Source organism: Pseudoduganella namucuonensis (assembly GCF_900116645.1).
Classification (GTDB): Bacteria; Pseudomonadota; Gammaproteobacteria; order Burkholderiales; family Burkholderiaceae_D; genus Rugamonas; species Rugamonas namucuonensis.
In genome coordinates, this window is the sequence record NZ_FPBO01000026.1 from 1 (window position 1) to 57,671 (window position 57,671).

General features: G+C 67.7%; 44 protein-coding genes (1 of these 44 running past the window's edge). 35 read left to right on the forward strand and 9 right to left on the reverse strand.

Annotated features, from left to right (window positions below):
• The 3 genes from BM436_RS23565 to BM436_RS23575 form a co-directional block, all read left to right on the forward strand.
• Positions 1-675, forward strand: a 675-nt coding sequence (locus BM436_RS23565; protein WP_093557988.1) for a succinate dehydrogenase iron-sulfur subunit, incomplete at its 5' end; no start/stop codon positions are given.
• Position 676: 1 nt separating this feature from the next.
• On the forward strand, positions 677-958 hold the full coding sequence (locus BM436_RS23570; protein WP_093557989.1) for an FAD assembly factor SdhE: 282 nt from the start codon (positions 677-679) through the stop codon (positions 956-958).
• Positions 959-1,049: 91 nt separating this feature from the next.
• Entirely contained in the window at positions 1,050-2,351 is a 1,302-nt protein-coding gene (locus tag BM436_RS23575; RefSeq protein ID WP_093557990.1) for a citrate synthase, read from the forward strand.
• A gap of 61 nt (positions 2,352-2,412) precedes the next feature.
• Here BM436_RS23575 and BM436_RS23580 read toward each other — a convergent pair whose 3' ends face one another.
• Together BM436_RS23580 and BM436_RS23585 are read right to left on the reverse strand one after the other, a co-directional pair.
• Positions 2,413-4,482 (reverse strand): putative bifunctional diguanylate cyclase/phosphodiesterase, encoded by a 2,070-nt coding sequence (locus tag BM436_RS23580; RefSeq protein WP_093557991.1) that lies wholly within the window; start codon positions 4,480-4,482, stop codon positions 2,413-2,415.
• Positions 4,483-4,621: 139 nt separating this feature from the next.
• On the reverse strand, positions 4,622-5,563 hold the full coding sequence (locus BM436_RS23585) for a PfkB family carbohydrate kinase (RefSeq protein ID WP_093557992.1): 942 nt from the start codon (positions 5,561-5,563) through the stop codon (positions 4,622-4,624).
• Positions 5,564-5,695: 132 nt separating this feature from the next.
• Here BM436_RS23585 and BM436_RS23590 point away from each other — a divergent pair, with 132 nt between their 5' ends.
• On the forward strand, positions 5,696-6,916 hold the full coding sequence (locus BM436_RS23590) for an ROK family transcriptional regulator (RefSeq protein ID WP_093558076.1): 1,221 nt from the start codon (positions 5,696-5,698) through the stop codon (positions 6,914-6,916).
• A 5-nt stretch (positions 6,917-6,921) separates the two neighbouring features.
• Here the strand turns inward: BM436_RS23590 and BM436_RS23595 are convergent, their stop codons facing one another.
• Both BM436_RS23595 and BM436_RS23600 read right to left on the reverse strand, forming a co-directional pair.
• The gene (locus BM436_RS23595; protein ID WP_093557993.1) at positions 6,922-9,042 is read right to left on the reverse strand and encodes a putative bifunctional diguanylate cyclase/phosphodiesterase; all 2,121 of its coding nucleotides are present in this window, start codon (positions 9,040-9,042) and stop codon (positions 6,922-6,924) included.
• 70 nt (positions 9,043-9,112) lie between these two features.
• The gene (locus BM436_RS23600) at positions 9,113-9,493 is read right to left on the reverse strand and encodes a BlaI/MecI/CopY family transcriptional regulator (protein WP_093557994.1); all 381 of its coding nucleotides are present in this window, start codon (positions 9,491-9,493) and stop codon (positions 9,113-9,115) included.
• 271 nt (positions 9,494-9,764) lie between these two features.
• On the opposite strand from BM436_RS23600, the gene BM436_RS23605 reads away from it, so the two are divergent.
• Positions 9,765-12,347 carry a family 20 glycosylhydrolase gene (locus BM436_RS23605; RefSeq protein WP_093557995.1) on the forward strand — a complete coding sequence of 861 codons (2,583 nt, stop codon included), beginning with the start codon at positions 9,765-9,767 and terminating at the stop codon, positions 12,345-12,347.
• Positions 12,348-12,375: 28 nt separating this feature from the next.
• On the opposite strand, the gene BM436_RS23610 is transcribed toward BM436_RS23605, so the two are convergent.
• On the reverse strand, positions 12,376-13,722 hold the full coding sequence (locus tag BM436_RS23610) for a leucine-rich repeat-containing protein kinase family protein (protein ID WP_093557996.1): 1,347 nt from the start codon (positions 13,720-13,722) through the stop codon (positions 12,376-12,378).
• A 486-nt stretch (positions 13,723-14,208) separates the two neighbouring features.
• Between BM436_RS23610 and BM436_RS36430 the strand changes: the two genes are divergently transcribed.
• Both BM436_RS36430 and BM436_RS23615 read left to right on the forward strand, forming a co-directional pair.
• Positions 14,209-14,994, forward strand: coding sequence for a DUF6602 domain-containing protein (locus tag BM436_RS36430; protein WP_143133289.1), 786 nt, complete (start codon positions 14,209-14,211; stop codon positions 14,992-14,994).
• A 35-nt stretch (positions 14,995-15,029) separates the two neighbouring features.
• Positions 15,030-15,266, forward strand: coding sequence for a helix-turn-helix domain-containing protein (locus BM436_RS23615; RefSeq protein ID WP_307666153.1), 237 nt, complete (start codon positions 15,030-15,032; stop codon positions 15,264-15,266).
• A gap of 159 nt (positions 15,267-15,425) precedes the next feature.
• Here BM436_RS23615 and BM436_RS23620 read toward each other — a convergent pair whose 3' ends face one another.
• Positions 15,426-16,280: an MBL fold metallo-hydrolase gene (locus tag BM436_RS23620; RefSeq protein WP_093557997.1), complete on the reverse strand. Its 855-nt coding sequence runs from the start codon at positions 16,278-16,280 to the stop codon at positions 15,426-15,428.
• A gap of 98 nt (positions 16,281-16,378) precedes the next feature.
• Between BM436_RS23620 and BM436_RS23625 the strand changes: the two genes are divergently transcribed.
• The 8 genes from BM436_RS23625 (at position 16,379) to BM436_RS23660 (ending at position 26,791) form a co-directional block, all read left to right on the forward strand.
• Positions 16,379-17,296, forward strand: a complete 918-nt coding sequence (locus tag BM436_RS23625; protein ID WP_093557998.1) for a LysR family transcriptional regulator — start codon at positions 16,379-16,381, stop codon at positions 17,294-17,296.
• Between the two features lie 228 nt (positions 17,297-17,524).
• Entirely contained in the window at positions 17,525-20,380 is a 2,856-nt protein-coding gene (locus BM436_RS23630) for a 2-oxoglutarate dehydrogenase E1 component (protein WP_093557999.1), read from the forward strand.
• A gap of 106 nt (positions 20,381-20,486) precedes the next feature.
• Positions 20,487-21,740 (forward strand): 2-oxoglutarate dehydrogenase complex dihydrolipoyllysine-residue succinyltransferase, encoded by a 1,254-nt coding sequence (gene odhB / locus BM436_RS23635; RefSeq protein WP_093558000.1) that lies wholly within the window; start codon positions 20,487-20,489, stop codon positions 21,738-21,740.
• A gap of 84 nt (positions 21,741-21,824) precedes the next feature.
• Positions 21,825-22,157 (forward strand): PspC domain-containing protein, encoded by a 333-nt coding sequence (locus BM436_RS23640; protein WP_093558001.1) that lies wholly within the window; start codon positions 21,825-21,827, stop codon positions 22,155-22,157.
• A 15-nt stretch (positions 22,158-22,172) separates the two neighbouring features.
• On the forward strand, positions 22,173-23,606 hold the full coding sequence (lpdA, locus tag BM436_RS23645) for a dihydrolipoyl dehydrogenase (RefSeq protein ID WP_093558002.1): 1,434 nt from the start codon (positions 22,173-22,175) through the stop codon (positions 23,604-23,606).
• Positions 23,607-23,767: 161 nt separating this feature from the next.
• On the forward strand, positions 23,768-24,865 hold the full coding sequence (gene zapE / locus BM436_RS23650) for a cell division protein ZapE (RefSeq protein ID WP_093558003.1): 1,098 nt from the start codon (positions 23,768-23,770) through the stop codon (positions 24,863-24,865).
• A 13-nt stretch (positions 24,866-24,878) separates the two neighbouring features.
• Positions 24,879-25,610, forward strand: coding sequence for a hypothetical protein (locus tag BM436_RS23655; RefSeq protein WP_093558004.1), 732 nt, complete (start codon positions 24,879-24,881; stop codon positions 25,608-25,610).
• On the forward strand, positions 25,610-26,791 hold the full coding sequence (locus BM436_RS23660; protein WP_093558005.1) for an aspartyl/asparaginyl beta-hydroxylase domain-containing protein: 1,182 nt from the start codon (positions 25,610-25,612) through the stop codon (positions 26,789-26,791). Before BM436_RS23655 ends, BM436_RS23660 begins: the two co-directional genes overlap by 1 nt.
• Before the next feature lie 96 nt (positions 26,792-26,887).
• On the opposite strand, the gene BM436_RS23665 is transcribed toward BM436_RS23660, so the two are convergent.
• Positions 26,888-27,688, reverse strand: a complete 801-nt coding sequence (locus BM436_RS23665; protein WP_093558006.1) for a PP2C family protein-serine/threonine phosphatase — start codon at positions 27,686-27,688, stop codon at positions 26,888-26,890.
• Positions 27,689-27,810: 122 nt separating this feature from the next.
• On the opposite strand from BM436_RS23665, the gene BM436_RS23670 reads away from it, so the two are divergent.
• Positions 27,811-28,011, forward strand: a complete 201-nt coding sequence (locus BM436_RS23670) for a YdcH family protein (RefSeq protein WP_093558007.1) — start codon at positions 27,811-27,813, stop codon at positions 28,009-28,011.
• Positions 28,012-28,036: 25 nt separating this feature from the next.
• Positions 28,037-30,076: a DNA repair helicase YoaA gene (gene yoaA / locus BM436_RS23675; protein ID WP_093558008.1), complete on the forward strand. Its 2,040-nt coding sequence runs from the start codon at positions 28,037-28,039 to the stop codon at positions 30,074-30,076.
• Positions 30,077-30,177: 101 nt separating this feature from the next.
• Here the strand turns inward: yoaA and BM436_RS23680 are convergent, their stop codons facing one another.
• Complete coding sequence (locus tag BM436_RS23680) at positions 30,178-31,158, reverse strand: NADPH:quinone oxidoreductase family protein (protein ID WP_093558009.1); 981 nt, start codon at positions 31,156-31,158, stop codon at positions 30,178-30,180.
• Positions 31,159-31,305: 147 nt separating this feature from the next.
• Between BM436_RS23680 and BM436_RS23685 the strand changes: the two genes are divergently transcribed.
• From BM436_RS23685 to pbpC, 9 genes are all read left to right on the forward strand, one after another.
• The gene (locus BM436_RS23685) at positions 31,306-31,911 is read left to right on the forward strand and encodes a toll/interleukin-1 receptor domain-containing protein (RefSeq protein WP_093558010.1); all 606 of its coding nucleotides are present in this window, start codon (positions 31,306-31,308) and stop codon (positions 31,909-31,911) included.
• A 13-nt stretch (positions 31,912-31,924) separates the two neighbouring features.
• On the forward strand, positions 31,925-33,844 hold the full coding sequence (locus BM436_RS23690; protein ID WP_093558011.1) for a KGGVGR-motif variant AAA ATPase: 1,920 nt from the start codon (positions 31,925-31,927) through the stop codon (positions 33,842-33,844).
• A gap of 96 nt (positions 33,845-33,940) precedes the next feature.
• Entirely contained in the window at positions 33,941-34,678 is a 738-nt protein-coding gene (gene surE, locus BM436_RS23695) for a 5'/3'-nucleotidase SurE (RefSeq protein ID WP_093558012.1), read from the forward strand.
• A complete protein-coding gene (locus BM436_RS23700) occupies positions 34,675-35,547 on the forward strand; it encodes a protein-L-isoaspartate(D-aspartate) O-methyltransferase (RefSeq protein WP_093558013.1) in 873 nt (290 codons plus the stop codon). The genes surE and BM436_RS23700 overlap by 4 nt, the downstream gene beginning before the upstream one ends.
• Before the next feature lie 34 nt (positions 35,548-35,581).
• A complete protein-coding gene (locus BM436_RS23705; protein ID WP_093558014.1) occupies positions 35,582-36,523 on the forward strand; it encodes a peptidoglycan DD-metalloendopeptidase family protein in 942 nt (313 codons plus the stop codon).
• 13 nt (positions 36,524-36,536) lie between these two features.
• A complete protein-coding gene (rpoS, locus tag BM436_RS23710) occupies positions 36,537-37,538 on the forward strand; it encodes an RNA polymerase sigma factor RpoS (protein WP_093558015.1) in 1,002 nt (333 codons plus the stop codon).
• Between the two features lie 124 nt (positions 37,539-37,662).
• Entirely contained in the window at positions 37,663-39,054 is a 1,392-nt protein-coding gene (gene rlmD, locus BM436_RS23715) for a 23S rRNA (uracil(1939)-C(5))-methyltransferase RlmD (protein ID WP_093558016.1), read from the forward strand.
• 131 nt (positions 39,055-39,185) lie between these two features.
• Positions 39,186-44,936 carry an alpha-2-macroglobulin family protein gene (locus tag BM436_RS23720; RefSeq protein WP_093558017.1) on the forward strand — a complete coding sequence of 1,917 codons (5,751 nt, stop codon included), beginning with the start codon at positions 39,186-39,188 and terminating at the stop codon, positions 44,934-44,936.
• A 140-nt stretch (positions 44,937-45,076) separates the two neighbouring features.
• Positions 45,077-47,152: a penicillin-binding protein 1C gene (gene pbpC, locus BM436_RS23725; RefSeq protein ID WP_093558018.1), complete on the forward strand. Its 2,076-nt coding sequence runs from the start codon at positions 45,077-45,079 to the stop codon at positions 47,150-47,152.
• A 47-nt stretch (positions 47,153-47,199) separates the two neighbouring features.
• Here pbpC and BM436_RS23730 read toward each other — a convergent pair whose 3' ends face one another.
• A complete protein-coding gene (locus tag BM436_RS23730) occupies positions 47,200-47,880 on the reverse strand; it encodes a Bax inhibitor-1/YccA family protein (protein ID WP_093558019.1) in 681 nt (226 codons plus the stop codon).
• Between the two features lie 251 nt (positions 47,881-48,131).
• Between BM436_RS23730 and ndk the strand changes: the two genes are divergently transcribed.
• From ndk to der, 9 genes are all read left to right on the forward strand, one after another.
• Positions 48,132-48,557 (forward strand): nucleoside-diphosphate kinase, encoded by a 426-nt coding sequence (ndk, locus tag BM436_RS23735; RefSeq protein WP_093558020.1) that lies wholly within the window; start codon positions 48,132-48,134, stop codon positions 48,555-48,557.
• A 94-nt stretch (positions 48,558-48,651) separates the two neighbouring features.
• Positions 48,652-49,824 (forward strand): dual-specificity RNA methyltransferase RlmN, encoded by a 1,173-nt coding sequence (rlmN, locus tag BM436_RS23740; protein ID WP_093558021.1) that lies wholly within the window; start codon positions 48,652-48,654, stop codon positions 49,822-49,824.
• Positions 49,824-50,672, forward strand: coding sequence for a type IV pilus biogenesis/stability protein PilW (gene pilW / locus BM436_RS23745; RefSeq protein ID WP_093558022.1), 849 nt, complete (start codon positions 49,824-49,826; stop codon positions 50,670-50,672). Before rlmN ends, pilW begins: the two co-directional genes overlap by 1 nt.
• 13 nt (positions 50,673-50,685) lie before the next feature.
• Positions 50,686-51,684, forward strand: a complete 999-nt coding sequence (locus BM436_RS23750; protein WP_093558023.1) for a helix-turn-helix domain-containing protein — start codon at positions 50,686-50,688, stop codon at positions 51,682-51,684.
• Between the two features lie 45 nt (positions 51,685-51,729).
• Complete coding sequence (ispG, locus tag BM436_RS23755) at positions 51,730-52,989, forward strand: flavodoxin-dependent (E)-4-hydroxy-3-methylbut-2-enyl-diphosphate synthase (protein WP_093558024.1); 1,260 nt, start codon at positions 51,730-51,732, stop codon at positions 52,987-52,989.
• Between the two features lie 8 nt (positions 52,990-52,997).
• Positions 52,998-54,347 carry a histidine--tRNA ligase gene (gene hisS / locus BM436_RS23760; protein WP_093558025.1) on the forward strand — a complete coding sequence of 450 codons (1,350 nt, stop codon included), beginning with the start codon at positions 52,998-53,000 and terminating at the stop codon, positions 54,345-54,347.
• Positions 54,348-54,386: 39 nt separating this feature from the next.
• Positions 54,387-55,046, forward strand: a complete 660-nt coding sequence (locus tag BM436_RS23765) for a YfgM family protein (RefSeq protein WP_093558026.1) — start codon at positions 54,387-54,389, stop codon at positions 55,044-55,046.
• 140 nt (positions 55,047-55,186) lie between these two features.
• Positions 55,187-56,344: an outer membrane protein assembly factor BamB gene (gene bamB, locus BM436_RS23770; RefSeq protein WP_093558027.1), complete on the forward strand. Its 1,158-nt coding sequence runs from the start codon at positions 55,187-55,189 to the stop codon at positions 56,342-56,344.
• Positions 56,345-56,352: 8 nt separating this feature from the next.
• Positions 56,353-57,671 carry the 5' portion of a ribosome biogenesis GTPase Der gene (der, locus tag BM436_RS23775; protein WP_093558028.1) on the forward strand. Its footprint extends 25 nt past the window's final position, so 1,319 of the gene's 1,344 nt are visible here — the first part of the coding sequence; the start codon lies at positions 56,353-56,355; its stop codon lies beyond the right edge, outside the window.

Genomic DNA, 57,671 nt, shown 5'->3' on the forward strand with positions numbered 1-57,671 from the left:
GACCCGGACCAGGACGCCAAGCCCTACATGCAGGACCTGACGGTCGAACTGAAGGACACCGACAAGATGCTGCTGGACGCGCTGCAGCGCATCAAGTCCGACGTCGACGACTCGCTGGCGCTGCGCCGCTCGTGCCGCGAAGGCGTGTGCGGTTCGGACGCGATGAACATCAACGGCAAGAACGGCCTGGCCTGCACCACCAACCTGAACGAGCTGAGCGAGCCGATCGTGCTGCGTCCGCTGCCCGGCCTGCCGGTGATCCGCGACCTGATCGTCGACATGACGCAGTTCTTCAAGCAGTACGATTCGATCAAGCCGTTCCTGATCAACGACTCGATCCCGCCGGAGAAGGAACGCCTGCAGTCGCCGGCCGAGCGCGAGGAGCTCGACGGCCTGTACGAATGCATCCTGTGCGCCTGCTGCTCGACCTCGTGCCCGTCGTTCTGGTGGAACCCGGACAAGTTCGTCGGCCCGGCCGGCCTGCTGCAAGCCTACCGCTTCATCGCCGACTCGCGCGACGAGGCCACCGGCGCGCGCCTGGACAACCTGGAGGACCCGTACCGCCTGTTCCGCTGCCACTCGATCATGAACTGCGTCGACGTTTGCCCGAAAGGTCTGAACCCGAACAAGGCGATCGGCAAGATCAAGGAATTGATGGTCCGCCGCGCGATCTGACATGAGCGACACGACCAAGCCTGCGCATCAGGCAGACCCCGCCAACCGTGCCCGCCTGCGCTGGCGCGCGCGCCGCGGTCTGCTGGAAAACGACATCATACTGACGCGTTTTCTCGATGCGCACGAAACCGAATTGACCGACGAGGAAGTGGACGCGCTCACGCGGCTGCTGGACTTGTCGGACAATGCGCTGATGGATCTGGTGCTGGCTCGCTCGGAGCCGGAGGGCGAGGTCGATCTGCCGCATGTGCGCGCACTGCTGCAACGCTTGCGCCTAGCGTAAAAGACGCCGGCCCGAGCGGGCCGGTTCCTTGCGCCGCTGGAAAGTTTTTAGTTTTTTTTTATTAGCTGCATCTCTCCCAAAGGACGAGCCCATGAACACCTCTGACACCAAAGCTACACTGTCGTTCTCCGACGGCAGCCCATCGGTTGAAATGCCGATCTACAAAGGCACGGTCGGTCCGGACGTCATCGACATCCGCAAACTGTACGGCGCCACCGGCAAGTTCACCTACGACCCGGGCTTCATGTCCACCGCCGCGTGCAACTCGTCGATCACCTACATCGACGGCGACAAGGGCGAGCTGCAGTACCGCGGCTACCCGATCGAGCAACTGGCCGTGAACGCCGACTTCATGGAATCGTGCTACCTGCTGCTGAACGGCGAACTGCCGAACAAGGCCGAGAAGGCCAAGTTCGTGGAAACCGTCACCAAGCACACCATGGTGCACGAGCAGATGCAGTTCTTCTTCCGCGGTTTCCGTCGCGACGCGCACCCGATGTCGGTGCTGGTCGGCACCGTCGGCGCGCTGGCCTCGTTCTACCACGACTCGCTGGACATCAACGACCCGCACCACCGCGAAGTGTCGGCCATCCGCCTGATCGCCAAGATGCCGACCCTGGTCGCCATGGCCTACAAGTACTCGGTCGGCCAGCCGTTCGTGTACCCGCGCAACGACCTGTCGTACAGCGCCAACTTCATGCGCATGATGTTCGGCAACCCGTGCGAGGAATACAAGGTCAACGACGTGCTGGTGCGCGCGCTGGACCGCATCCTGATCCTGCACGCGGACCACGAGCAGAACGCGTCGACCTCGACCGTGCGTCTGGCCGGTTCCTCGGGCGCCAACCCGTTCGCCTGTATCGCGGCCGGCATCGCCTGCCTGTGGGGCCCCGCCCACGGCGGCGCGAACGAAGCGGCGCTGACCATGCTGAAGGAAATCGGCTCGGTCGAAAACATCCCCGCCTTCATCGCCCAGGTGAAAGACAAGAACTCCGGCGTCAAGCTGATGGGCTTCGGTCACCGCGTGTACAAGAACTTCGACCCGCGCGCCAAGCTGATGCGCGAAACCTGCCACGAGGTGCTGGAAGAGCTGGGCCTGCAGGACGACCCGCTGTTCAAGCTGGCGATGGAACTGGAAAAGATCGCGCTGAACGACGAGTACTTCGTGTCGCGCAAGCTGTACCCGAACGTCGACTTCTACTCGGGCATCGTGCAATCGGCGCTGGGCATTCCGGTGTCGCTGTTCACCGGTATCTTCGCCATGGCCCGCACCATCGGCTGGATCGCCCAGTGGAACGAGATGATCGCCGATCCGGAACAGAAGATCGGCCGTCCGCGCCAGCTGTTCGTCGGCGCCACCGCCCGCGACGTGCCGCCGCTGGACAAGCGTTAATCGACGCCCGCCCCCGGCAATAAAAAAGCGAGCTTCGGCTCGCTTTTTTTATCGGCCCGGCTCAATGCCGCCGGCCGCCCAGCCAGCGCTCCAGCGCGGGGCCATCCAGCGGCTGGCTCACGTAATGGCCCTGCATGCTGGCGCAGCCGTGCGCGGCCAGGAAGTCGCGCTGGGCCTGGGTTTCGACGCCGGTCGCCACCACCTCGATGTTGAGGTTCTGGCCGATGTCCAGCATGGTCTTGGCCAGCGCGCCGCTGTGCCCCAGCGGGCAGATCTCGCGCACCGAGGCGGACGACATCTTCAGGTGGTCGATCGCCAGCGCGCGCAGGCACTTCAGGTTGGAGACGCCGCCGCCGAACTCGTCCAGCGAGAGCCGCAGCCCCATCTTGTGCATGCGGGCGCTGAGCCGCTGGGCCTGGTCTGGGTCGTGCAGCAGTTGCGCCTCGCGCATTTCCAGCTCCACGCAGTTCGGGTCCACCCGGTGCTGCGCCAGCCGTTCGGCGATGTAGGGCAGGTAGTCGCGCTGGCTGAATTCGCGGCGCGAGGCGTTGATGGAGACCGGCACGCCGGGGTAGCCCAGCTCCGACAGGCGCGTGATCAGGCCGCAGGCCTCCTCCAGCACGCGCCGCCCCAGCGGCACGATCAGGCCGTTCTCCTCGGCGTCCGGCAGGAAGGCGCCGGGCAGCAGTTCGCCCAGCTGCGGGTGGCGCCAGCGCAGCAGCGCCTCCAGTCCCAGCAGCCTGCCGGTGGCCACGCAGACGTTGGGCTGGTACATCAGGTAGATCTGGTCGCGCGATAGGGCGTCCCGCAACGCCTGCTCCAGGTTTTGCCGGGCCTCGGCCGAGGCGGCCATTTCCGGCGAGTAGAAGTGCACCGCGTGGCTGCCGCCCTTCTTGCCCTCGTACATGGCGGCGTCGGCCGCGCACAGCATCTGGCTGAAGGTGTCGCCGTCGCTGGGATAGATCGCCACGCCCATGCTGGCGCCGACGGTGATGTTGCAGTGGCCGATGTCGAGCTCCTCGGCCAGCGCGGCGCGGATGCGGCCGATCATGGCCAAGGTGAAGCGCAGCGAGGGCTGGTCGCTCAGCACCAGCACGAACTCGTCGCCGCCCAGCCGCGCCACCGTGTCGGTGTCGCGCACGGCCGAACGCAGCCGGTGGCCGACGCCGGCCAGCACCCGGTCGCCCGCCTCGTGGCCCATGGTGTCGTTGATGTGCTTGAACTTGTTCAAGTCCATCAGGATCACCGCCACCCGCCGCCCGCTGCGCCTGGCGGCCAGCATGGCCTGCTCCATCCGGTCGCGCAGCAGCGTGCGGTTGGCCAGGCCGGTCAGCGCGTCGTGCGTGACCTGGTGTTCCAGCTGCGCGGTGCGTTGCTTGAGCTCGGTGATGTCCTCCAGGATGCCGATGAAATGGGTGGTCTGCCCCTGGCCGTCCCGCACCGGCGTCACGGCCAGGTGGTTCCAGAACTGCTCGCCGTTCTTGCGCTGGGTGCGCATCACCACGGTGATCGGGCGGTGCTCGGCGATCGCCGCCGCCAGTTGCTCGCGCTGTTCGTGGTCGAGGTCCTCGGCGTCCATGAAGCGCGAGTCGCGCCCCACCACGTCGTCGTGGCTGTAGCCGGTGATGCGCTCGAACGCCGGGTTCACGTATTCGATGGGATTGTCGACGCCATCGCAGCGGGTGATGACGATGCCGTTGCTGGCCGCGTGCAGCGCGCGCTCGCGCAGCGCCAGGGCGGCGCTCTGGCGCGAATCGCCGGGCAGGTCGATGGCGTTGCCCAGCAGGTAGCGCCGCTGGCCCGCCAGCAGGCAGGCGCCGAAGAAGATGTAGGGGACGCGCTGGCCGTCCACCTGCAGGTGGGCGCGCAATTCGACGTGCTCATGGTCCTCGAGCACGCTGCAGAAGGCGCGCGCCACGGCCAGCCGTTCGTCCGGCGGAAACAGCTCCAGCATGTGGACCGCGCGCAGGCGGTCGCCTTCCAGCCCGGTGGCGCGTTCGACCTGCTCGTTCCAAAGTATGAAGTGCCCCGCCTCATCCAGGACGTAGAACGCGCCGCTCAGCAGGTTCATCACGTCCCTCAGCTGCGAGGCCCCGACCTCGCTGGCCGGGTCCTGTTCCCCGTCTTTCATATCCGCCCCTGTGCATCTAATAGTTATGGCCCGGACGTCGCGGCGATGGTTGTCGCGCTTGTTCAGGACATACTAGTTTAATAACAGTGACGAATCCATGTCGCCCGCTTGAACGCGCCGGGCGCCACTTGGCGGGTGATCAGGCGGCCAGGAAGCGCGCCACCTCGTCGGCGGTGGGGGGATTGCAGCCGTCGCGCATGGCGTTCAGGCTGGCGGTGGCCACGGCGTAGCGCGCGGCCCGTTCCAGCACCGCCAAGTCCGCCTTGTCCAGGGCGGACGGCGTCAGCGCGCCCGAATGTTCCAGGCTGACGACCAGGCCGGCCAGGAAGCAGTCGCCGCAGCCGACCGTGTCCGCCACCGGCAGGTCCGCCGGCGTGCCGACCCGCACCGTGCCCTGGCGCGACAGCAGCACGGCGCCTTCCGCGCCCAGCGTCAGCGCCACCAGGCCCACGCCCGGCAGGTCCAGCAGGGCGCGGGCGGCGTCCTCCGGGGGCACGCCGGTGTAGCCCAGGTGTTCCAGGTCCTCCTCGCTGACCTTGATCAGGTGGGCGCGGGCCAAGGCGCGGCGCACGCCGGCGGCGTAGCGGTCCAGGTCGCGGCAGGCCAGCGGCCGCATATTGGCGTCCACCGCGATCAGCGCGTCGGCGCCGGCCGCGCTGGTCATCACGGCCAGGGTGTTGTCCAGGTCGTCCGGCACCAGCGCCAGCGCGCCGGTCTGGAACACGCGCATGGCCGCCGGCTGCGCGGCGCTGGCCCGTTCGGGCGCGATGTCGCGGTCGGCCACGGCCTCGCGGTGGAAGGTGTAGCTGGGCGAGCCGCCGGCGTCCAGGGTGACCACGGCCAGCGACGTGGGGCGGGTGCTGCGCTCCGGGCTGCCCAGGCGCACGCCGGCGTCCGCCAGCATGCGGGCGAAACCGTCGCCGAAGCTGTCGTCGGACAGCGGGTTCAGGTAGGTGGCCGCCTTGCCCTGGCGCGCCACGGCCACCGTGAAGTTGCAGACCGCGCCGCCCAGCACCGCGCTGAAGCGTCCGTCGGCCTTCTGGATCATGTCGACGAGGGCTTCGCCATAGGTCACTACCATTGCTGTCTCCAAAGATGTTCGGGTGTGGGCTCGACTATAAGTTCGGTCGATTAATAAATCAAGAAGTTTTATTTAATCGGCGTGGCGCGCCCGGCGATTGCCAGCGCGGCGGCGATCGGGCAGACTGCCGCCATGCAAAACCATCCCGCCCCCGACGACAGCCTGCGCCCGCGCGGCTCCAACCAGACCGGCATGCGCCAGTTCAACGAGCGCGTGGTGTTGCAGGCCATCCGCCTGAACGGCAGCCTGCCGAAGGCGGACCTGGCGCGGCTGACCACGCTCAGCACGCAAACCGTGTCGCTGATCATCAACCGCCTGTTCGACGACGGCCTGGTGGTCAAGCGCGCGCCGCTGCGCGGCAAGATCGGCCAGCCCTCGGTGCCGATCGCGCTCAACCCGGACGGCGCCTACGCCATCGGCGTCAAGATAGGGCGGCGCAGCCTGGACGTGCTGCTGCTCGACTTCACCGGCGCGGTGCGCGCGCGCCACTCGCAGGCCTACCGCTTCCCCGACCCGGAGCTGGTGTTCGAGGCCATCGCCGCGCAAGTGGGCGCGATGCGCGCCGCGCTGTCGGCGGAGGCGCGCGGACGCATCCACGGCATCGGCGTGGCGGCGCCGCTGTCGCTGGGCAGCTGGCAGGAGTTGATGGGCGTGGCCCCGGACGAGGCGGACCGCTGGAACCGGCTCGACATCGCGCGCCGCATCGAGGCCGGCACCGGCCTGCCGGTGATGTTCGCCAAGGACACCGCCGCCGCCTGCGTGGCAGAACTGGTGGCGGGCAGGGGACGCAGCGTCAAGAGCTTCCTGTATCTGTTCGTCGACACCTTCATCGGCGGCGGCCTGGTCATCGACAGCAATCTGTACGCGGGCATGAACGGCAACGCCGGCGCGGTCGGCTCGCTGCCGGTGGGCGTGGCCGGGCCGGGGCGGGCGGCGCCGCCGCAGCTGCTGTCGGCCGCCTCGCTGCTGGGGCTGGAGCGCATGTTCGAGCAGGCCGGGCTGGACCCGGCCGCCGCCTACGACGAGCGCGCCATGCAGGGGGCGTGGGCGGCGCACAGCCTGCGCTGGGCCGGGCACGCGGCGGCCGGCGTCGCCATGGCCGTCGCCAGCGCCAGCTGCATGCTCGATCCGGAGGGCGTGATCATCGACGGCTCGTGCAGCCGCGCGCTGCTGGAGCGCCTGATGGCGGACGTGTCGGCCGCGCTGGGACGCTACGACTGGGAGGGCGTGCAGCGGCCCCAGGTGCTGGCCGGGACCATAGGCTCGGACGCCCGCGCGCTGGGCGGCGCGCTGCTGCCGCTGTACGCCAATTTCGCGCCGGACCGGGACGTGTTCCTCAAGCTGGAGGACTGAGGCGTTCAGCTCCTCATGGCGCCGTGTCCCGGGGCCGCCGCCAGCAAATGCTCCAGCGCCGGCTGGGTGAGCGGGGCGCTGAAGATGTGGCCCTGGGCCTGGTCGCAGCCGTATGCGATCAGCAGGTCGCGCTGGGCCTCGGTCTCCACGCCCTCGGCGATGACTTCGATGCTCATGTTGTGGGCGATGTCGATCAGCGTCTTGGCCAGTTGCTTGCCGGTGCCGGCCTGGGAGCCGATTTCGCGGATGGAGGCGCGCGTCAGCTTCAGGTGCTGGATCGGCATGCTTTGCAGATAGACCAGGTTGCTGGCGCCGGCGCCGAAATCGTCGACCGCCAGCCGGATGCCCAGGTCCCTGGCGGCCAGGGCCACCTCGCGGCACAGGTGGGGATTGCGCGTCAGGTGCTCCTCGCGCAGCTCCAGCTCGAAATTGCGCGGCGCGATGCCGTACTTGCGCAGTGTGTTGCCGACGTTGGCGATGTAATTGTCCTGGATGAACTCGCGGTAGGAGGCGTTCACCGACAGCGGCAGCTCGCCGTGGCCCAGCGCGGCCAGGCGCTGCAGCGCGGCGCAGGCGTGCTCCAGCGCCCAGCGCCCCAGCGGCACGATCAGGCCGTTCTCCTCGGCGTCGCCGAGGAAGGCCGTGGGCAGCAGCACGCCCAGCTCCGGATGGCGCCAGCGCAGCAGCGCCTCGACGCCCACCACGGCGCCGCTGCGCAGCGACCACTTGGGCTGGTACAGCATGAACAGTTCGTTGTCCGCCAGCGCGTGGCGCATGTCGCATTCCAGCTTTTGCCTGGCCTCCGTGCTGGAGCGCATGTCGGCGGAGAAAAAGTGCACCTCCTTGTCGGTGCTGGTCTTGGCGTGGTACATCGCCACGTCGGCCGCGCGCACCAGGTCGAAGGCGGTGACGCCGTCGTGCGGGAATATGCTCACGCCCATGCTGGCGCCGACCGCGATGTCCTTGCCGTCGAACACCATGGGCTTGCCCATGGCGGCGCACAGGCGGTCCACCATGCGCAGCGTGAAGCGCAGCGAGGGTTGGTCCGCCAGCACCAGCACGAACTCGTCGCCGCTCAGGCGGGCCACCGTGTCGCTTTCGCGCACCGCCGACTGCAGGCGGCGCGCGGCCATCTTCAGCACTTCGTCGCCGGCCTCGTGGCCCAGCGTGTCGTTGATCTGCTTGAACTTGTTCAGGTCGACCAGGATGATGGCCACCAGCGTCTTGTTGCGCTGGGCCGTGTGCAGCGCCTGCTCCAGCCGGTCCCACAGCAGGTTGCGGTTGGCCAGGCCGGTCAGCGGATCGTGGTTGACCTCGTGCTCCAGGTGGGAGGTGCGCTGCTTGAGCGCGGTCACGTCGTTGATGACGCCGATGAAGTGCGTCACCTCGCCGCTCTCGGCGCGCACCGGGGTGATGGCCAGGTCGTTCCAGAACAATTCGCCGTTCTTGCGCCGGTTGCGGAACACCACGTTGATTTCGCGCCGCTCGCGGATGGCCTCGCGCAACTGGCCGCGCTCGACCTCGTCCAGGCCGGGCGCGGCCATGAAGCGCGAGTCGAGGCCGATGGCCTCGGCGGCGGTGTAGCCGGTGATCTGCTCGAACGCCGGATTGACGTATTCGATCGGATTGTTGACGCCGTCGCAGCGCGTGATGACGATGCCGTTGCTGGTGGCGTGCAGCGCCCGGTCGCGCAGGCGCAGCGCCTTCTCGTCCGCGCGGCGCCGCGAGATGTCCATGCCCATGCAGAAAATATAATATTTGCCCTCGCAGGCGAAGCGGCTGGCTGAGAACAGATAGGGCGTGGCGTGGCCGTCCTTGGCCACCAGGTCCGCCTCCAGCTGGACCTCGGCGTCCCGCTGCAGCACCTCCTGCATTTTCCGCAGCAGCAGGTCGTGGTCGCGCGGCCGGAACACGTCCGTCACGTGGCAGACCAGCAGTTCCTCCGCGCTCATCTGGGAGGTTTCCTCGACACGCTTGTTCCACAGCATCAGGCTTCCGGCGCTGTTGATGACGCAGAAGTTGTGGCTACCCAGGGAGGTCAACGATTTCAGCGCCACTTCGCTGATCAACTCGCGTTCGCCGCACAGGTCCGAGGTGTCGGCTTGGTTGATGGGATGGACAGGCATGCCGGACTCCCGAGTGTGTTCGATACCCGGATAGACAGCTGGGGTACTTGGACGTTCGGCCGGGCGCGGCTTATTTTTCCCGGTCCAGCAGGGCCTGGATTTCCTCGCGTTCCTTCTTCGTCACGTGGCCGCCGCGCAGCGCCGCCAGCACCAGCGCCTTGCCGGAGCCGGAGAAGGCCTTCTGGATCAAGTCCTTCAGCAGACTGGTCTGCACCGACTCCTGTTCCTGCACCGGCGCGTAGACGTGGGCGCGCTGGCTCTCGTCCCTGCTCAGCAGGCCCTTGGTGTGCATCACCTGCAGCAGGCGCAGCACGGTGGCGTAGTTCATGTCCGGGCGCGACTCCAGCGCGGCGGCGTGCACCTGCTTGGCGGTGGACGGTCCCAGCGCGAACAGCAGGCGCAGCATTTCCAGTTCGGAGGCGGTCGGTTTGGGCGGGGCGGAGGTGGTCATGGAACTAGAATAAAATATCTAGATCATCTTGTCTACTGCGGCGCCGGCTTTTTTGTAAAGTTTTGTTAGCCGTTTGCCCTCCGCGCGTCCTAGTACACGGTAAGTAAATGTAAGCGCTTCGCCTGCCCGGTCTAGGAAAAATTCTTTTGAATTCAATCTGTTATGGATTTCGGTATGGTGCCGGTCAGCCATTGGTTAGCCGCGGCGCGTGGTGATAGCATGCAGGCGCGCCGCACTGGCCCAGTGGCGGCGGCACTTCTAAGGACACGCAATGCAACCGTGCAGTAACCTCGCCTTCGCGCTGAGCGCGCTCGCCATCGCCATCAAGCTCGCCCCGGCCGCCATGGCCGCCACGCCCCCGCCTCTGGCCATCCCCGCCGTCGCCGTCAAGGCCGGCGCAAGCGCGTTGCAAGTGCGCTGGGAGTCGGGGGCGCGGGAGGCACGCTTCGTCATCACCAATCCGGACAGCAAGCCGCTGCCGCCGGCCGGCTGGGCTATCTACTTCAATTCCATGGCCGGCATCGAGACGGGAGCGCTGGACGGCGGCCTCGCGCTGGAACAGGTCGGCGGCGCCTTGTACCGCCTGCGTCCGGGCGCGGGTTTTCCCGGCGTCGCTCCCGGGCAGGCATTGACGGTCGCCTACCGCCACACGGACGTGCTGAACCGGATATCGAAGGCGCCCACCGGGCCGTATCTGGTGTTCGACGACGCGTCGGCGACAGGGCTCGCCATCGGCGACTACCAGGCCGGCATGCCTGGCGCGGTTCCGGGCGCGGCGCCGACGCCGCAAGCGATCTACCAGCGCAACGCGCTGGCCGATGACTTGCCCGCCGGCGCGCTGCCACCCATCTTCCCGACGCCGCGGTCGCTGGCGCCGCACGGCGGGCAATTGCGCGTGGCCGCGATGCCGCGCGTGACGGCGCCGTCTTCGCTCATCAACGAGGCCGCGCTGGCGCACGCCATCTTCCGGCGCCATTTTTCCGCGAATGCCGGCGGCGCCGCTGCCGCAAACGTCGCCAACGCCAACGCCAACGCGGCCAGTGCCGCCAGTGCCGCGAGCGGTCCTCCGCTGCGACTGGAGTTGCGGCCCATCGCCGGCCCGAGCTCGCCGGAAGCTTATGAGTTGCGCGTCGATCCCGTCGCCGGCATCGCCATCGCCGGCAACACGGCGGCGGGCGTCGCCATGGGCTTGCAGTCGCTGCGCGACCTGCTGCCGGTCGAGGCGAGCGCCGCCTTCGACCTGCCTGCGCTGGCCGTCAGTGATGCGCCGCGCTTTCCCCACCGCGGCCTGCTGCTGGATGTGAGCCGCAATTTCCAGCGCAAGGAAACGGTGTTCAGGCTGCTGGACCAGATGGCCCGCTACAAGCTCAACACCTTGCATTTCCACCTGACCGACGACGAGGGCTGGCGCATCGAGATCGCCGGCATCCCGGAGCTGACCGCCATCGGCGCTCGTCGCGGCCACGAGTCCGGACCGGTGGCCACGCGGCTGGAGCCGGCTTACGGTTCCGGTTCCGGCGTGGACGACCCGCATGGCGGCGGCTACTACACGCGCGCCGACTACATCGAGATCCTGCGCTACGCCGCCGCGCGCCACATCGACGTGATCCCGGAGATCGAAATGCCGGGCCACGCGCGCGCCGCCGTCAAGGCCATGGAGGCGCGCCACCGGCGCCTGGAAAAAAGCCGGCCCGCCGAGGCGCGCCGCTACCTGCTCAGCGACGCGGACGACCGGTCCGTCTACAAGTCGCCCCAGCTGTACACGGACCACGTGATGAACCCGGGGCTTGAGTCGACTTTCACCTTCATCGAACGGGTGGTGGCCGAGGTGGCGGCGCTGCACAAGCGGGCCGGCGTGCCGCTGAAGACCATGCACGTGGGCGGCGACGAGTTGCCCGATGGGGCATGGGAAAAGTCGCCCCGCGCCGCCGCGCTGATGAAGCGGCGGAACATCGATTCGACGGCCGGGCTGTGGGACTATTTCTATGACCGTGTCGCCACCATCCTGCGCAAGCGGGGCCTGGGCGCCTCGGGTTGGGAGGAGATGGGGGCGCGCAAGGTCATGGCGGGAGGCAAGGCCAAGCTGATACCGAACCCGGTGTTCAGCCGGCGCGGCTTCCAGCTCTACGTGTGGAACAACACCGAGGGCGCCGAGGATCTCGCCTATCGCCTGGCCAACGGCGGCTACGACGTGGTGCTGGCGCCCGTCACCAACCTGTATTTCGACATGGCCCACAACGCCAGCGCCGAGGAGCCGGGCGTGGACTGGAACGGACCGGTCGAACTCGATCGCGTGTACGACTTCATCCCCTACGATTACCTGAGGAACGCCGATATCGACCCGGCCCGCAAGCTGGGCAAGGAGGGCCTGGGCGACGACGGCCGGCGCCGCATCCGCGGCCTCGAAGGCACGCTGTTCACCGAGACCGTGCGCGACCCGGCCCTGATCGATTACCTGACCATGCCGCGCATGCTGGCCCTGGCCGAGCGCGCATGGGCTGCCGACCCGGCCTGGGCCACCGAGCCCGATGGCGCCAAGGCCAAGGTACTGCACCGCGCCGCGTGGAGCGGCTTCGTCAACGCGCTGGGCAAGCGCGTGCTGCCGCGCCTGGACCTGGAGGACGGCGGCGTGCGCTACCGCATCGCGCCGCCCGGCCTGATGATCGAGGGTGGCCGCGTGATGGCCAACCACCAGCTCCCCGGCCTGGCGCTGCGCTACACCACCGACGGCAGCGACCCGACCATGGCCAGTGCGCTGGTCAGCGGACCGATCTCCGAGCACGGCGCCATCGCGGTGGCCGCCTTCGACCGCAACGGGCGGCGTGGCTGGGTGTCCCGCATCGACCACCCCTGACCGGGCGGGGGCGGCCGCCGGCCCGGTTCTAGGCGGCTCCCGGGCCGGCGCCCGTTTGCCTTAGCCGTCCAAGCTGAGATTCGATGACGCCGAACAGCGGCCGGGATTGGTGGTCGGACTGGCGGCATGCGCTCGCCAGGCCTTGAAGCTGCTCCAGAACGGGCAGGGACGCGGCTGGCGCGTCGCAGCGTTCGAGCAGCTCGTCCAGCAAGTGGCCGAAGGCGCGCACTTCGAGCCGCTCCAGTTGCGCGGCGTGCGGCGCGGCCGGATCGTAGAAGGAGGCGGCGCCGAAGTCGCCCAGCAGCGCGCGGCCCCGGCCGCAGTGCAGGATGTTGTGGCCGTACAGGTCGCCATGCATGATGCCGCGCCGGTGCAGGTGGCCGGCGGCCGAGGCGATGCCATGGGCGATGGCCAGCATGGCGTCCAGCTCGAAGCGTTTGGCGGGCGGGTAGACGTCGCGCGTGCAGCTGTCCAGGCTGGGCGGTCCCGCGAGATTGCCGAACGCCGGATCGATCAGCGACATCACCAGGCCGTGCGTGCCGGCCGGATGACCATGGACCCGGGCCCGCACCGGGATCAGGTTGGGATGCGCACCGGCGCCGACGCAGGCCGCCATTTCGCTTTGCGGCGAACCGTCGCTGGTCACGTCGCCCTTGAACAGCTTGACGGCCACGGGCCGCGCGCTTTCGGCGTGGCGGTGCCGCGCCTGGTGGATGACGCCGGACGCGCCTTCGCCCAGTTGATGCTGGATCGCCAGGTCGTCCCAGGCGATGCTGTCGATGGGCGTGTCCGCCACCGCGGTGGCCTCGCGGGGAGCGCTGAAGGGATTGCCGGCGTAGGCCAGCCAGGCCAGGCGCGGCATCGCGGCGAGCCAGGATGGTAGTTCGGTCAGACGGTTGGCGGCGATGCGCAGCAGTTCGAGCCGCGAGCAGGCTGCCAGTTCCTCGGGCAGGGCGCGCAGGCGGTTACCGGCGAGCATCAGCTTTTGCAGCTGGGCGCAATCGCCGATGGCGGCGGGCAGCGTTTCGAGTTCGTTGCCGGTGAGGATAAGCCAGCGCAGCTTGGCGGGCAGCGAGCGGTCCGGCACGTGGTGGATGCGGTTGGCCTTGAAGCCGACCATGCTTAACTCGGGGCAGGCGCCCAGCGCTTTTGGCAGTTCGATGAACTGGTTATCGGAGCAGAACAGGATGCGCAGCTTGGCCAGCCGGGGCAGGTCGTCCGGCAGCGTGGACAGCGCGTTGCCGGACAGGTCCAGGATTTCCAGCGTGTCGGCCAGGTCGAAGATCTCGCGCGGGAATTCGGTCAGGCCGCAGGCCAGCCGCAGGCGTGTGGCGCCGGCCAGTTCTCCGGCGCGTAGCTGTTCGAGGGTGTGCATTGGTGGTGGTGGGAGGAGCGCGAAAGCGCAGAGTTTACCATTCGTGGCTTCGGGCCGCGCCGCACGCCGTTGAGCATCCCAGGCACCCCGGTCGCGACGACGCGTTTGCTCACTGCAGATGGGCGTCCGGGAAGTCCCGGTTGGGAAATTCCGGCTGATGTGCCGGGCGTTCAGGTAGAGGGACTGGGGCGCATCCGCGTTGGAGGGCGGCGTTGCACACAGGCCAGTTGCAACCCGGCGGCACTTCAACAGATGAGGAAATGGCCGCGCAAAGCCGGTTTGGACGCGTGGCCGATGCACTTCGACGCCGAAGATGATAGTGGAACGTTGACTTCGCGCCGCATCACCTTACAATTCCATTAACAAACGCCGCTGGTGCGGTCAGTTCAATACGGTTTATCCGCCGCCAATAGCGCTTGGGAGAGTTGACTGTTAACGGGGCGGCCGATCAACACTATTCGTTAGGCCCCTTAGGGGGCGATCGAGATGACCATTGAAGCTTCAATTCAAGCTGCTGAGGCCTCGCTCATGAAGGCACTGGAGTCAAAACGCTCAGCCATAGACGATAGGACAGGCAAAGGAAGTGCAACCGAACTGATCATTGAGCGAGATTTGCTCCTTCCACATCTCCCTCCGCATCTGCGCTGCGGAAAGGGGGCCGTCGTGCAGACATCGGCGCCAGCGGTGCAGTCACCTGCCATTGATCGAGTGATTAGTGATCCCTCCGCAGCGTCACCCCTTCTCTATGACGATGCGCATTCCATCTTTCCGATCGAGGCGGTCTGCGGTCTTGTCGAGATAACCATGCACTTAGATGCTTCAAAGCTTCGGGGGGACATAGAGCGTATGGTGCCGGTGAAGGCCATGCGAACGCGTCGATATCTCAAGCCCATACCGGGCAGCAAGACCAAGACTGAACGTATTCCGCGCGAAGCAATATCTCCGCGTAGCTTCATCATTGGGCTTCCAGCCGATCCAAATTGGAAGGCCAAGACTATTGCCGCCGTGTTGCGCTCGATACAGATGGATTTGGGAGCACCCACCCACGTGCACGGTCTGTACGCGCTGGGCGTTGGCTTCTTCGAAACCGTAGGCGTCGATTCCGACGCCGAGCGCATGTATCGCGTCCGTGGTTGGCTTGGCCCGGATCGTCTATTTCGCTTTACAACCTCTCTGCGGCAATCGTTCGATCGGTGGCAAAGCCTGCCAACCGGCTGGAGTGCGGACCTTCAAGGGTATGTCAATGGCAGCAGTAGTATCCTGGCAGAGTAGCGCGAAGTGAAAGCAATTCGAGAGGAAATTGAAAAATGACGAAGCGCGTTCGGCCCCAAGCGGTGTCCGCAGGCGAGGCTTTGGGGCGCAAGCTGTTACAGTCTGTGCGCGAGATGAAAGCGGGGCAAGCCGCGCGTGTCACGACGGTGGAGCTGAACGAAGTCGCGGAAGCGCGTCGGAGCACAGGTCTATCCCAGGCCCAGTTCGCTGAGATCCTGTGCATTTCCAAGCGTACTTTGCAGGAATGGGAGCAAGGGCGCCGCGCACCGTAGGCGCGGCGCAAGCGCTCATACGCATCGCCAAACGTCATCCTGAAGTCCTTCTTGAAACGATCGGCTAACTCGCCATTGCAACGGATGCCTGTCGGCGCCGCTGAAATGACGAGGATAGCGGCCAAGCCCCAATAGGGCTCGACGCCGATTACCACTTTCCTACCACTTCATCTCGCCCTTCGCCACCTTGGCGCTGAGCTGCAGCGCGCTTTCCAGGCCGGCGGCGGGATGGGCTGCCTTCATCGCGGCGGCCAGCGCCGCGGAATCGGCGGCTTTCGCGGTCTCGGCCTCGAACTGGCGCACGTAGTTGGCCGTGTAGGCGATACTGTCCGGCGTGAACGCGGCGCCGGGCTGGAAGTGGCCGGGCACCACCGTCACCGGCTTCAGCGCGGCCACGCGGTCCAGCGTGGACAGCCATTGGCGGCGCGATTCCGCGCTCTGCGTGTCGGCCATCCACACGTGCAGGCCCTGGAACAGCACCACGCCACCGGCCACCGCCTTGATGGACGGGATCCACACGAAGGTGCGGTCGCGGTCCGGCCCCTCGATCTTCAGCTTTTCACCCTCCAGCGTGATCTCGTCGCCGGCCAGCGCCTGCGGCATGACGATCTTTTGCGGCGCGTTCTCCTTCAGGATCGGCCCCCAGTGCGCCACCTTGGCGGCGGCCTTCTTCTCCATCGCGGCCACGGTGCCCGGCGTGGCGACGATGCGCGCTTCCGGGAAGGCGGCCTGGATCACGTCCAGCCCGAAATAGAAGTCCGGGTCGCCGTGGCTGACGTAGACGGTGGTCAGGCGCTTGCCGCTGGCGCGTATCAGTTGCACCAGTTTTTGCGCTTCGCCGCGCGAGAACTGGGCGTCGATCAGCACCGCGTCCTTGTCGCCCTTCACCAGCACCGAGGCGACCGGGAAGATGGCGGCTTCGCCGGGGTTGAACACTTCCAGCGTCAGCGGCGCGGCGAGGGAGGTGGCGGCGGCGGCGGTGGCGACCGCGGCGGCGATGGCTTGCTTGATCATGGTGTTGGCTCCGGTTGATGTGATGGAGGCAGTGTAGGCCCGCGCATTCGTTTGAAAAACAGTGTAAATTGCAATGGTTAATTGCATGGATCGAATGAATGGACAGGCTCACGGCGGCAAAGGTGTTTCGCGAGATCGCGGAGCGGGGCAGCATGATCGCCGCCGCCGAGGCGCTGGACATGTCGCGCGCCATGGTCACGCGCTACCTGGCGGAGATGGAGGAGTGGTGCGGCGTGCGCCTGCTGCACCGGACCACGCGCCGCGTCAGCCTGACGGCGGCGGGCGAGCAGACCCTGGCGCGCTGCCGCGAAATGCTGGCGATGGCGGACGACATGGTGGCCGCCGGCCAGGCCGATCCGCTGGCGCCGCACGGCCTGCTGCGCGTGGCCAGTTCCCATTCGCTGGCGCAGACCGCGCTGGCCGGCGCGGTGGCGGCCTTCCTGCTGCGCCATCCGCGCGTCAGCATCGACCTGCAGGTCGACAACCGCGCCGTCAACCTGGTCGAGCAGCGCATCGACCTGGCCGTGCGCATCACCAACGAGCTCGATCCCGGCCTGATCGCGCGCCGCCTGGGTGATTGCGACTCGGTGGTGGTGGCGGCCCCGGCCTACCTGGAGCGGCGCGGCGCGCCGCGGACGGCGGCCGAGCTGGCGGGCCACAACTGCCTCACCTACAGCTATTTCGGCAAGAGCGTGTGGCGCTTCGCTTGGGAGGGGGAGTCGGTCCAGGTGCCGGTGGGCGGCAACCTGTCGGCCAACGAATCGATGGCGCTGCTGGCGGCGGCGGTGGAGGGCGCGGGCGTCGCGCTGCAGCCGCGCTTCGCGGCCGCGCCGCTGCTGGCGGACGGCAAACTGGTGGAATTGCTGCCCGACCATCGCCCGCAGCAGATGGGCATTTACGGCATCTACAGCTCGCGCGAGCACATGCCGCCGGCGCTGCGCGCCATGCTGGACCATTTGCTGGACTGGTTCGCCAGCGACCCCGGCTGGCTTTCCGCCAGCCATGGCAATTATTAAAGCGACATGCTTGACACGCCGGAAACCCGCATATTTTCTTGCAATTTGATTGTCCGGACTCAACACAGCGTGCTATCCTACGTGACCGTTTTTGAACACCATTTGTAAAGTTTCAGTAAAAGAGTCCTTCCCCACAACTTGATGTGCAATCCGCTAACCGGTCAGGCCGTGTCGCGGAAGGTTAGATTAACCCGCTAATCTCGCGAAGCGCGAAGAAAGGTGAGCAATATGATGCAACAACAATCGTCCAACTCCTATTTGTTTGGCGGAAATGCACCGTACGTTGAAGAGCTGTACGAGGCGTATCTCGACAATCCAGGTTCCGTGCCAGACAACTGGCGCTCGTATTTCGACGCCATGCAGCACGTGCCGGCCGTCGATGGCACCAACAAGCCCGACGTCGCCCACGCCTCCGTCATCGCCTCCTTCGCCGAACGCGCGAAAGCCGGCCCGATCCGCACCGTGGTCGCCTCCGCCGACGCCGAGATGGGCCGCAAACGCGTCGCCGCCACCCAGCTGATCGCCGCCTACCGCTACCTGGGTTCCCGCTGGGCCAACCTGGACCCGCTGCAGCGCCAGGAACGTCCCGCCATTCCGGAACTGGAACCATCGTTCTACGGCTTCACCGACGCCGACCTGGACACCGTTTTCAACATCAGCAACACCTACTTCGGTCCCGAGACCGCGTCCCTGCGCGACCTGACCAACTTCCTGCGCGACACCTACACCCGTTCGATCGGCGCGGAATACATGTACATCTCCGACCCGGCCGAAAAGCGCTGGCTGCAGGAGCGCCTGGAGTCGATCCGCTCGACCCCGAACTTCACGGCGGAAAAGAAAAAACACATCCTGGACCGCCTGACCGCGGCCGAGGGCCTGGAGCGCTACCTCCACACCAAATACGTCGGCCAGAAGCGCTTCTCGCTGGAAGGCGGCGAAACGTTCATCGCCTCGATCGACGAGATCATCCAGCGCGCCGGTGAAAAAGGCGTGCAGGAAATCGTCATCGGCATGGCCCACCGCGGCCGCCTGAACGTGCTGGTCAACACCCTGGGCAAGTCGCCCAAGGAACTGTTCGAGGAATTCGAAGGCAAGCACGGCGACGACTTGCCGGCCGGCGACGTGAAATACCACCAGGGCTTCTCGTCCGACATCTCCACCGCGGGCGGCCCGGTCCACCTGTCGCTGGCGTTCAACCCGTCGCACCTGGAAATCGTCAACCCCGTGGTCGAGGGTTCGGTCAAGGCGCGCATGGACCGCCGCGGCGACGCGCTGGGCGCGCAAGTGCTGCCTATCCTGGTGCACGGCGACGCCGCCTTCGCCGGCCAGGGCGTCGTGATGGAAACGCTGAACCTGGCGCAGACCCGCGGCTACGGCACGGGCGGCACGGTGCACATCGTGATCAACAACCAGATCGGCTTCACCACCTCCGACCCGCGCGACGCGCGTTCGACCATCTACTGCTCCGACGTCGTCAAGATGATCGAGGCGCCGGTGCTGCACGTGAACGCCGACGATCCCGAAGCCGTGGTGCTGGCCTCGCAAATCGCGATGGATTACCGCCTGCAGTTCCAGAAGGACATCGTCGTCGACATCATTTGCTACCGCAAACTGGGCCACAACGAGCAGGACACGCCCGCTCTGACCCAGCCGCTGATGTACAAGAAGATCGCCCAGCACCCAGGCACCCGCAAGCTGTACGCGGACAAGCTGGTGGCGCAAGGCGTGATCGGCGCCGATGGCGGCGACCAGATGGTGGCCGCCTTCCGCGACGCCATGGACGCCGGCAAGCACACCGTCGATCCGGTGATCTCCAACTTCAAGAACAAGTACGCGGTCGACTGGCTGCCGTTCCTGAACCGCAAGTGGACCGACTCGGCCGACACCGCCGTGCCGATGACCGAACTGAAACGCCTGGCCACCCGCATCACCACCGTGCCGGAAGGCTTCAAGGTGCACTCGCTGGTCGAGAAGGTGCTGGGCGACCGCGCCGCCATGGGCCGCGGCGAACTGAACCTGGACTGGGGCATGGGCGAACACCTGGCCTACGCCTCGCTGGCCGCCTCCGGCTACGCCGTGCGCCTGACCGGCCAGGACGCCGGCCGCGGCACCTTCGTGCACCGCCACGCCGTGCTGCACGACCAGAACCGCGAGCGTTGGGACGCCGGCACCTACGTGCCGCTGCAGAACATCTCCGAAGGCCAGGCGCCGTTCACCGTGATCGACTCCGTGCTGTCCGAAGAGGCGGTGCTGGGCTTCGAATACGGCTACTCGACCGCCGAGCCGAACACGCTGACGATCTGGGAAGCCCAGTTCGGCGACTTCGTCAACGGCGCCCAGGTTGTCATCGACCAGTTCATCAGCTCCGGCGAAGTGAAGTGGGGCCGCGCCTCCGGCCTGGTCATGATGCTGCCGCACGGTTACGAAGGCCAGGGTCCCGAGCACTCGTCCGCGCGTCCCGAGCGTTTCCTGCAGCTGTGCGCCGACAACAACATGCAAGTGGTGCAGCCGACCACCGCCGCCCAGATCTTCCACCTGCTGCGCCGCCAGATGGTGCGCCAGTTCCGCAAGCCGCTGGTCATCCTGACCCCGAAATCGCTGCTGCGCAACAAGGACGCGGGTTCCGCCCTGGGCGAACTGGCCAAGGGCGCGTTCCAGACCGTGATCGGCGAAGTGGACGACAAGATCGACGCCAAGAAGGTCAAGCGCGTGGTGGCCTGCTCCGGCAAGGTGTACTACGACCTGGTCAACGCCCGCAAGACGCGCGGCCAGACCGATACCGCCATCGTCCGTGTCGAACAGCTGTATCCCTTCCCGCACAAGTCGTTCACCGCCGAACTGAAGAAGTTCCCGAACGCGACGGAAGTGGTGTGGGCGCAGGATGAGCCGCAGAATCAGGGCCCATGGTTCCAGATCCAGCACAACCTCTTCGAGTCCATGGAAGCCGGCCAGCGCCTGGCGTACGCCGGCCGTCCGGCCTCCGCGTCGCCCGCCGTCGGTTACTACGACAAGCACTACGCCCAGCAAAAAGACCTGCTGGAAACGGCGTTCTCGAAGCTGAAGGGCTTCATCCTGACGAAATAAGTCAAGGGCGCCGCGCGGGTCGCGCGGCTCCTCACCAAATAGATCAGCACCGGCTCCGCCCGCGATGGGCGGAGCCGCATAAAAATACAAGTTACGGAGTTTTTTCATGGCACAAATCGAAGTTAAAGTACCCCAGCTGTCCGAATCCGTCGCCGAAGCGACCCTGTTGTCCTGGCATAAAAAAGTCGGCGAGGCCGTGGCCCGCGACGAGAACATGATCGACATCGAAACCGACAAGGTCGTGCTGGAACTGCCAGCGCCGGCCGCCGGCGTTGTCGTGCAAATCATTGAAGCGGACGGCGCCACCGTGGTCGCCGGCCAAGTCATCGCCATCATCGACACGGAAGGCTCGGCGCATGCGCCGAGCGCCGGCGCCGCGCCATCGGCACCAGCCGCCGCCGCCGCTCCGGCAGCAGCTCCAGCCGCCGCCACCGGTGGTTCCAAAGGCGACGTGGCCATGCCGGCCGCCGCCAAGATCCTGTCCGAAGCCGGCCTGTCCGCCTCGAACGTTGCCGGTTCCGGCAAAGACGGCCGCGTGACCAAGGGCGACGCCCTGGCCGCCGCCTCCGCGCCGAAACCCGCGGCACCGGCACCGCTGGCGCCAGCCGCCGCCAAGCCCGCGCTGCAGAAAGTGGCCGCGCCTAGCGTGAACCTGGGCGAGCGTCCGGAAGAGCGCGTGCCGATGAGCCGCCTGCGCGCGCGTATCGCCGAGCGCCTGCTGGAATCGCAATCGACCAACGCCATCCTGACCACGTTCAACGAAGTGAACATGCAGCCGGTCATCGACCTGCGCAACAAGTACAAGGACAAGTTCGAGAAAGAGCACGGCGTGAAGCTGGGCTTCATGTCCTTCTTCGTCAAGGCCGCCGTCGCCGCGCTGAAAAAGTACCCGATCATCAACGCCTCGGTTGACGGCAACGACATCGTCTACCACGGCTACTTCGACATCGGCATCGCCGTGGGCTCCCCACGCGGCCTGGTGGTGCCCATCCTGCGCAACGCGGACCAGATGAGCATCGCCGACATCGAGAAGAAGATCGGCGAATTCGGCGCCAAGGCCAAGGAAGGCAAGCTGACCCTGGAAGACCTGACCGGCGGCACCTTCTCGATCTCGAACGGCGGCACCTTCGGCTCCATGCTGTCGACCCCGATCATCAACCCGCCGCAGTCGGCCATCCTGGGCGTGCACGCGACCAAGGACCGCGCGGTCGTCGAAAACGGCCAGATCGTGGTCCGTCCGATGAACTACCTGGCCATGTCCTATGACCACCGCATCATCGACGGCCGCGAAGCCGTGCTGGGCCTGGTGGCCATGAAGGAAGCGCTGGAAGATCCGGCGCGCCTGCTGCTGGACCTGTAATTCGGCCAAAAACCCAAGCGAGGGCCGGGGTCGGACCCAGTGGGTCCGACCCCAGATTCGCCTCTGGTTTTAATGAGAGGTGTCATGAGCGTCTCCGATGAAATCAAGCGGCTCCACGAGCTGCACCAGGCCGGCGCGCTGACGGACGACGAGTTCGCCCGCGCCAAGCAGAAGCTGCTGGACACGGCCGAGGCGCCGAAGTACGGCGGCCCGTCCGACGACCTCGCCAGCGAGTTCAACCGCTTCCGCCGTTCGCGCGCCGACCGCTGGCTGGGCGGCGTGTGCGGCGGGCTGGGCAAGGTGTCCGGCATGGAGTCCTGGATCTGGCGCCTGGTGTTCGCGCTGTTCACGATTTCCTTCGGCTTCGGCCTCGTGATCTACCTCTTACTTTGGATCTTCGTCCCGGACGAATCTTGATTGGAAATACCACACATGAGCAACAAACAATTTGACGTCGTCGTTATCGGCGCTGGCCCCGGCGGCTACATCGCCGCCATCCGCGCAGCGCAGCTGGGCTTCTCCGTCGCCTGCGTCGACGAGTGGAGCAACGCCAAGGGCGGCCCCGCTCCAGGCGGCACCTGCACCAACGTCGGCTGCATCCCTTCGAAAGCGCTGCTGCAATCGTCCGAGCACTACGAGCACGCCGGCCACTCCTTCAAGGAGCACGGCATCGACGTCAGCGGCCTGTCGCTGAACCTGGGCCAGATGGTCAAGCGCAAGGACACCGTCGTCAAGCAGAACAACGACGGCATCCTGTTCCTGTTCAAGAAGAACAAGGTCACCTTCTTCCACGGCCGCGCAGCGTTCGGCGGCGCCGCCGGCGCCGAGGGCTACCCGATCGCCATCGCCGGCAAGGACAACGAGACCATCAACGCCAAGCAGGTCATCATCGCCACCGGTTCCAACGCGCGCGCGCTGCCCGGCGCCGAGTTCGACGAGAAACTGATCCTGTCGAACACCGGCGCGCTGGCGATCGACGCCGTGCCCGCCAACCTGGGCGTCATCGGCGCCGGCGTGATCGGCCTGGAAATGGGCTCCGTGTGGCGCCGCCTGGGCTCCAAGGTCACCGTGCTGGAAGGCCTGCCGACCTTCCTGGGCGCCGTGGACGAGCAGATCGCCAAGGAAGCGCACAAGCTGTTCACCAAGCAGGGCCTGGCGATCAGCCTGGGCTGCAAGATCAACAGCGTCACCAAGGGTGCTGACAACGTCACCGTGGAATACGCCGACGCCAAGGGCGAGGCGGTCACCGCCGTGTTCGACAAGCTGATCGTCTCGATCGGCCGCACCCCGAACACCAACGGCCTGGGCGCCGACAAGGTCGGCCTGGCGCTGGACGAGCGCGGCTTCATCGCCGTGGACGGCGACTGCAAGACCAACCTGCCGAACGTGTGGGCGGTGGGCGACGTGGTGCGCGGCCCGATGCTGGCGCACAAGGCCGAGGAAGAGGGCGTGGCGGTCGCCGAGCGCATCGCCGGCCAGCACGGCCACACCAACTTCGACACGATTCCATGGGTGATCTACACCTCGCCGGAAATCGCGTGGGTCGGCAAGACCGAGCAGCAACTGAAGGCCGAGGGCACGCCCTACAAGGCCGGCACCTTCCCGTTCCTGGCCAACGGCCGCGCGCGCGCGCTGGGCGACACCTCGGGCATGGTCAAGTTCCTGGCGCACGCCACCACCGACGAGATCCTGGGCGTGCACATCATCGGCCCGATGGCCTCCGAGCTGATCTCGGAAGCCGTGGTGGCGATGGAGTTCAAGGCCTCGGCCGAGGACATCGCCCGCATCTGCCACGCCCACCCATCGCTGTCCGAGGCGACCAAGGAAGCCGCGCTGGCCATCGACAAGCGCACGCTGAACTTCTAAGCGTAGGGCGGAGTAGCGCAACGCGCTATTCCGCCGGCGTACCGATAGCCCGTCCCGCGGATGCAGCCCAGGCCTGCACGCATTGGCGGAATAGCGCATGCGCGCTACTCCGCCCTACGAAAGCCGGCCCTGTCCGGCTTTTGTTGTTTAGAGCGACAATTATGAACGTCCAAGAGTTCTACCAGCACGCGCTGACCCAGCGCGATTTCAAGGCCGACGCGGCGCAGCGCCGCGCGGTCGACCGCCTCCAGCTCTGCTACGACCAGTGGGTGGAGTACAAGGGCCAGCGCTCGAACAGCTTCAAGCGCTTCATCAACCGTCCGGACGTGCCCAAGGGCGTCTACATGTGGGGCGGGGTGGGGCGCGGCAAGTCCTTCCTGATGGACAGCTTCTATTCCGTGGTGCCGCTGGTGCGCAAGACGCGCGTGCACTTCCACGAATTCATGCGCGACATCCACCGCCAGCTCGACGAGCTCAAAGGCGTGGCCAATCCGCTGCAGGAGGTGGCGCGCCGCGTGGCCCGCAAATACCGCTTGATCTGCTTCGACGAGTTCCACATCTCCGACGTGGCCGACGCCATGATCATGTACAACCTGCTGTCGGCGCTGTTCGACAACGGCGTGTCCTTCATCATGACCTCGAACTACGACCCGGAACTGCTGTACCCGGACGGCCTGCACCGCGACCGCATCCTGCCCACCATCGCGCTGCTGAAGGCGAAGATGGACGTGATGAACGTGGACGCCGGCGTCGACTACCGGGGCCGCGCGCTGGAGCAGGTCGATTCCTACTACACGCCGCTGGGCGCGGCCACCGACGAGTCGCTGCGCCAGGCCTACGCGCGCATCGCCGAGACCGCCGACGAGGACCCGCGCGTGATGATCGAGAGCCGCGAGATCCGCGCGCTGCGCCGCGCCGGCTCCATCATCTGGTTCGATTTCCACACGCTGTGCGGCGGCCCCCGCTCGCAAAACGACTACCTGGAAATCGCCAGCCGCTTCCATACGGTTATACTGTCCGGCATACCGATGATGTCGGCCGCCATGTCGTCCGAGGCACGCCGCTTCACCTGGCTGATTGATGTGTTCTATGACCAGAAGGTCAAGCTCCTGATGTCGGCCGAGGTGGAGCCGGAGGAGCTCTACACGACGGGCATGCTGGCCAACGAGTTTCATCGCACCGTGTCGCGCATTGTGGAAATGCAGTCGCGCGACTATATGGACAAGGAGCAGCGCGGAGTAGCCGAAGCGCTGTCCTGATGACAGGATAAACATGGCAAAGCATGACAAGCGCGTGGCGTGCGCGATGATGGTCGCCGCGCTGGCAACCTTGGCGGGTATGGCCCAGGCCCAGAACATGGGCCAGGCGCCGCTGCTGGAACCGGTGGTGCCGCGCACGCACTCGGTGGAGCAGGCCGACGCGAAATTGAAGGAAGTGGAGCAGGCGCGCGCCGCGGTCGGCGCCGAATACGCGGCCAGCGAAGAGGTCTGCAACACCCGCTTCTTCGTCAACCACTGCCTGGACCAGGCCAAGGAAAAGCGCCGCGCGGCGCTGTCCGGCCTGCGCGCGATCGAAGTGGAGGCGAGCCGCTTCAAGCGCCAGCACGCGGTGGAGCAGCGCGACCGCGAACTGGCCGATCGCCTGAAGAAGGACGAGGAGGAACTGGCGCGCCGCGCCGCCGCGCCGCAGCCGGCGCGCGCCGAGCGCGAACCGGCCAAGCCGGCCGCCAAGCCCGGTCCCACCCTGGACCAGCGCCAGGCGGCGTACGAGGCCAAGGTGAAGCGCCAGCAGGAGAAGGACGCCGCCGAGGCCGGCCTGCGCGCGCAGAACGTGGCCGAGTTCGAGAAGAAGAAGGCCGACTCCGAGCGCCGCCAGGCGCAGGTGGCCGAGAAGAAGCTGGCCCGCGAGGAGAAGGCGCGCAAGCGCGCCGCCGAGGCGGAAGCCGCGGCCAAGGCGTCCGCCGCGAAGGCGGAGGCGGCGGCCGCCAAGGAGCGCGGCAAATAATGGCCGGCCTGTCCGCCAACGAGGCGCGCCAGCTGGCGCAATCGGCGTTCGCCGCCTTGCGGAACGGCCAGACGGAACAGGCCAGGCGGCAGTTCGAGCGGCTGGTGGCGGGCGGCGTGGCCGAGGCCTCGGTGTTCATCGGCCTGGCCTACGCCTGCGCCTCGCTGTCCGACCGCGCCTCCGCGCACAGCGCCGCGGACCGCGCGCTGGCGCTGGAGCCGTCCGGCCTGCAGGTGCTGATGCTGAAGGGGGACTTGCTGCACGCCGAGGCCGACGGCCAGGCCGCCGCCGCCTATTACCGCGCCGCGCTGCGCGCCGCGCCCGATCCGTCGCGGCTGTCGCCCAACCTGCGCAATGAGCTCAAGCGCGCGCAGGACATGATCGCGCACTACGCCGGCAAGTTCGAATCCTTCCTGGTGACCGAGCTGGAAAAGGCCGGCTTCGACGAGCGGCGCGACGCGCGCTTCGCGCAGTCGCTGGAGCTGATGCTGGGGAAGAAGGAGATCTATCCGCAGCAGCCGCGCGCCTATTATTTCCCCGGCCTGCCGCTGATCCAGTACTTCGACAACACGCGCTACCCGTGGCTGAAGCCGCTGGAGGACGCGACCGACGACATCCGCGCCGAGCTGCTGCGCATCCTGGAGGAGGACGCGGGCGCGTTCCAGCCCTATGTGCAGGGCGACCCGGACCGGCCCAAGGTGAACCAGGGGCCGATGCTGAACAATCCCGCCTGGAGCGCCTTCTTCCTGTGGAAGAACGGCGAGCCGGTGCCGGAGAACATGGCGCGCTGCCCGAGGACCATGGCCGCGCTGGAGGGCGTGCCCAAGCCGCACGTGCCGGGGCGCACGCCGTCCATGCTGTTTTCGCTGCTGCGTCCGGGCGCGCACATCCCGGCGCACCACGGCATGCTGAACACGCGCATGATAGGCCACCTGCCGCTGATCGTCCCGCCCGGCTGCGCGCTGCGGGTGGGCAACGAGACGCGCGAATGGAAGGTGGGGCAGGCCTGGCTGTTCGACGACAGCATCGAGCACGAGGCCTGGAACAACAGCGCCGAGACGCGCGTGATCCTGCTGTTCGAGGCCTGGCGCGAGGAGATTTCGGAGCGCGAGCGGCAACTGGTGTCGGCCATGCTGGCGTCGATCGACGCCTACGGCGGCAAGAAGGCGGACTGGGATTAAGTAGGGCGGAGTAGCGCATCGCGCTATTCCGCCGGATGCGCGCGGGTCCGCCGGCATCCGGCGGACTGCGCCTTCGGCTTACTCCGCCCTACATGGCTATACCGCCTTGTCCATCTTCTGCACCACGTAGGTCGGCGCCTCCTTGGGCGGCGCCACCAGCTTGATGATGGCCATGGTGCAGTTGTCGCCCTTGCCCTTGGCGCGTTCCATGGCCTTGGTGATCAGCCGCTCGGACGCCTGCCGCGGCGTGCCGCGCGCCACGGCGGCGGCCAGTTCGGCGTCGGTGAAGTATTGCCACAGGCCGTCCGAGCACAGCAGGAAGGCGTCGCCCGGCTGCAGGTTCTCGTGCACGCCGATGGTCACGAAGGGCTGCTTTTGCCGGTTGCCCAGCACATTGTTCAGCATGCGCGTGCTGCGGTGTTTTTGCGCCGCCTCCAGCGGCAGCTTGTCCACGTTCACCAGGTAATCGACGTAGGCGCTGTTGTTGCTGCGCATGGCGCAGTGTTCGTTGGTAAAACGATACAGGCGCGACTCGCCCACGTGGGTCCAGATGGCCTGGCCCTGCGGCGTCAGCACCAGCAGCACCAGCGTCGATTGCGGCTCGCTGTTGACGGCGGGGTTCATCACGATCACGTCGTGCGCCTCCTGCGCTATGCTGCGCAGCAACTCCTTGAGGCGGGGCAGGCTGGCGCTGTCGCCGGCGCGGTATTCGTCGAACAGGTGCTTGCTGGTGTGCAGCACCTGCTCGGCGGCGACGGACGAGCCCATGCCGTCGGCCAGCACGGCCATCACGTAGCCGGGCGCGCGCGCCGCCGTGTACAGCGCGGCGCGGTCCGTTTGCTGGGGCCGGCTGCCCAGGTGCTGGGCGGTGCCGGCTTCGATTTTGTATGTGCTCATGGGGTCAAGCTAGCCTGCTTCTGTGCGCTGAGTTAAACTATGCACTGGTAAACAGTTTTGTTGCAAGCGTGCAGTTGTTGACCATGCGAAACTGTTGGCAAAATAACAGAAACTGGGATCCAATGACAGACGTAGAAGAAATCAAGCGCCGTATCATCGAGCTCGACGTGGAACACCGCGATCTGGACGCCGTGATTGAAATGCTGACGCTGGATGGCCATCATGATCAATTGCAACTGCGTCGCCTGAAGAAACGGAAGTTGCAATTGAAAGACTATATCACCCTGCTGAAAATGCAGCTGGTTCCGGACGTTCCCGCCTGAGCGCGTCCCCGCCCCACCTTAGCTTATTTTGACCGATCCCCAACTCACGCCCTCGGCGCCCGCCGACAGCGGCGAACCCCAACTTCCTCCTGGCAAACACGATGCCGAGATCGACCGCTTGTTCGGTCCCGGCGGGCCGCTGAGTCCGGCGGTGGGGGGCTTTCGCCCGCGCAAATCGCAAACCGAGATGGCGAAGGCCATCGCCAACGCGATCGCGGAGCAGAGCACGCTGATCGCCGAGGCGGGCACGGGCACCGGCAAGACCTTCGCCTACCTGGTCCCGGCGCTGCTGTGGGGCGGCAAGACCATCGTCTCCACCGGCACCAAGAACCTGCAGGACCAGCTGTTCCTGCGCGACATCCCCACCGTGCGCGCCGCGCTGCAGGCGCCGGTCTCGGTGGCGCTGCTGAAGGGGCGCGGCAACTACGTGTGCCACTACCACCTGGAGCGCACGCTGCAGAACGGCCGCATGACCTCGCGCGAGGACGTCGGCCACCTGCGCGAGATCTCCCGCTTCCTGAAAATGACCAGCTCCGGCGACAAGGCCGAGCTGGCGCGCGTGCCGGAAAACGCGCTGATCTGGAACCTGGTCACCTCCACCCGCGACAACTGCATGGGCGCCGAGTGCCAGTATTACCAGGACTGCTTCGTGATGAAGGCGCGCAAGGAGGCGCAGCAGGCGGACGTGGTGGTGGTCAACCACCACCTGTTCTTCGCCGACGTGGCGCTGAAGGACACCGGCGTGGCCGAGCTGCTGCCGTCGGCCAACACCATCATCTTCGACGAGGCGCACCAGCTGCCGGACACGGCGACGCTGTTCTTCGGCGACACCTTCTCCACCTCCCAGGTGCTGGAGCTGTGCCGCGACGTGCTGGCCGAGGGCCTGTCCCACGCGCGCGACGGCGCCGACTGGGGCAAGACCGTGACGGTGGTGGAAAAGGCGGCGCGCGACCTGCGCCTGACCTTCCCGCAAGACATCGTGCGCCTGTCGCTGCCGCAGATCGCCCCGTCCAGCGAGTTCTTCCCCGCGCTGGAAACCCTGAAGGACGAGCTGGACGGCCTGATCGCCGTGCTCGACAAGCAGGCCGAGCGCGCCGAGACCCTGGAGCAGTGCCGCGTGCGCGCCACCGAGCTGGCGCAGCAGCTGCGCGACTGGAAATTCGATCCCAAGGCCAAGGTGGCCAAGGGCGAGGAGGCGGTGTTCTGGGTGGAGGCCTACACCAGTTCGCTGCAGCTGCACAAGACGCCGCTGTCGATCGCGCCCATCTTCAACGGCCAGCGCGAGGGCGTGCCGCGCAGCTGGATCTTCACCTCCGCGACCCTGGCGGTGAAGAACGACTTCAAGCACTTCGCCGAGCAGATGGGGCTGGCCGGCGAACCGGCGCGCACCTGGCCCAGCCCGTTCAACTACGAGCAGCAGGGCATCCTGTACGTGCCGACCGGCCTGCCGGACCCGAACTCCATGGGCTACACGGACGCCGTGCTGGACGCGGCGCTGCCGGTGATCGAGGCCTCGGGCGGGCGCGCTTTCCTGCTGTGCACGACCCTGCGCGCGGTGAAGCGCGCGGCCGAGCGCCTGCGCGACGAGTTCGAGAAGCGCGGCCTGCCGTATCCGCTGTTCGTGCAGGGCGACAAGGGGCGCACCGAGTTGCTGGACCAGTTCCGCAAGTCCGGCAACGGCGTGCTGATCGGCAGCCAGAGCTTCTGGGAGGGCGTGGACGTGCGGGGCGAGGCCTTGTCGCTGGTGATCATCGACAAGCTGCCGTTCGCGCCGCCGGACGACCCGGTGCTGGCCGCGCGCATCGAGGTGATGGAAAAGCAGGGCATGAACGGTTTCATGCACCACACGCTGCCGGAGGCCATCATCAACCTCAAGCAGGGCGCCGGCCGCCTGATCCGCGACGAGGGCGACCGCGGCGTGCTGATGCTGTGCGACCCGCGCGTCATCAGCAAGCCCTACGGCCGCCGCATCTGGCAAAGCCTGCCGCCGTTCAAGCGCACCCGCGAGGCGGCCGAGGTGATCGCCTTCTTCCAGGGCGAAGCCGCCGCCCCCGAATCGACCTGAGCCGCCGCCCAACCGGCGTCAGCAGCCTTTCGGGGTCAGACCCCAACCGGCGTCAACAATGGCGTGGCGCCGCGCGCCGCTCGAAAGCGGCGTTCGCTGCGTCAGCGCTGCGGCTGGATCACGACCTTGCCGGTGACCTTGCGGGCGGCCATGTCGTTCAGCGCCTGCGGGGTCTCGGCCAGCGCGTAGCGGGCGGAGATGTGGGGGCGGATCTTGCCTTCGGCCATCCAGCCCAGCAGTTGCATCATGCCGGCCAGGTTGGCTTTCGGCTCGCGCTTGGCGTATTCGCCCCAGAACACGCCGACCAGCGACGCGCCCTTCAGCAGCGCCAGGTTGAGCGGCAATTTCGGGATCTCGCCGTTGGCGAAACCCACCACCAGGTAGCGCCCGCGCCAGGCGATCGAACGGAACGCCGCCTCGGCGTAGTCGCCGCCCACCGGGTCGTAGACCACGTCCGGTCCCTTGCCGCCGGTGAGGGCCTTGATCGCCTCGCGCAGGTCTTGCGTGCCGTAGTTGATCAGCTCGTCCGCGCCGTGCTCCTTGCACACGGCCAGCTTCTCGTCGGTGGAGGCGGCCGCGATCACGCGCGCGCCCAGCGCCTTGCCGATCTCGATCGCCGCCAGTCCCACGCCGCCCGCCGCGCCCAGCACCAGCATGGTTTCGCCGGCCTTCAAGGCCGCGCGGTCCACCACCGCGTGGTGCGAGGTGCCGTAGGTGAGGGTGATGGCGGCGGCCGTGTCGAAGTCCATGCCCGGCGGCATCGGCATCAGCGCCTGCACCGGCACCGCCAGCTGCTGCGCGAAGGCGCCGTGCGCGGAGAACGCGATCACCTTGTCGCCCGGCTTGAAGGCCGTCACGCCGTCGCCCACCGCGCGCACGACGCCGGCCACCTCGTTGCCCGGGGTGAACGGCAGCTCGGGCTTGTACTGGTACTTGCCCTGGATGATCAACACGTCCGGGAAGTTCACGCCGGCCGCCTGCACGTCCAGCACCACGTGGCCCGGCGCGGCGACCGGGTCCGGCAATTCCTCCACGGCCAGGGTGTCGGGCAGGCCCCAGGCTTTGCATACGATGGCTTTCATAGGTCTCCTTGATTGTTGTTAAAAATTAGCACGTGCGTTCTATTTTACCCCGGTTCGGGCCCTTGTGTCCGATTGAGAATTCGCAAAGGCGACTGTGGCGCGGTGACTACAGTGAAAACGAGGGCATGCATACGATCGGGGGTTGCCATGGGCATCCGCTACGGCTGTTTCTTCAGTTACGCGCACGGGCAGCACGCTTACATGAGCAAGTTCAAGAACGATCTTGCGGACGCGCTGCGGTGTTACCTGGAGCCGCATTTCGACAACGAAAGCGAGCTGTTCGTCGACACCGAACAACTGGGCGGCGGCGACGACCTGGACCGCCGCATCGCGCTGGCGCTGTGCGAAAGCGTCTGCATGATCATGATCTACACCCCCAAGTACGAGGCGCACGCCTACACGCGTCGCGAGTTCGCCGCCATGCAGCTGATCGAGGAGGAGCGGCGCGCCTGGTATCCGCTGCCCAGCCACCTGATCATCCCCGTCATCATGACGCGCCATCCGCTGTGCCTGCCGCCGCAGATCACCAATCCCGGCATGTACGTCGATTTTTCGCGCTACACGCTGGCCACCGGCGACCTGAAGACCAATCCGGACTTCCTGCCCGACATCGAGAAGATCGTGCAGCGCATCGCGGCCCACTACCACTACCTGAAACACTGCATCCCGCCAGGCCACGATTGCAGCCGCTTCGTGCTGCCGCCGATACCGGAAGTCTGGCGCGCCGAGCCGCCTCCCCATTTTCCCCGTTAAAAAAAGGTGCATCATGGACCACCCGCAACCGCATTTGCCGGCGCTCGCCACGCCCGGAGACGTTATCACATTTCATTCCCACAAGGGCGGCGCCGGGCGCAGCACCGCCCTGGCCAACATCGGCCTGCTGCTGGCCGGGCGCGACCACGCGACGCGGCCGGTGCTGATGATCGACTGGGACCTCGACGCGCCCGGCCTGCACCAGTATTTCCAGGCCGGCGACGACGGTCCCGGCGTGCTGGAGTTCTTCCTGGCTTGCCGCGAGCAGTTGCGCCGGCGCCGCCGCCGTCCGGGCGAGGACAAGGAGGGCCAGGACGGCGCCGAGCTGGCCAGGCAGGTGCTGGCGGCCGTGGGCTGGGAGCGTTACGTGGTGCGGGTGGACCCGGGCCGGCCGCTGTACCTGATGCGCGCCGGCCGGCAGGACAGCGGCTACGCCGAGCGGCTGGCCGGCCTGGACTGGGAGTCGCTGTTCCTGTCCTGCCCGGCCCTGTTCCGCTGCTTCTCGGAGTTGCTGGCGCGCCACTTCCGCCACGTGCTGGTCGACGCGCGCAGCGGCCGGGGCGATTGCGCCGGCATCTGCACCGTCCTGCTGCCGACCCGGCTGGTGCTGCTGTTCGAGGCCAGCCGCCAGAACCTGGACGGGCTGCAGGCGCTGGTGCTGCGCGCCACCACCTACCGCCGCAGCCACGAGGAGGAGCAGCGCCCGCTGCTGGTGTATCCGCTGCCGGCCCGGCTGGACCTGGAGGACGCGGCCAGGCGCGCGCAATGCCGCCACGGCGAGGCCGGCTACCAGCCGGCGTTTGAGCGCGTGCTGGGCGAGGCCTACGGCCTGACCCGGGTGTCGCTGGACAGCTATTTCGACGAGGTGCAGCTGCCGCAGACGCGCGCCCTGGCCTACGGCGAGCAGTTGCCGGCCCGCGACGAGCCGCTGGCCGACCGCCTGTCCGCCACGCGCGGCTACGAGTCGCTGCTGCTGTGGCTGGAGGACGGCCATCCGCCCTGGCGTTCGCGCGCCGAGATGCCGCTGCTGCGGGCGGTCGAGCGCGCGCGGAGCGAACTGGACGACGGCAATGCGCGCCGCCTGCTGCTGGCGCGCGAGCTGTACCGGCTGGGCGAACTGCACCGCGAGGAGGGGCGTCCGCTGCCGGCCATGCTGAGCTTCCGCGAAAGCGTGGAACTGCACGCCAAGGCGCTGGGCGAGGAGCATCTGGACACCGTGTCGGCCAAGGCGCAACTGGCCGGATTGCTGCTGGGCCAGGGCCGGATGGACGAGGCGCGCCTGCTGCTGCGCTGCGTGGTCGAGACGCGCGCCAGGCTGCTGGGCGCCGAGCACGCGGACGTGCTGGAGGCGCGCGCGGCCCAGGCCCGCGCCTTGGCCGGGCAGGGCCATTTCGCCGCCGCGCTGGCGCGCCAGGAGGAGGTGCTGCGGGTGCTGCTGAGGCGCTGGGGCCGGGACCATCCCATGACCCTGGACGGCATCGCCGCGCGCGCGGCCATGCTGTACCAGGCGGGCGAACTGGAGCCGGCGCGCCAGGCGCAGGAACAGGTGCTGGCGGCGCGCGTCCGGCTGCTGGGCGCCGGCCACGCCGCCACGCTGGAGGCCGGCGAGGCGCTGGCGCGCACCCTGGCGCGCATGGAGCGGGACGACGGCCCGCTGGAGGCCGGCATGCCGCCCTCCCAGGGGACGGAGCCCGCGCCGCGCCGCGTGTCCGGCGTGCAGCAGGAGCCTGGACACTACGGCGCGGGGCAGGGCGCGGAGCACGCCGTCCCGCCCCGGCGCGCCTACGGCGCCTGGCCCTACGCCGCGCAGGCGCAACCGGCGCCGCGGGAGGAGCAGGCGGCCAACGTGTTTTCGCTGTGGAACGTCCGCCTCGCGCCCCAAGAGCCGGACGCCGCGCCGGCGCCGGACGGGGAGCGCGCCGAACTGCCCTGAGCATGCGGCGGGGCCCGTCTCCCCGCCCGAAATTTATCTGCTGCAACGGCTTTGGCCATGCGCTGGAGCCCCGTTGCTTCAGGTAAAATCGCTGCCATGCGTATCCTAATTAGTAACGACGACGGTTATCTGGCGCCCGGCATCACCGCCCTGGCCGACGCGCTGGCGGCCATCGCCGACATCATCGTGGTGGCGCCCGAGGGCAACCGTTCCGGGGCCTCGAATTCGCTGTCGCTGGACCGCCCGCTGTCGGTGCAGCGCGCCCCGAATGGTTTTTATTTTGTCAACGGAACCCCCACCGACTGCGTGCACATCGCGCTGACCGGCATGCTGACCGAGAAGCCCGACCTGGTGGTGTCGGGCATCAACAACGGCCCCAACATGGGGGACGACACGCTGTACTCCGGCACGGTGGCGGCCGCCACCGAGGGTTATCTGTTCGGCATCCCCGCCATCGCCTTCTCGCAGGGCGCCTTCGGCTGGGAGCACATCGACGACGCGGCCAAGGTCGCGCGCGACATCGTGCAGCGCCATTTCGACACCCTGCCGCGGCCGTACCTGCTGAACGTCAACATCCCGAACCGGCCGTACGCCGCCATGGGGCCGCTGGCGGCCACGCGGCTGGGCAAGCGCCACCAGTCCGAGCCGGTGATCCGCTCGCACGACCCGCGTGGCCGCGAGATCTTCTGGATCGGCCCGCCCGGCGCCTGCAAGGACGCCGGCGAGGGCACCGATTTCCACGCCGTGTCCCAGGGCTGCGTGTCGCTGACGCCGCTGCAGATCGACCTCACCCACCGCACCCAGCTCGAGACGCTGGCAAAAGGCCTGGCATGACCGACAAGAACCGCACCTTCCCGCTGCCGCTGTCGTCCGTGGTGGACAAGCCGCAGAAAAAGCAGCCCGTGTTCTCGCCCGTGGCCACGCCGCAGACGGCGACGCAGAACGCGCGCAGCGCGGCGCAGGGCGGTTACCAGGCGGTGCGCCAGGCGCCGGCGGCGCCGTCGCGCCTGCACAGCCACGCGCTGGAGCGGGCCCAGCCGGTGCCGGCCGCGGCGCCGCGCCAGAACCCGCTGGTGTCGGACGCGGTGCGCCGCGCCATGGTGGCGCGGGTGGCCAGGCAGGGCGTGAAGGACACGGTGGTGCTGGGCGCGCTGGAGGCGGTGCCGCGCCACATGTTCATGGACGAGGCGCTGGCCTCCCAGGCCTACATCGACGCCTCGCTGCCGATCGGCCACCACCAGACCATTTCCCAGCCCTATATCGTGGCGCGCATGATCGAGGTGATGCGCAACGGCGGCCAGCTGCGCCGGGTGCTGGAGATCGGCACCGGCTGCGGCTACCAGGCGGCGGTGCTGTCCTGCCTGGCGCAGGAGGTGTATTCGATCGAGCGCATCAAGCCGCTGCACGAGCTGGCCAAGGCCAATTTGCGCCCCTTGCGGGTGGCGAACCTGCGTTTGCACTACGGAGATGGTATGCTAGGCCTGCCGCAGGCTGCCCCGTTCGATGGCATCATCCTGGCGGCGGCCGGCATGGAGGTCCCGCCGGCGCTGCTGGAACAGCTGGCCGTGGGCGGCCGGCTGGTGGCCCCGGTGGGCGCGCGCACCCAGCATTTGCAGCTGGTGACGCGCCTGGGCAAGGCGGAGTGGGCCAGCCAGACGCTGGAAGACTGCCATTTCGTGCCATTGCGCCCTGGAACCGTCTGAATCCGGCGAAGAAGATCAAATTTTAAGAATGAGTATGGTTAAGAAGAGTTCCCTTTTATTATTGAGCGTCATCATGGCCTTGCTGAGTGCCTGCACCAGCACTCCCATCCAGGCGCCGGTCGTCGACCGCACGACCGCGCCCGCCCCGGTCACCGTCAAACCCGCGTCGCCCAGCGACGACGCGCGCCGCGAACGCGACGAGCGCGGCCTGTACACGGTGAAAAAGGGCGACACCCTGATCAATATCGCGCTCGAGCACGGCCAGAACTACCGCGACCTGGCGGCCTGGAACAACCTGGCCAACCCGAACGACATCAAGGTGGACCAGGTGCTGCGCGTGCTGCCGCCCGAGGCCGGCAACGGCGTGCAGATCGGCGCCGTGCAGACCCCGAGCACCATCGAGAAAACCCCGCCGGTGCCGAAGAAAACCGGCCCGCGCGGCGACAAGAAGCCGTACACCGAGGGCGCGCTGGCCGAGCTGCAGCGTCCCGAGGGCGCCGAGGGCAACGGCAAGCCGGAGCGCGGCGAGCGCGCGCCGACCCAGGTGGCGTCGATCGCGCCGGCGCCGGCCCCGGCGGCGCCGGCCATGCAACTGAGCGCCGAGGACCGCGAGCTGAGCTGGATCTGGCCGTCCGAGGGGCGCGTGGTCGCCACCTTCGACGAGGGCAAGAACAAGGGCATCGACATCGCCGGCAAGCCGGGCCAGCAAGTGATGGCGGCCGGCGCGGGAAAAGTGATGTATGCCGGTAGCGGCATCCGAGGTTATGGTAATCTCGTCATTGTGAAGCACAGTAATAGTCTGTTGTCAGCCTATGCCCATAACCGGGCCATCCTGGTGAAGGAGGGCCAAAGCGTAAGCAAGGGCCAGCTGATCGCAGAAATGGGGGATTCCGACACCGACGCCGTCAAGCTGCACTTTGAAATCAGGCAGCAGGGCAAGCCGGTCGATCCATCAAAGTTCCTGCCTAACCGCTAGCTAGCCAGAGCCCATGACACACTCGCCGCACGACCGACTGGATGACGACTCGCCTGAGGACTTCCCGGACGAGCAGAGCGACGATGTCGGCGGCGAAGGCATCGACGGCGAGACGGTCGCCGAGGTCGCGACGGTGCTGGAAAGCGTCGACGAACTGAAAAAGGTGCTGGCGGCCGAACTGTCCACCGACACCACCCAGCATTACCTGAACCAGATCGGCACCCGGCCGCTGTTGACGGCGGCGCAGGAGGTGCACTTCGCCACCCTGGCCAAGGCGGGCGACTTCAGCGCCCGCCAGACCATGATCGAGCACAACCTGCGGCTGGTGGTGTCGATCGCCAAGCACTACATCAACCGCGGCGTGGTGCTGCTCGACATGATCGAGGAGGGCAACATCGGCCTGATGCGCGCCATCGACAAGTTCGAGCCCGAGCGCGGTTTCCGTTTCTCGACCTACGCCACCTGGTGGATACGCCAGAGCATCGAGCGCGCCATCATGAACCAGGCGCGCACGGTGCGCCTGCCGGTGCACATGGTGCGCGAGCTGAACCAGATCCTGCGCGGAAAATACCACTTGGAGGCGCAGCACCACAACGGCAAGGACGCCACCGCCGAGGACATCGCGGAACTGGTGGGGCGGCCGGTGGAGGAGGTGCAGGACATCCTGGCGCTGTCCGAGCACGCCACCTCGCTGGACGCGCCGCTGGACAACGACCCCCAGTCCTCGCTGATGGACATGCTGCCCGGCGACAGCGAGGACAGCCCGGACGCCCGCGCCGAGCACCACGAGATGACGGTGCTGGTGCGCGACTGGCTGACCAAGCTGCCGGACAAGCAGCGCATCGTCATCATGCGCCGTTTCGGGCTGGACAACGACGATCCGGCCACGCTGGAGACGCTGGCCGAGGAAATGGGCGTCACGCGCGAGCGGGTGCGGCAGATCCAGCAGGAGGCGCTGGTCAAGCTCAAGCGCGCCATGGCCGCCCGCGGCGTGGTGCGCGACTCGCTGCTGTAATCAAAACCCACCGCAAATTCCGGGGTCAGACCGGACGGGGCTGACCCCGGCCCTTCGCTCCTGGTTTTCGGCGCGCGGCATCTGCTATCATATCGCCCTCCCGTAAGCTCCCCTTTTACCCGCCATGCAAGACAACACCATCGAAATCAAATCGCTCGACATGGACGCCCGCGGCGTCGGCCACATCGAAAACGAAGACGGTACGCCGGGCAAGGTGGTGTTCGTCGAAGGCGCGCTGCCGGGCGAGCGCGTGAGCTTCGAAACCTTCAAGAAAAAGAAGAACTGGGAAGCGGCCCGCATGACCGCGCTGCACAAGGAATCGTCCATGCGCGTGAAGCCGAAATGCGTGCATTTCGACTACTGCGGCGGCTGCTCGATGCAGCACCTGGAGCCGAGCGCGCAGGTGGCCATCAAGCAGCGCGTGCTGGAGGACAACCTCTGGCACCTCTCCAAGGTCAAGCCGGCCAACATGATGCGCCCGATGTACGGCCCGACCTGGGGCTACCGCTACCGCGCCCGCCTGTCCGCGCGCTGGGTGGCCAAGAAGAACACGGTGCTGGTGGGCTTCCACGAAAAGAAATCGGTGTTCGTGGCCGACATCCAGAGCTGCCAGATCCTGCCGCCGCACGTGTCGGACATGCTGATGCCGCTGCGCGCGCTGATCGGCTCCCTGAGCCTGTACGACAAGGTGCCGCAGATCGAACTGGCCATCGGCGAGGACTTGACGGTGCTGGTGATGCGCAACATGGAGGCGCTGAAGGCGGACGACGAGGCCAAGCTGAAGGCCTTCGCGGACCAATACAAGATTCAATGGTGGCTGCAGCCCAAGGGGCCGGACACCGCCCACCCGTTCTACCCGCTCGATAAAGAGCTTCATTACCTGCTGCCGGAGTTCGGCGTGCGCATGCCGTTCAAGCCGGTCGACTTCACGCAGGTGAACCACCACATCAACCGCTCGCTGGTCGGCAAGGCGCTGCGCCTGCTGGACGTGCAAAAGGACGACCGCGTGGCCGACCTGTTCTGCGGCCTGGGCAACTTCACGCTGCCGCTGGCGACGCAGGCGCGCGAGGTGGTGGGCATCGAGGGCAGCACCTCGCTGACCGAGCGCGCGCTGGCCAACGCCAAGGTCAATGGCGTGTCCGGGAAAACCACCTTCATGACGCGCAACCTGTTCGAGGTCACCGGGGACGATCTGGTCGCCCTCGGCAAATTCGACCGCATGCTGATCGACCCGCCGCGCGACGGCGCGATGGCGCTGTCGCTGGCGCTGGCCGAACTCAAACGCACCAATCCCGCGCTGCTGCCCAAGCGCATCGTGTACGTCTCGTGCAGCCCGTCCACGCTGGCGCGCGACGCCGGCGTGCTGGTGCACCTGTGCGGCTACCGGCTGAACCAGGCCGGCGTGGTCAACATGTTCCCGCACACCTCGCACGTGGAATCGATGGCCGTGTTCGACCTCGACCCGGACGCAAAGGTCAGCAAGCTGGCCGACGGCCGCGACGACGAGAGCCTGTAACTCCAGGAAGGCAAGCGTCGCCGCCGCGAGACGGCGCGCCGACCGCGGATGTTCCGCGCATGCCCCGCGCATTGACACGGGTTGCGGTATTTGCAACACTGGCTGTTCACTTCGAACAGCCAGGAGCCGGTATGCGCAACTTGTCCAAGCTTGTGAGCCTGATGTGCCTTGGCTTGCTGCCCGCCGGGTTGCCGGCGGCGGCGCAGACCGTGGTCGAGGCCTTCACGCCCGACGGCGCGGTCAAGCAGGTGAGGCAGGCGCAGGCCAGGTTCAGCGGCCAGGTGGTCCCCTTCGGCGACCTGCGGCTGACCGATCCCTTCGACGTCGATTGCGCCGGCAAGGGCAAGGGGCGCTGGGTCGACGGCCGCAACTGGGTCTACGACTTCGATCATGACCTGCCCGCCGGCCTGGCCTGCCGCTTCACCTTGAAACCGGACTTGAAGGACATCGCGGGCAAGCCGCTGGAGGGCGCGCGCGAGGCCCGCTTCAACACCGGCGGCCCCTCCATCCGGCGCAGCCTGCCCCACGAGGGCGCGCAGATCGACGAGCGGCAAGTCTTCCTGCTGGCGCTGGACGCCGCGCCGCGCGCGGAGACGGTGGCGGCCCACGCCTGGTGCCGCGCCGACGGCATCAACGAGCGCATACCGGTGCGCGTGCTGTCCGGCGCGGAACGCGAGCAGGCGCTGGCCGCGCGCAGGGGATATGCCGATGGCGTGCTGGCGGCCTTCCACGCCGCGCAAGGAGGCAAATGGGAGCGCAACAAGCCGTTCACCGACGCGCGCCTGGCCGGCCAGCCGCTGGTGGCGCTGCAGTGCAAGCGCAACCTGCCGGCGGGCGCCAAGGTGTCGCTGGTGTGGGGCGCGGCCATCGCCGCCTCCAGCGGCCTGGCCAACGAGGAGGACCAGGCGCTGGCCTACACCGTGCGGCCCGAGTTCACCGCCGCTTTCAGCTGCGAGCGCGCCACGCGCAAGGGCCCGTGCCTGCCGATCACGCCCATGCGCCTGAACTTCAACTCGCCGGTGCGCGCCGCCGACGCGCGCGCGGCCGTGCTGACGGGGCCGGGCGGCAAGCGCTGGCAGGCATCCATACCCGCGCCCTCCGGCGGCGAGCCCGCGCCCGAACATGTGCAGGGCGTGACCTTCGACGGCCCCTTCCCTGAAAACGCGCGCTTCCGCCTGTCGCTGCCGGCCGGCTTGAAGGACGACGCCGGCCGTGCGCTGCTGAACGCGGCCAACTTCCCGCTGGCGGTGCAGACCGGCGAACAGCCGCCGCTGGTCAAGTTCCCGGCCCGCTTCGGCATCATCGAGGCGCGTGGAGACCGCCTGCTTCCGGTCACGGTGCGCAATGTGGAGGCGGGCATCGCGGCGCGCATGGCCCCCGCCAGCGGCGGCATGCTGCGCGTGGATGACCAGGACCAGAGCGTGATGCAATGGCTGCGCCGCATGAGCAATCCGAAGATGGAGTCCGGCTGGCTGCCCGGCGAGCAATGGCGGCTGCAGGACTCGCTGCTATCGGGCCGGGACGCGCCTGCGGCGCAGCGCTTCACGCTGCCCAAGCCGGGCGGGCGCAAGGCCTTCGAGGTGATCGGCATCCCGCTGCGCAAGCCCGGCTTCTATGTGGTGGAACTGGCCAGTCCCAGGCTGGGCCGGGGCCTGGGGCAGCCCGCCAATTCGCAAACCGCCTATGTCAGCGCGGCGGCGCTGGTCACCAACATGGTGGCGCACTTCAAGCATGGCGCCGAGTCCTCGCTGGTGTGGGTGACGTCGCTCGACAAGGGACAGCCGGTGCCGAACGCGCAGGTGGCGGTGCGCAACTGCAAAGGCGCGCTGCTGTGGCAAGGGAAGACCGACGCCAGCGGCGTGGCGAACATCCGCCAGGAACTGGACGGCGGCCAGTGCCACTACAACGAAGGCTACTTCGTCACCGCCCGCAGCGGCGGCGACATGACGTTCACGGTGTCGAACTGGAACCAGGGCATAGAAACCTGGCGCTTCGGCGTGCCGACCGAGAACCACAAGGCCCCCAACCTGATGGCCACGACGGTGTTCGACCGCACGCTGCTGCGCGCCGGCGAGACGGTGCACATGAAGCACTTCGCGCGCCGCCACACGTCTTCCGGCATCGGGTACGCGTCCGGCGCGGCGGACTGGCTGTCCAAGTCCACCACGCTGCTCGTCACCCACGAGGGCAGCGACCAGAAATACGAACTGCCGCTGGCCTGGGGCGCGGGCGGCATCGCCGAGAACACCTGGGCCATCCCGGCGGACGCGAAGCAGGGCTGGTACGCGGTCTCGGTGGGCAGCGTGGAGCTGGGCCGCTTCCGCGTCGAGCAGTTCCGCGTGCCCACCATGAAGGCGCTGCTGCAGGGACCCGCCACGCCCGCCGTGCGGCCCGCCGAACTGCCGGTCACGGTGCAGCTCAGCTACCTGTCCGGCGGCGGCGCGTCCGGCGCGGCGGTCAAGCTGCGCACGCTGCTCGAGGGGCGTGGCGTCGGCTTCGACGACTACGACGACTTCAGCTTCAGCGCCGGCGACGTCAAGGCGGGCAAGGAGGGCGCGCGGCAATACGGCGACGACGGCGACGACGGCGAGTTCGAGGGCGACGGCGAGGAGGGCGAGGCCGCCGCCGCGGCGGCGGACGGCGCGGCGCGCGGCCCGGTCAAGACGCGCACCGTCACGCTCGATCACAACGGCGGCGCGCGCGTCGTCATCGACCAACTGCCCCGGCTGGACACGCCGCAGGACCTGGTGGCCGAGATGTCCTACCAGGACGCCAACGGCGAGACCCTGTCCTCGTCCACCCGCATTCCGTTGTGGCCCTCGCGCCACGTGATCGGCATCAAGCCGGACAGCTGGGTGCTGAGCAAGGACGCGCTGAAGTTCCAGGTCGCCGTGCTCGACGTGCGCGGCAAACCGGTGGCCGGCGCGCCGGTGACGGTGGACTTCTTCCAGCGCCTGCACTATTCGCACCGCCGGCGCCTGATCGGCGGCTTCTACGCCTACGAGAACAGCAGCGAGATCAAGCAGCTGGGCCTCGCCTGCGAGGGCGCCACCGACGCCAAGGGCCTGCTGCTGTGCAGCGCCAAGGCGCCCGCCTCCGGCAACCTGATCCTGCGCGCGAAAACGCGGGACCGGAACGACAACGAAGCCATCACCCACCGCGAAACCTGGGTGGCCGATGGCGAGGACTGGTGGTTCAAGGCCAGCGACGACGACCGCGTCGACCTGCTGCCCGAGCGCAAGCGCTACGAGCCGGGCGAAAGCGCCACCTTCCAGTTGCGCATGCCGTTCCGCGAGGCCACCGCGCTGGTGACGGTGGAGCGGGAGGGCATACTGGACACCTATGTGCGGCCGCTGTCCGGCGGCGCGCCCGTGTTCACCATCCCCATCAAGCCGAACTACGGTCCCAACGTGTATGTCTCGGCCATGGTGGTGCGGGGACGCGTGGCGGGCGTGCAGCCCACCGCGCTGGTCGACCTGGGCAAGCCCGCCTACAAGATGGGCCTCGCGCAACTGCGCGTGGGCTGGGCCGCGCACGAGCTGAAAGTGCAGCTCAAGACCGACCGCGAAGTCTACAAGGTGCGCGACAAGGCGCAGGTGAGGGTGAAGGTCACGCGCGCCGACGGCACGCCCGCGCCGGCCGGCGCCGAGGTCGCGCTGGCGGCGGTGGACGCCGGCCTGCTGGAACTGATGCCCAACACAAGCTGGGACCTGCTGGAAGCCATGATGCAGCAGCGCAGCCTGCAGGTGGAAACTGCCACCGCGCAGATGCAGGTGGTGGGCAAGCGCCACTTCGGCCGCAAGGCCGTCGCGCACGGCGGTGGCGGCGGCAAAGGGGGAGGGCGGGAACTGTTCGAGACGCTGCTGTTCTGGAAGGCCCGCGTGAAGCTGGACGCGCAGGGCGAGGCCAGCGTGCAGGTGCCGCTCAACGACTCGCTGACGGCGTTCCGCATCGTCGCCATCGGCAGCGCCAACGCCGACCTGTTCGGCACCGGCCGCGTGGACATCCGCAGCTCGCAGGACTTGATGCTGCTGTCCGGCCTGCCCGCGCTGGTGCGCGAGGGCGACCGCTTCCACGCCGGCTTCACGCTGCGCAACACGACGGAGGGGGCGCTGAACGTGGAGCTGGGCGGCAAGGCCGGCGCCAGGGAGTTGCCGAAGCAAAGCGTGTCCATCGGCCCCGGGCAGGCGCGGGAAGTGGGCTGGGAGCACCAGGTGCCGGCCGGCGTCACCGAGCTGGCGTGGGACGTCAGCGCCCGCGTCCTGGGCGCCGGCGGCGCCGCCGCGGCGGGCGGGCCGGATGCCGCCGCCGACCGCGTCAAGGTCAAGCAGGCGGTGAAGGCGGCCGTGCCGGTGCGCACCGTGCAGGCCACGCTGCTGCAGCTGGACAAGCCGCAAACCATGTCCGTGCAGGCCCCGGCGGACGCCCTGCCGGGCCGGGGCGGCGTGCGCACCCTGTTCAGCGCGCGGCTGGGCGGCGAACTGCCGGGCGTGCGCGACCATATGCTGGCCTATCCCTACACCTGTTTCGAGCAAAAGACCTCCCGCGCGCTGGCGCTGCGCGACGAGGAGGGCTGGACCCGGCTGGCCGGCCAGATCCCCGCCTACCTGGACGGCGACGGCCTGCTGAAATACTTCCCCGTCATGGAGATGGGCAGCGACAGCCTGACCGCCTACGTGCTGTCGGCCGTGCGGGAAGCCGGCTATCCGATACCGGAGCACCTGAAAATCCGCATGGAGGACGCCTTGCTCGGTTTCGTGCAGGGCCGCATCCTGCGCGGTTCGCCGCTCGCCACGGCCGACCTGGCGGTGCGCAAACTGGCCGCGCTGGAAGCGCTGTCGCGTTCCGGCCGCGTGACGGAGGCCGAACTGCAATCGTTCACGCTGGAGCCCAATCTGTGGCCCACCTCCGCCGTCATCGACTGGTACTTGATCCTGCGGCGCACCGACAAGCTGGAACAGCGCAAGCAGCGGCTGGCGCGGGCGGAGCAGATCCTCAAATCGCGGCTCACCATGTTCGGCACCACGATGGGCTTCTCCACCGAGCGCACCGACAACTGGTGGTGGCTGATGGCGTCCGCCGACGGCAACGCCAACCGCCTGCTGCTGGCCATGATGGACAACCCCGCCTGGAAGGACGACATGGGCCGGCTGGTGCGCGGCGCGCTGGGCCGGCAGCGCAAGGGCCACTGGGACACCACGGTCGCCAACGCCTGGGGCGTGCTGGCCATGGACAAGTTCACCGCCGCGTTCGAGCGCGAGCCCGTGTCGGGCAGCGCGACCGCGTCCATCGGCGGCGCCGCCAAAAGCGTCGCCCTGGACGCCGACACCACCAGCGGCAGCGCGCTGCTGCCGTGGCCGCGCGGCGCGTCCGACCTCACGCTCAAGCACGCGGGCGGCGGCAAGCCCTGGGCCACGGTGCAAAGCCTGGCCGCGATCCCGCTCAAGGCGCCGATCCAATCCGGCTACCGGATCGTCAAGACCATCACCCCGGTCGAGCAGAAAGCGAAGGACGCCTGGTCGCGCGGCGACGCCTACCGCGTGCGGCTGGACCTGGAGGCGCAAAGCGACATGACCTGGGTGGTGGTGGACGACCCCATCCCCGCCAGCGCCTCCGTGCTCGGCACCGGCTTCGGCACCGACTCGACACTGCTGACGGCCGGGGAGGCGGGCGGCGGCCGGGTCTGGCCCACCTACCAGGAGCGCACGTTCGACGCCTACCGCAGCTACTACGAATACGTCCCCAAGGGAAAATGGCGCATCGAATACACGGTCCGCCTCAACAACGCCGGCCAATTCCAGCTGCCGCCCACGCGCGTCGAAGCCATGTACAGCCCCGACGCCTACGGCGAAGCCCCCAACCCCGCCGTCACCGTCAAATGACCCGAAAAGTTACCCCCGCCACATCGGTGTCAGGCGCGACATTCGGACACGAGCCCGGCCGTGGCGCGCCGCGCGCCTCGCCGGCGGGATCCGCCGGCGCCTGGCGGCGGCCGGGGAGCGCGCGGCTGGTCGCAGCCACGATGCTGCTGGCCTGCGCGGCCGCGGCGGAGTCCGCCGCGGCATACGCCGCCGTGCCCTCCTACGAGCAGGTGCGCGCCGCCCACCGCGCCTCCGATTCCATGCTGCTGGACCGCCACGGCGCCCCCATCCAGTCCCTGCGCATCGACATGGCCGCGCGCCGCCTGTCCTGGGTGCGGCTGGACGACATCTCGCCCAGCCTGGGCGCCGCCGTCATGCAGGCCGAGGACCAGCGCTTCCTTCAGCACGACGGGGTCGACCTCGCCGCGCTCGGCCAGGCCGCCTGGGACAACCTGTTCCGCCGCCGCCCGCGCGGCGCCTCCACCCTCACCATGCAACTGGCCGCCCGGCTGGACCCCGCGCTCAGGCCCGGCTCCACCGGCCGCGACTGGTCGCAAAAATGGGACCAGATCAAGGCCGCGAAAGAATTGGACGAGGCCTGGACCAAGCCGCAGATCCTCGAAGCCTACCTGAACCTCGTCACCTTCCGCGGCGAGCTGCAAGGCGTGGGCGCCGCCGCGCGCACCTTGTTCGGCAAGGCGCCGTCCGGCCTGAACCTGGCCGAGTCGGCCATCCTGGCCAGCCTGCTGCGCGCCCCCGGCGCCGCGCCCGGGCTGGTGGCGCGCCGCGCCTGCGCGCTGGCCAGGGAGCTGCGCGCGCCCTGCGACCGCATCGACCAGCTGGCCGACAACGCCTTCGCCCGCTCCGCCGCCATGCAGGCGCTGGCGCCCGCGCCGCACGCCGCGCAACAGCTGCTGAAGTCCCCGGCCAAGGAGGTCCGCAGCACGCTGGACGCCGCCCTGCAGCGCCACGCCCAGGCCGCGCTGCGCCAGCAGATCATGGCGCTGCGCGCGCGCAATGTGCAGGACGGGGCGGTGGTGGTGCTGGACAACGCCAGCGGCGACATCCTCGCCTACGTCGGCAACGCCGGCGGCACCGAGGTCGACGGCGTGGCCGCGCCGCGCCAGGCCGGCTCCACGCTCAAGCCCTTCCTGTACGCGCTGGCGCTGGAACGCGGACAGCTCACCGCCGCCTCGCTGCTGGACGACACGGCGGTAGACATCCCGACCGCCTCCGGCCTGTACATCCCGCAAAACTACGACCGCGAATTCAAGGGCTACGTCAGCACCCGCACCAGCCTGGCCAGCTCCCTCAACGTGCCCGCCGTGCGGACCTTGCAAATGGTGGGCCTGGAGCGCTTCCACGAGCGCCTGCGCCGGCTGGGCATGGAGAGCCTGACCGAACCGGCCGACTTCTACGGCTATTCGATCGCGCTCGGCTCGGCCGACGTCACGCTGCTGGAACTGGCCAACGCCTACCGCGCGCTGGCCAACGGCGGCATGATGGGCGCGGTGACGCTGCGGCCGCGCGCGCCGGAGGATAAGCGGCGTGTGATGGACGCGCGCGCCGCCTTCATCGTGGGCGACATCCTGGCCGACCGCGCCGCGCGCGCCCCGACCTTCGGCCTGAAGAACGAACTGGCCGCCACCTTTTGGGCCGCCGTGAAAACCGGCACCAGCAAGGACATGCGCGACAACTGGTGCATGGGTTACAGCGACCGCTACACGGTGGGCGTCTGGGTCGGCAATTTCGATGGCGGGGCGATGTGGGACGTGTCCGGCGTGACCGGCGCGGCCCCGGTCTGGCGCGAGGTCATGGACTATCTGCACCGGGACCGGCCCGGCCGGGCGCCCGCCGCGCCGGCGGGCGTGGTGAAGCGGGAGGTGACGTGGCAGCCGGCGGTCGAGCCGCCGCGCGCGGAATGGTTCATCGCCGGCACCGAGAGCGACCGGATCGAGCTGGTGGACGACGGCCGCCGCGCGCCCAGGATACTGTACCCGGCCGACGCCACCATCATCGCCATCGATCCCGACATCCCGGACGCGCGGCAGCGCGTGTTCTTCCAGGCGCAGGCGGGACACGGATTGCGCTGGCGGCTGGACGGCGAGGATATCGGCCCGGCCGCCGAGCGCCATGGCTGGCGGCCGTCGCCGGGCGCGCACGAGCTGGCGCTGGTGGACGCGGACGCGCGGCCGTTGGCCGTCGCGCGCTTCCAGGTGCGCGGTGGCGCGCCATGAAAAAAGCCGGCGAAAGCCGGCTTTTTTGCTTGGAGCGGGGCGGCGCGTCAGTCGCGGTCGCCGCCCAGGCCCAGCAGCGACAGCAGCGCGCTGAAGATGTTGTACACGTTCAGGTACAGGGCCAGCGTGGCGCTGATGTAGTTGGTTTCGCCGCCGTTCACGATCTGCTGCACGTCATACAGGATGTAGGCGGAGAAGATGGCGATCACCAGCACCGAGATCGCGATGTGCAGCGCCGGCATCTGGAAGTAGATGTTGGCCAGGCTGGCCAGCAGCACCACGATCACGCCCGCGAACAGCCATTTGCCCATCGCCGAGAAGTCGCGCTTGGACACGGTGGCCACGCTGGCCAGCGTCGCGAACACGGCCGCCGTGCCGCCGAAGGCCATCATGATCAGCGAGCCGCCGTTGGAGAATCCCAGGGTGCGCGTCAGCAGCGGCGTCAGCATCAGGCCCATGAAGAAGGTGAAGCCCAGCAGCAGGCCCACGCCCACGCCGCTGTTCTTGTTCTTTTCGATACCCCAGATGAAGCCCCAGGCCACCGCCAGGAACAGGAAGAAACCGATGAAGCCGCGGGGGATCGGCACGCCGAACGCGACGCCGGCGGCCGCGCCCAGCACGGTCGGGATCATCGAAATCGCCAGCAACCAGTAGGTGTTGCGCAGCACGTTGTGGCGCACCACCTGACGGCTGCCCGCCAGGTCGTAGGTCTTCTGCATGTTAACCATAAAGCCTCCAAATAAGTGAATTGCGGATTACCGCTTGTTAAAAGCATAGCATGTCCTGGCGGCAGGGGGAGAAAAACGGCTTAAAGGGGGCTTAAACGGGCCTGCGGAGGGCTGGAAACGGGGCGAAAACCGGACCGGGAAGCGTGCCCGGCCACGGAATATCCGGTCGCGCGGGGTGTTCTATGGTAAAATCAAGGGTTGATTGAATCATCAATTTTGTTTTAAACCTTTCTTTTTATTGGAGTTTTTCAATGGCAATCGAACGCACCCTGTCGATCATCAAACCAGACGCAGTCGCTAAAAACGTTATCGGCCAAATCTACAGCCGCTTCGAAGGCGCTGGCCTGAAGGTCATCGCCGCGCGCATGGTGCAACTGTCCCGTGCGGAAGCCGAAGGCTTCTACGCCGTTCACGCCGCCCGTCCATTCTTCAAGGATCTGGTCGACTTCATGATCTCCGGTCCCGTGATGATCCAGGTTCTGGAAGGCGAAGGCGCCATCCTGAAAAACCGCGACCTGATGGGCGCGACCGATCCTAAGAAAGCGGAAAAAGGCACCATTCGCGCCGACTTCGCCGACTCGATCGACGCGAACGCCGTGCACGGTTCGGACGCCGCCGAAACCGCCGCTGTGGAAATCGCCTACTACTTCCCAGCACTGAACGTGTACTCCCGTTAATCTTCGGATCAACGCGGCACACTGTATGACGTAGTACCTGTGGCCCCGGCGTCGTCCGGGGCGCAGTCTTTTTTGAAATGATTCGAGCAAGATTATGGACACGACCCTCACCAACCTGCTGGACTTCGATCCTGCGCAACTGATCGCCTATTGTGCGGAGTTGGGTGAGAAGCCGTTCCGCGCGAAACAACTGCAGCGCTGGATCCACCAGTTCGGCGCGTCCGATTTCGACGCCATGACCGACCTGGCCAAGTCGCTGCGCGACAAGCTGAAGACCCGCGCCCACATCACGGCGCCGGCCGTCATCAGCGACCACACCTCGTCCGACGGCACCCGCAAGTGGCTGGTGGACGTGGGCAACGGCAACGCCGTGGAAACCGTGTTCATCCCGGAGGACAACCGCGGCACGCTGTGCATCTCCACCCAGGCCGGCTGCGCCGTGAACTGCCGTTTCTGCTCGACGGGCAAGCAGGGCTTCAACCGCAACCTGTCGGTGGGCGAGATCATCGGCCAGCTGTGGATGGCCGAATTCGAGTTGCGCCGCACCAAGGGTATCGAGCCCGGCCCGAAGGGCGAGCGCCAGATCACCAACGTGGTGATGATGGGCATGGGCGAGCCGCTGCTGAACTACGAGCCGACCGCCACCGCGCTGAAGCTGATGCTGGACGATAACGCCTACGGCCTGTCGCGCCGCCGCGTGACCCTGTCCACCTCGGGCGTGGTGCCGATGATCGACAAGCTGTCGCAGGACGTGCCGGTGGCGCTGGCCGTGTCGCTGCACGCGTCCAACGACGCGCTGCGCGACGGCCTGATCCCGCTGAACAAGAAATACCCGCTGGCCGAGCTGATGGCCGCGTGCAAGCGCTACCTGGAGTTCGCGCCGCGCGACTTCATCACCTTCGAGTACTGCATGCTGGACGGCGTCAACGACAGCGACCAGCACGCGCGCGAACTGGTGGCGCTGGTCCAGCACCGCGATCTGGGCGTGAACTGCAAGTTCAACCTGATCCCGTTCAACCCCTTCCCGGAGTCGGGCCTGCTGCGCTCGAAGAACCCGCGCATCAAGGAGTTCGCGCAGGTCCTGATGGACGCCGGCATCGTCACCACCATCCGCAAGACGCGCGGCGACGACATCGACGCCGCCTGCGGCCAGCTGGCCGGCGAGGTGCAGGACCGCACCCGCGTGGCCGAGCGCATGGAGAAGATGGCCGAGTACCAGCAGAAGTTCGGCGCCAACTTCGGCAAGATCGTGGAGATCCGTTCCTGATGCCCGTGACAGTCCGCCGCAGCCTGCGCCGCCTGGCCGCCTTCGGGGCGGCCTGCGCCGGCGCGGCCGGCGTGCTGGCCGGACTGTTGGCCGGCTGCGCCTCCGGCACGGCCGAGCCGGGCAACAGCGGCAGGGCGGAGCTGGCCACGGCGTCGGACCAGACGGCGGCGCAAAAGCGCGCCGAGATCCGGCTGCAGCTGGCCATCGGCTATTACCAGCAGGGCCAGTTGCCGGTCGCGCTGGACGAGGTGAAGAAGGCCATCGCCGCCGATCCGGACAACGCCGACGGCTACGGCGTGCGGGCCCTGATCTACATGGGCATGGGCGAGCGCGAACTGGCCGAGGACAACTTCGTGCGCGCCATGAAACTGGCGCCGCGCAATCCGGAGATCAGCAACAACTACGGTTCCTTCCTGTGCAGCACCGGCCGGGTGGCCGAGTCGTTCAAGCATTTCGACGCTGCGCTGGCGAACACCAGCTACCAGTCGCCCGCCAACGCGTACAACAACGCGGGCGGTTGCGCCATGAAGCAAAAGGATTACGACACGGCCGAGAAGTATTTACTGCCGGCCTTGAAGACGGCGCCGGACGTGCCGGCGACCAACGCCAATCTGGCGCGGATCTACTACGAGCGGCGCGATTATGCACGCGCCGGTTTTTTCATTACCCGGCTGAGCAAAGTCGCCAAAGCCGACAGCCTCGCGGCTGACGTGCTGTGGCTTGCAATAAGGGTGCAGCATAAACTGGGCGACAAGGGCGCGGAATCGGGCTGGGCGACGCAATTGCGGCGCCACCATTCCGCCTCGCCGGAATATGCTGCCTATCAACGTGGGGCGTTTGATGAGTGACACAGGTACACCTATGAATTCTGAGTGGGCGCAGCAGCCTGAAAAACAGTCCGGCCCGGGCGCGCCCGGCGCGCAGCTGGCGGCCCAGCGCGAGGCGATGGGGCTGACCGTGGACCAGATCGCCGACCAGCTGAAGCTGGCGCCGCGCCAGGTGGCGGCGCTGGAGGCGGGCGACTACGCGTCGCTGCCCAACATGGCCGTCACGCGCGGTTTCGTGCGCGCCTACGCCAAGGTGGTGAAGCTGGACGCGGCACCGCTGGTGGCGATGATCGAGGTCAATCCCATCGCCGGCCACGAGCATCCGCCCGCGCGCCGCGAACGGATTTCCGCGACCTTCTCCGAGTCGCGCTTCCCGCAATTGACCGAGCGCTCGTCCAAGCCCACCGGCTGGATCATGGGCGCGGCGGTGGCCGCCGTGGTGGCGGCCGCGTTCGCCGCCTGGCATCTGGATTTGTTCCCGAACATCAAGCCGGGCCAAGCCACCGCCCCCGCCGCGCCCGCCGTGGCGACGGTGCCGGTGGACCCGGCCGCCGCGGGCGCCGCGTCCGCGCCGCTGCAGTCGCCCAACGTGCCGCTGATCTCGGTGCCGCCGCCGGCCGACGCCTCCGGCGCGCCCGCCGGCGCCGGCACGCCGGTCGCCGGTGTGGGCGCGCCAGCCGCGGGCGCCGCGCCCGGCACGGTTCCGGCCGCGCCGGCGAACGCCGTCCCCGCCGCGCCGGCGGTGGCCGCGCCGGCCCAGGCCGCGCCGGCCGCCGCGCAGCCCGCGCCGGCAGCCGCCGCCACGCTGGTGCTGAAGGTGAGCGAGGATTCGTGGGTGGAAATCAAGCGTCCCGGCAAGCCGGCGCTGATCTCGCGCCTGGTCAAGGCCGGCAGCACGGAGACCTTCGAGATCACCGACCCGGCCCTGCTGGTCGTCGGCAAGCCCACCGGCGTGCAGGCGACGCTGCGCGGCGCGCCGCTGCCGCTGCCGCCGGTGGCGGGCGGTACAATCTCGCGCGTGAACATCCAGTAAGCATCCGATCAGCAGCCCATCACCAGTTAGATAGCAACAGCAGCCATGACTTCGAACACCGCGATTCCATCCGGCCCGCTGGGCCGCCACGGCACGCGCCGCGTGCTGATCGCCCACGGCGACCGTAAAATCTGGGTTGGCGGCGACGCGCCCATCGTGGTGCAGTCGATGACCAACACCGACACCGCCGACGCGGTCGGCACGGCGATCCAGATCAAGGAGCTGGCGCGCGCCGGTTCCGAACTGGTGCGCCTGACGGTGGACCGTCCGGAGGCCGCCGCCGCCGTGCCCTACATCCGCGACCAGCTGGACAAGATGGGCGTGGACGTGCCGCTGGTGGGCGATTTCCATTACAACGGCCACACGCTGCTGACCGACTATCCGGACTGCGCCGCCGCGCTGTCCAAGTACCGCATCAACCCGGGCAACGTGGGCAAGGGCGCCAAGCGCGACACCCAGTTCGCCCAGATGATCGAAGTGGCGATGCGGCACGACAAGCCGGTGCGCATCGGCGTCAACTGGGGCAGCCTGGACCAGGCGCTGCTGGCGCGCATCATGGACGAGAACGCGGCGCGCGCGCAGCCCTGGAGCGCGCAGGCGGTGATGTACGAGGCGCTGATCACGTCGGCCATCGAGAACGCCGTGCGCGCCGAGGAGCTGGGCATGGGGCGCGACAAGATCATCCTGTCGTGCAAGGTGTCGGGCGTGCAGGACCTGGTGGCCGTGTACCGCGAGCTGGCCAGGCGCTGCGACTATCCGCTGCACCTGGGCCTGACCGAGGCCGGCATGGGCAGCAAGGGCATCGTGGCCTCGACGGCGGCGCTGTCGGTGCTGCTGCAGGAGGGCATCGGCGACACCATCCGCATCTCGCTGACGCCGGAACCGGGCGGCGACCGCACCAAGGAAGTCGTGGTCGGCCAGGAGATCCTGCAGACCATGGGCCTGCGCAAGTTCACGCCGATGGTGATCGCGTGCCCGGGCTGCGGCCGCACCACGTCGACCACCTTCCAGGAGCTGGCGGACGACATCCAGACCTATCTGCGCGATTCCATGCCGGAGTGGAAGCAGTCCTACCCGGGCGTGGAGGCGATGAACGTGGCGGTGATGGGCTGCATCGTCAACGGCCCGGGTGAATCGAAGCACGCCAACATCGGCATCAGCCTGCCGGGCACCGGCGAATCGCCGGCCGCGCCGGTGTTCGTCGACGGCCAGAAATTCGCCACCCTGCGCGGCGACCGCATTGTCGAGGAGTTCCAGGCCATCGTCCTGGATTACGTTAAGAAGAATTACGGTAAAGCGAATTAAGCCAAACTATGTCTGAAAATAAGAAAATTACTGGTGTTAAGGGAATGAACGACCTGCTGCCGCAGGACGCCCACCTGTGGGAACTGTTCGAGAACACCGCGCAATCGGTCGTGCAAGCCTATGGCTTCCAGCAGATCCGCACCCCCATCGTGGAGGAGACCCGCCTGTTCGCGCGCGCCATCGGCGCCGTGACCGACATCGTCGAGAAGGAAATGTATTCCTTCACCGATTCGATGAACGGCGACCAGCTGACGTTGCGCCCCGAGGGCACGGCCGGCGTGGTGCGCTCGGTGATCGAGCACAATCTGGTCTATGAAGGTCCGAAGCGCCTGTGGTACAAGGGTCAGATGTTCCGCCACGAGCGTCCGCAGCGCGGCCGCTACCGCCAGTTCCACCAGTTCGGCTGCGAGGCCGTCGGCTTCACCGGTCCGGACGTGGACGCGGAAATGATCATGATGTGCCGCCGCCTGTGGGACGACCTGGGCCTGGACAAGATCCGCCTGGAGCTGAACTCCATCGGCGACGCCAGCGAGCGCGCCGCCCACCGCGTGGAGCTGATCAAGTACTTCGAGGCGCACGCCGACCAGCTGGACGCCGAGGCCCAGCGCCGCCTGCACAGCAACCCGCTGCGCATCCTGGACACCAAGAACCCCGCCATGCAGGAACTGGTGACCAACGCGCCCAAGCTGCTGGACTACCTGGGCGAGGCCTCGCTGGCGCACTTCAACGGCGTGCAGAAGATCCTGAACCACAACAACATCCCGTTCAAGATCAACCCGCGCCTGGTGCGCGGCCTGGACTACTACAACCGCACCGTGTTCGAATGGGTGACGGACGAACTGGGCGCGCAGGGCACCGTGTGCGCCGGCGGCCGTTACGACCCGTTGATCGAGACCTTCGGCGGCAAGCCGACGCCCGCCGTCGGCTTCGCGATGGGCATCGAGCGCCTGGTCGAGCTGATGAAGACGGCCGGCGAGCCGGCCCCCGGCAACCAGTGCGACGTGTACCTGGTGCACCAGGGCGAGGCGGCCCAACTGCAAGCCTTCGTGCTGGGCGAGCGCCTGCGCGACGCCGGCCTGGACGTGGTCATGCACTGCGCCGCGCCGACCGGCGCCGGCAGCTTCAAGTCGCAGATGAAGAAGGCCGACGGCAGCGGCGCGTCGTTCGCCGTCATCATCGGCGAGGACGAGGTGGCGAACCACACGGCCAACGTCAAGGCGATGCGCGACGAAGCGGGCGAGAGCCAGCAGTCCACCGTGCCCTTCGACGGCGTGGTGGACTTCATCGTCGACCACATCACCGATGGCGGGGAAGAGCACCACCACTTCCACGTCCACGACGAGAACTGCAAACACTAATCACCGACACACCGATCAACCTTAACCACGCGATTACTCATGGCATACGATCTCGAAGAACAAGAACAACTCGCTTCCCTCAAGGCCTGGTGGGCAAAGTACGGCAACGTGACATCCTGGGTCCTCATCGCGGGCCTGGCGGCGTACTCCGGCTGGAACGGCTGGAAGTACTATGAGCGCGAGCAGGCCGCCAAGGCCTCGGCGCTGTACGACGAGGTGCAGACCGCGCTGGCGTCCAAGGACGCCGCCAAGATCCAGCGCGCCACGGCCGACATGCAAAGCCGCTTCGCCAGCACCGCCTACGCCTCGATGACGGCCTTCGCCGCCGCCAAGCAGGCCTTCGAGGCCAACGATCTGAAAACCGCCAAGACCCAGCTGCAATGGGTGGTCGAGCATGGCAACGAGGAGCACAAGGCGCTGGCGCGCATCCGCCTGGCCGGCGTGCTGCTGGACGAGAAAGCCTACGACGAGGCGCTGAAGGTGCTGGCCGTCGAGACGCCGGCGCAATTCGCCAGCGCCGTCGCCGACCGCAAGGGCGACGTGCTGGCCGCGCAGAACAAGCTGGCCGAGGCGCGCGCCGCCTACACCGCCGCGCTGAACGCGAGCGACAAGAAGAACCCGGGCCGCCAGCTGATCCAGATCAAGCTGGAGGCGATCGGCGGCACCGCGCCGGCCGAGCAGCCCAAGGGCGCCGCTTAAGGCCATTGGCTTTGGCATAGGGTAGGGCGGGGCGGTTCGGCCCGCCGGAGCCGCCGGGACGCATGCGTGCGGCGGACTAGCCTTCGGCTACTCCGCCCTACGCTGGGTTCTGGTTCGGGTTAATACACGTAAGGATTTTTATGCGCATCACCGGAAAAGTATTTGGCGTGAGCCTGCTGGCGCTGGCCGCGGGCTGCAGCTCCCTGAGCTCCCTGAATCCGTTCGCCGCGGAAGAAAAAAACAAGCCCGCCCCGCTGGTGGAGCTGAAGGGCAGCATCGCCGTCAAGACCGCCTGGAAGTACTCGGTCGGCAAGTCCGGCGCCTATTCGTTCTCGCCCGCGCTGGCCGGCAACAGCCTGTTCGTGGCCGACGCCGACGGCAACGTGGCGCGCCTGGACGCGGCCACCGGCAAGGAGCAGTGGCGCGTCAAGGCCGGCTCCGACCTGACCGCCGGCGTGGGCGCCAGCCCCAACGGCCAGCTGGTCGTGGTGGGCGGCGTCAAGGGCAACGTCATCGCCTTCGACGGCAACGGCAAGCAACTGTGGAAGTCGCAGGCCTCCAGCGAGGTGCTGTCCTCGCCGGTGGCGGCCGACGACGTGGTCATCGTGCGCAGCGTGGACAACCGCGTGACCGCCTACGAGGCCAAAACGGGGGCCAAGCGCTGGACGGTGCTGCGCACCACGCCGGCCCTGACCCTGCGCAACGCGCCCGGCATGGTCATCGCCGGCGGCAACGTGTACGTGGGCCAGCCCGGCGGCAAGCTGCTGGCGCTGACCCTGGCGGCCGGCGTGCCGCGCTTCGAGGTGTCGGTGGGCGAGCCCAAGGGCGCCACCGAGCTGGAACGCGTGGCCGACGTGGCCGGCACCCCGGCGGTGTTCGACAAGGACGTGTGCGCCGTGACCTACCAGGGCCGGGCGGGCTGCTTCGACCTGGCCACCGGCGCGGCGCGCTGGACCAAGCCGACCTCGTCCGACGTGGGCGTGGGCATCGACCAGCGCTTCGTGTTCGTCGCCGACGAGCAGGGCGCGGTGTCCGCCTACAGCCGCGAGGGCGGCCAGAGCGCGTGGAAGAACGACAAGCTGGCTTACCGCCGCCTGTCCACGCCGGCCTCGTTCGGCCGCGCCGTGGCGGTGGGCGACCTGCAGGGCCATGTGCACCTGCTGTCGCGCGAAGACGGCGCACTTATAGGTCGGGTCTCCACCGACGGCACGCCGATCGTATCGGTGCCGGTGGTGGCGGGCTCGAATTTGATTTTCCAAACCCAATCAGGGACTGTGACCGCAATCGCGGTCGAGTAAGAAGAATAATGAAGCCGGTAATAGCACTCGTAGGTCGCCCCAATGTGGGGAAATCGACCTTATTCAATCGTCTGACACGCTCGCGCGACGCGCTGGTGGCGGACATGCCTGGCCTGACGCGCGATCGCCATTATGGCGAGGGCCGCGTCGGCGAACGTCCCTTCCTGGTGGTCGACACCGGCGGTTTCGAGCCGGTGGCCAAGGAAGGCATCATGTTCCAGATGGCGCTGCAGACCAAGCAGGCCGTGGCCGAGGCGGACGTGGTGGTGTTCCTGGTGGACGGCCGCCAGGGCCTGACCCCGCACGACAAGACCATCACCGACTTCCTGCGCAAGACCGGCCGTCCGGTCATGCTGGTGGTGAACAAGTCGGAGGGCATGCGCTACACGGCCGTGGTGTCCGACTTCTACGAGCTGGGCATGGGCGATCCCTACGTGATCTCCGCCGCCCACGGCGACGGCGTGCACGACCTGGTGAACGAGGCGCTGGACCTGGCCTTCAAGCAGCGTCCCGAGGACGAGGAGGAGCTGCAGCCGGAGCAGAAGGGCGTCAAGATCGCGCTGGTGGGCCGCCCCAACGTCGGCAAGTCCACCTTGATCAACACCCTGCTGGGCGAGGAGCGCGTGATCGCCTTCGACATGCCCGGCACCACGCGCGACTCGATCGAGATCCCGTTCGAGCGCGACGGCAAGCAGTACACGCTGATCGACACGGCCGGCATCCGCCGCCGCGGCAAGGTGTTCGAGGCGATCGAGAAGTTCTCGGTGGTGAAAACGCTGCAGTCGATCTCCGAGGCCAACGTGGTGGTGCTGATGCTGGACGCGCAGCAGGACATCTCCGAGCAGGACGCCCACATCGCCGGCTTCGTGCTGGAGACCGGCCGCGCGCTGGTGGTGGCCGTCAACAAGTGGGACGGCCTGCAGTCGGACGACCGCGACGAGATCAAGATCGACCTGGACCGCAAGCTGGACTTCCTGTCCTTCGCCAAGATGCACTTCATCTCGGCGCTGAAGGCCGCCGGCATCGGCCCGCTGATGAAGTCCGTGGACCAGGCCTACGCGGCCGCCATGGCCAACCTGACCACGCCCAAGCTGACCCGCGCGCTGCAGGAGGCGGTGGAGAAGCAGGAACCCAAGCGCAAGGGCTCGATGCGGCCGAAGATGCGCTACGCGCACCAGGGCGGCATGAATCCGCCGATTATCGTTATCCACGGCAATTCCCTGGACGCCATCACCGACCCGTATAAACGCTATCTGGAAAAGCATTTCCGCGACACGTTTAATCTGGTGGGCACGCCTTTGCGTATCGAATTGCGGACCGGTAAGAA

Bases quoted from the DNA above. Each gene is read 5' to 3' on its own strand.
- BM436_RS23570 (WP_093557989.1), top strand. From the start codon at position 677: ATGAGCGACACGACCAAGCCTGCGCATCAGGCAGACCCCGCCAACCGT.
- BM436_RS23575 (WP_093557990.1), top strand. From the start codon at position 1,050: ATGAACACCTCTGACACCAAAGCTACACTGTCGTTCTCCGACGGCAGC.
- BM436_RS23580 (WP_093557991.1), bottom strand. From the start codon at position 4,482: ATGAAAGACGGGGAACAGGACCCGGCCAGCGAGGTCGGGGCCTCGCAG.
- BM436_RS23585 (WP_093557992.1), bottom strand. From the start codon at position 5,563: ATGGTAGTGACCTATGGCGAAGCCCTCGTCGACATGATCCAGAAGGCC.
- BM436_RS23590 (WP_093558076.1), top strand. From the start codon at position 5,696: ATGCAAAACCATCCCGCCCCCGACGACAGCCTGCGCCCGCGCGGCTCC.
- BM436_RS23595 (WP_093557993.1), bottom strand. From the start codon at position 9,042: ATGCCTGTCCATCCCATCAACCAAGCCGACACCTCGGACCTGTGCGGC.
- BM436_RS23600 (WP_093557994.1), bottom strand. From the start codon at position 9,493: ATGACCACCTCCGCCCCGCCCAAACCGACCGCCTCCGAACTGGAAATG.
- BM436_RS23605 (WP_093557995.1), top strand. From the start codon at position 9,765: ATGCAACCGTGCAGTAACCTCGCCTTCGCGCTGAGCGCGCTCGCCATC.
- BM436_RS23610 (WP_093557996.1), bottom strand. From the start codon at position 13,722: ATGCACACCCTCGAACAGCTACGCGCCGGAGAACTGGCCGGCGCCACA.
- BM436_RS36430 (WP_143133289.1), top strand. From the start codon at position 14,209: ATGACCATTGAAGCTTCAATTCAAGCTGCTGAGGCCTCGCTCATGAAG.
- BM436_RS23615 (WP_307666153.1), top strand. From the start codon at position 15,030: ATGACGAAGCGCGTTCGGCCCCAAGCGGTGTCCGCAGGCGAGGCTTTG.
- BM436_RS23620 (WP_093557997.1), bottom strand. From the start codon at position 16,280: ATGATCAAGCAAGCCATCGCCGCCGCGGTCGCCACCGCCGCCGCCGCC.
- BM436_RS23625 (WP_093557998.1), top strand. From the start codon at position 16,379: ATGGACAGGCTCACGGCGGCAAAGGTGTTTCGCGAGATCGCGGAGCGG.
- BM436_RS23630 (WP_093557999.1), top strand. From the start codon at position 17,525: ATGATGCAACAACAATCGTCCAACTCCTATTTGTTTGGCGGAAATGCA.
- odhB (WP_093558000.1), top strand. From the start codon at position 20,487: ATGGCACAAATCGAAGTTAAAGTACCCCAGCTGTCCGAATCCGTCGCC.
- BM436_RS23640 (WP_093558001.1), top strand. From the start codon at position 21,825: ATGAGCGTCTCCGATGAAATCAAGCGGCTCCACGAGCTGCACCAGGCC.
- lpdA (WP_093558002.1), top strand. From the start codon at position 22,173: ATGAGCAACAAACAATTTGACGTCGTCGTTATCGGCGCTGGCCCCGGC.
- zapE (WP_093558003.1), top strand. From the start codon at position 23,768: ATGAACGTCCAAGAGTTCTACCAGCACGCGCTGACCCAGCGCGATTTC.
- BM436_RS23655 (WP_093558004.1), top strand. From the start codon at position 24,879: ATGGCAAAGCATGACAAGCGCGTGGCGTGCGCGATGATGGTCGCCGCG.
- BM436_RS23660 (WP_093558005.1), top strand. From the start codon at position 25,610: ATGGCCGGCCTGTCCGCCAACGAGGCGCGCCAGCTGGCGCAATCGGCG.
- BM436_RS23665 (WP_093558006.1), bottom strand. From the start codon at position 27,688: ATGAGCACATACAAAATCGAAGCCGGCACCGCCCAGCACCTGGGCAGC.
- BM436_RS23670 (WP_093558007.1), top strand. From the start codon at position 27,811: ATGACAGACGTAGAAGAAATCAAGCGCCGTATCATCGAGCTCGACGTG.
- BM436_RS23680 (WP_093558009.1), bottom strand. From the start codon at position 31,158: ATGAAAGCCATCGTATGCAAAGCCTGGGGCCTGCCCGACACCCTGGCC.
- BM436_RS23685 (WP_093558010.1), top strand. From the start codon at position 31,306: ATGGGCATCCGCTACGGCTGTTTCTTCAGTTACGCGCACGGGCAGCAC.
- BM436_RS23690 (WP_093558011.1), top strand. From the start codon at position 31,925: ATGGACCACCCGCAACCGCATTTGCCGGCGCTCGCCACGCCCGGAGAC.
- surE (WP_093558012.1), top strand. From the start codon at position 33,941: ATGCGTATCCTAATTAGTAACGACGACGGTTATCTGGCGCCCGGCATC.
- BM436_RS23700 (WP_093558013.1), top strand. From the start codon at position 34,675: ATGACCGACAAGAACCGCACCTTCCCGCTGCCGCTGTCGTCCGTGGTG.
- BM436_RS23705 (WP_093558014.1), top strand. From the start codon at position 35,582: ATGGTTAAGAAGAGTTCCCTTTTATTATTGAGCGTCATCATGGCCTTG.
- rpoS (WP_093558015.1), top strand. From the start codon at position 36,537: ATGACACACTCGCCGCACGACCGACTGGATGACGACTCGCCTGAGGAC.
- rlmD (WP_093558016.1), top strand. From the start codon at position 37,663: ATGCAAGACAACACCATCGAAATCAAATCGCTCGACATGGACGCCCGC.
- BM436_RS23720 (WP_093558017.1), top strand. From the start codon at position 39,186: ATGCGCAACTTGTCCAAGCTTGTGAGCCTGATGTGCCTTGGCTTGCTG.
- pbpC (WP_093558018.1), top strand. From the start codon at position 45,077: ATGCTGCTGGCCTGCGCGGCCGCGGCGGAGTCCGCCGCGGCATACGCC.
- BM436_RS23730 (WP_093558019.1), bottom strand. From the start codon at position 47,880: ATGGTTAACATGCAGAAGACCTACGACCTGGCGGGCAGCCGTCAGGTG.
- ndk (WP_093558020.1), top strand. From the start codon at position 48,132: ATGGCAATCGAACGCACCCTGTCGATCATCAAACCAGACGCAGTCGCT.
- rlmN (WP_093558021.1), top strand. From the start codon at position 48,652: ATGGACACGACCCTCACCAACCTGCTGGACTTCGATCCTGCGCAACTG.
- pilW (WP_093558022.1), top strand. From the start codon at position 49,824: ATGCCCGTGACAGTCCGCCGCAGCCTGCGCCGCCTGGCCGCCTTCGGG.
- BM436_RS23750 (WP_093558023.1), top strand. From the start codon at position 50,686: ATGAATTCTGAGTGGGCGCAGCAGCCTGAAAAACAGTCCGGCCCGGGC.
- ispG (WP_093558024.1), top strand. From the start codon at position 51,730: ATGACTTCGAACACCGCGATTCCATCCGGCCCGCTGGGCCGCCACGGC.
- hisS (WP_093558025.1), top strand. From the start codon at position 52,998: ATGTCTGAAAATAAGAAAATTACTGGTGTTAAGGGAATGAACGACCTG.
- BM436_RS23765 (WP_093558026.1), top strand. From the start codon at position 54,387: ATGGCATACGATCTCGAAGAACAAGAACAACTCGCTTCCCTCAAGGCC.
- bamB (WP_093558027.1), top strand. From the start codon at position 55,187: ATGCGCATCACCGGAAAAGTATTTGGCGTGAGCCTGCTGGCGCTGGCC.